The sequence below is a fragment of the Brevundimonas intermedia genome (assembly GCF_027922165.1).
GTDB lineage: Bacteria > Pseudomonadota > Alphaproteobacteria > Caulobacterales > Caulobacteraceae > Brevundimonas > Brevundimonas intermedia.
Map to the genome: position 1 here is coordinate 55080 of NZ_BSFD01000006.1, position 54408 is coordinate 109487.

The 54408-nt window shown below is 67.6% G+C and carries 57 protein-coding genes and 1 tRNA gene (2 of these 58 running past the window's edge); 26 read left to right on the forward strand and 32 right to left on the reverse strand.

Translation table 11 applies throughout. The features are described 5' to 3' along the window. Positions 1 to 222 carry the beginning of an anti-anti sigma factor/receiver protein PhyR gene (phyR, locus tag PKE72_RS10490; protein WP_271165324.1) on the reverse strand. 573 nt of this gene lie to the left of the window's left edge, so only the first 222 of its 795 coding nucleotides appear in the window; its start codon is at positions 220 to 222; the stop codon falls past the left edge of the window. Between the two features lie 200 nt (positions 223 to 422). Here phyR and nepR point away from each other — a divergent pair, with 200 nt between their 5' ends. The 5 genes from nepR to PKE72_RS10515 all read left to right on the forward strand — a co-directional run bounded on the left by nepR (position 423) and on the right by PKE72_RS10515 (position 4781). Beyond that, complete coding sequence (gene nepR / locus PKE72_RS10495) at positions 423 to 626, forward strand: anti-sigma T factor NepR (protein WP_271165325.1); 204 nt, start codon at positions 423 to 425, stop codon at positions 624 to 626. Next, on the forward strand, positions 623 to 1234 hold the full coding sequence (locus tag PKE72_RS10500) for a sigma-70 family RNA polymerase sigma factor (protein ID WP_271165326.1): 612 nt from the start codon (positions 623 to 625) through the stop codon (positions 1232 to 1234). Before nepR ends, PKE72_RS10500 begins: the two co-directional genes overlap by 4 nt. Before the next feature lie 112 nt (positions 1235 to 1346). Beyond that, positions 1347 to 3050, forward strand: coding sequence for a sensor histidine kinase PhyK (gene phyK, locus PKE72_RS10505; protein ID WP_271165327.1), 1704 nt, complete (start codon positions 1347 to 1349; stop codon positions 3048 to 3050). 48 nt (positions 3051 to 3098) lie between these two features. Continuing rightward, positions 3099 to 3236, forward strand: coding sequence for an entericidin A/B family lipoprotein (locus PKE72_RS10510; protein ID WP_008264300.1), 138 nt, complete (start codon positions 3099 to 3101; stop codon positions 3234 to 3236). A 90-nt stretch (positions 3237 to 3326) separates the two neighbouring features. After that, entirely contained in the window at positions 3327 to 4781 is a 1455-nt protein-coding gene (locus tag PKE72_RS10515) for an NAD-dependent succinate-semialdehyde dehydrogenase (RefSeq protein ID WP_271165328.1), read from the forward strand. Positions 4782 to 4784: 3 nt separating this feature from the next. Here PKE72_RS10515 and PKE72_RS10520 read toward each other — a convergent pair whose 3' ends face one another. After that, positions 4785 to 5261, reverse strand: a complete 477-nt coding sequence (locus PKE72_RS10520; RefSeq protein WP_054764061.1) for an Lrp/AsnC family transcriptional regulator — start codon at positions 5259 to 5261, stop codon at positions 4785 to 4787. A 147-nt stretch (positions 5262 to 5408) separates the two neighbouring features. Between PKE72_RS10520 and ald the strand changes: the two genes are divergently transcribed. The 4 genes from ald (at position 5409) to PKE72_RS10540 (ending at position 9043) form a co-directional block, all read left to right on the forward strand. Further along, positions 5409 to 6527: an alanine dehydrogenase gene (ald, locus tag PKE72_RS10525; protein WP_271165329.1), complete on the forward strand. Its 1119-nt coding sequence runs from the start codon at positions 5409 to 5411 to the stop codon at positions 6525 to 6527. A 154-nt stretch (positions 6528 to 6681) separates the two neighbouring features. Beyond that, positions 6682 to 6921 (forward strand): TonB family protein, encoded by a 240-nt coding sequence (locus PKE72_RS10530; protein WP_271165492.1) that lies wholly within the window; start codon positions 6682 to 6684, stop codon positions 6919 to 6921. 52 nt (positions 6922 to 6973) lie between these two features. Continuing rightward, the gene (gene obgE, locus PKE72_RS10535) at positions 6974 to 8020 is read left to right on the forward strand and encodes a GTPase ObgE (protein WP_271165330.1); all 1047 of its coding nucleotides are present in this window, start codon (positions 6974 to 6976) and stop codon (positions 8018 to 8020) included. A gap of 141 nt (positions 8021 to 8161) precedes the next feature. After that, on the forward strand, positions 8162 to 9043 hold the full coding sequence (locus PKE72_RS10540; protein ID WP_271165331.1) for a hypothetical protein: 882 nt from the start codon (positions 8162 to 8164) through the stop codon (positions 9041 to 9043). Here the strand turns inward: PKE72_RS10540 and PKE72_RS10545 are convergent. Together PKE72_RS10545 and PKE72_RS10550 are read right to left on the reverse strand one after the other, a co-directional pair. Continuing rightward, a complete protein-coding gene (locus PKE72_RS10545) occupies positions 9040 to 10206 on the reverse strand; it encodes a kynureninase/PvdN C-terminal domain-containing protein (protein WP_271165332.1) in 1167 nt (388 codons plus the stop codon). The two genes, PKE72_RS10540 and PKE72_RS10545, sit on opposite strands and share 4 nt — an antisense overlap. Continuing rightward, a complete protein-coding gene (locus PKE72_RS10550) occupies positions 10206 to 11864 on the reverse strand; it encodes a GNAT family N-acetyltransferase (RefSeq protein WP_271165333.1) in 1659 nt (552 codons plus the stop codon). The genes PKE72_RS10545 and PKE72_RS10550 overlap by 1 nt, the downstream gene beginning before the upstream one ends. Positions 11865 to 12020: 156 nt before the next feature. On the opposite strand from PKE72_RS10550, the gene PKE72_RS10555 reads away from it, so the two are divergent. Continuing rightward, entirely contained in the window at positions 12021 to 12530 is a 510-nt protein-coding gene (locus PKE72_RS10555) for a hypothetical protein (RefSeq protein ID WP_271165334.1), read from the forward strand. A 392-nt stretch (positions 12531 to 12922) separates the two neighbouring features. Here the strand turns inward: PKE72_RS10555 and PKE72_RS10560 are convergent, their stop codons facing one another. Then, positions 12923 to 13165, reverse strand: coding sequence for a GlsB/YeaQ/YmgE family stress response membrane protein (locus tag PKE72_RS10560; protein ID WP_271165335.1), 243 nt, complete (start codon positions 13163 to 13165; stop codon positions 12923 to 12925). 191 nt (positions 13166 to 13356) lie between these two features. Between PKE72_RS10560 and PKE72_RS10565 the strand changes: the two genes are divergently transcribed. After that, the gene (locus PKE72_RS10565) at positions 13357 to 13749 is read left to right on the forward strand and encodes a helix-turn-helix domain-containing protein (protein WP_271165336.1); all 393 of its coding nucleotides are present in this window, start codon (positions 13357 to 13359) and stop codon (positions 13747 to 13749) included. A gap of 67 nt (positions 13750 to 13816) precedes the next feature. Beyond that, a complete protein-coding gene (gene hisN, locus PKE72_RS10570) occupies positions 13817 to 14602 on the forward strand; it encodes a histidinol-phosphatase (protein WP_271165337.1) in 786 nt (261 codons plus the stop codon). 443 nt (positions 14603 to 15045) lie between these two features. On the opposite strand, the gene PKE72_RS10575 is transcribed toward hisN, so the two are convergent. The 4 genes from PKE72_RS10575 to PKE72_RS10590 all read right to left on the reverse strand — a co-directional run bounded on the left by PKE72_RS10575 (position 15046) and on the right by PKE72_RS10590 (position 18250). Then, positions 15046 to 15258: a hypothetical protein gene (locus PKE72_RS10575; protein WP_271165338.1), complete on the reverse strand. Its 213-nt coding sequence runs from the start codon at positions 15256 to 15258 to the stop codon at positions 15046 to 15048. Positions 15259 to 15384: 126 nt separating this feature from the next. Beyond that, positions 15385 to 16434, reverse strand: a complete 1050-nt coding sequence (locus PKE72_RS10580; RefSeq protein WP_271165339.1) for an alpha/beta fold hydrolase — start codon at positions 16432 to 16434, stop codon at positions 15385 to 15387. Continuing rightward, complete coding sequence (locus PKE72_RS10585; RefSeq protein WP_271165340.1) at positions 16431 to 17354, reverse strand: class I SAM-dependent methyltransferase; 924 nt, start codon at positions 17352 to 17354, stop codon at positions 16431 to 16433. The genes PKE72_RS10580 and PKE72_RS10585 overlap by 4 nt, the downstream gene beginning before the upstream one ends. An 89-nt stretch (positions 17355 to 17443) precedes the next feature. Next, the gene (locus PKE72_RS10590; protein WP_271165341.1) at positions 17444 to 18250 is read right to left on the reverse strand and encodes a class I SAM-dependent methyltransferase; all 807 of its coding nucleotides are present in this window, start codon (positions 18248 to 18250) and stop codon (positions 17444 to 17446) included. 256 nt (positions 18251 to 18506) lie between these two features. Between PKE72_RS10590 and PKE72_RS10595 the strand changes: the two genes are divergently transcribed. Next, positions 18507 to 18995, forward strand: coding sequence for an Hsp20 family protein (locus PKE72_RS10595; protein ID WP_271165342.1), 489 nt, complete (start codon positions 18507 to 18509; stop codon positions 18993 to 18995). Positions 18996 to 19040: 45 nt separating this feature from the next. On the opposite strand, the gene PKE72_RS10600 is transcribed toward PKE72_RS10595, so the two are convergent. Both PKE72_RS10600 and PKE72_RS10605 read right to left on the reverse strand, forming a co-directional pair. Continuing rightward, complete coding sequence (locus tag PKE72_RS10600; protein ID WP_271165343.1) at positions 19041 to 19517, reverse strand: RNA pyrophosphohydrolase; 477 nt, start codon at positions 19515 to 19517, stop codon at positions 19041 to 19043. Continuing rightward, entirely contained in the window at positions 19517 to 20707 is a 1191-nt protein-coding gene (locus PKE72_RS10605; RefSeq protein WP_271165493.1) for a divergent polysaccharide deacetylase family protein, read from the reverse strand. The genes PKE72_RS10600 and PKE72_RS10605 overlap by 1 nt, the downstream gene beginning before the upstream one ends. Positions 20708 to 20871: 164 nt before the next feature. Between PKE72_RS10605 and ppc the strand changes: the two genes are divergently transcribed. Both ppc and PKE72_RS10615 read left to right on the forward strand, forming a co-directional pair. Then, a complete protein-coding gene (gene ppc, locus PKE72_RS10610; protein ID WP_271165344.1) occupies positions 20872 to 23577 on the forward strand; it encodes a phosphoenolpyruvate carboxylase in 2706 nt (901 codons plus the stop codon). A 138-nt stretch (positions 23578 to 23715) separates the two neighbouring features. Continuing rightward, entirely contained in the window at positions 23716 to 24051 is a 336-nt protein-coding gene (locus tag PKE72_RS10615) for a UrcA family protein (RefSeq protein ID WP_271165345.1), read from the forward strand. Between the two features lie 46 nt (positions 24052 to 24097). Here the strand turns inward: PKE72_RS10615 and PKE72_RS10620 are convergent, their stop codons facing one another. After that, positions 24098 to 25063, reverse strand: a complete 966-nt coding sequence (locus PKE72_RS10620; RefSeq protein ID WP_271165346.1) for a magnesium and cobalt transport protein CorA — start codon at positions 25061 to 25063, stop codon at positions 24098 to 24100. A 242-nt stretch (positions 25064 to 25305) separates the two neighbouring features. Here PKE72_RS10620 and PKE72_RS10625 point away from each other — a divergent pair, with 242 nt between their 5' ends. Continuing rightward, positions 25306 to 25587 carry a UrcA family protein gene (locus tag PKE72_RS10625; protein WP_271165347.1) on the forward strand — a complete coding sequence of 94 codons (282 nt, stop codon included), beginning with the start codon at positions 25306 to 25308 and terminating at the stop codon, positions 25585 to 25587. Positions 25588 to 25657: 70 nt separating this feature from the next. Here the strand turns inward: PKE72_RS10625 and PKE72_RS10630 are convergent, their stop codons facing one another. Next, complete coding sequence (locus PKE72_RS10630) at positions 25658 to 27853, reverse strand: M3 family metallopeptidase (protein WP_271165348.1); 2196 nt, start codon at positions 27851 to 27853, stop codon at positions 25658 to 25660. 128 nt (positions 27854 to 27981) lie between these two features. Here PKE72_RS10630 and PKE72_RS10635 point away from each other — a divergent pair, with 128 nt between their 5' ends. After that, positions 27982 to 28839 carry a glutamate racemase gene (locus PKE72_RS10635; protein ID WP_271165349.1) on the forward strand — a complete coding sequence of 286 codons (858 nt, stop codon included), beginning with the start codon at positions 27982 to 27984 and terminating at the stop codon, positions 28837 to 28839. A 136-nt stretch (positions 28840 to 28975) separates the two neighbouring features. On the opposite strand, the gene PKE72_RS10640 is transcribed toward PKE72_RS10635, so the two are convergent. The 5 genes from PKE72_RS10640 to argH all read right to left on the reverse strand — a co-directional run bounded on the left by PKE72_RS10640 (position 28976) and on the right by argH (position 33622). Continuing rightward, the gene (locus PKE72_RS10640) at positions 28976 to 29965 is read right to left on the reverse strand and encodes a cation diffusion facilitator family transporter (protein ID WP_271165350.1); all 990 of its coding nucleotides are present in this window, start codon (positions 29963 to 29965) and stop codon (positions 28976 to 28978) included. Positions 29966 to 30044: 79 nt separating this feature from the next. Beyond that, positions 30045 to 30701: a hypothetical protein gene (locus PKE72_RS10645; RefSeq protein WP_271165351.1), complete on the reverse strand. Its 657-nt coding sequence runs from the start codon at positions 30699 to 30701 to the stop codon at positions 30045 to 30047. A 48-nt stretch (positions 30702 to 30749) separates the two neighbouring features. After that, positions 30750 to 32024, reverse strand: a complete 1275-nt coding sequence (lysA, locus tag PKE72_RS10650; RefSeq protein WP_271165352.1) for a diaminopimelate decarboxylase — start codon at positions 32022 to 32024, stop codon at positions 30750 to 30752. A 6-nt stretch (positions 32025 to 32030) separates the two neighbouring features. Continuing rightward, a complete protein-coding gene (locus PKE72_RS10655) occupies positions 32031 to 32261 on the reverse strand; it encodes a hypothetical protein (protein WP_271165353.1) in 231 nt (76 codons plus the stop codon). Further along, positions 32258 to 33622: an argininosuccinate lyase gene (gene argH / locus PKE72_RS10660; protein ID WP_271165494.1), complete on the reverse strand. Its 1365-nt coding sequence runs from the start codon at positions 33620 to 33622 to the stop codon at positions 32258 to 32260. Before argH ends, PKE72_RS10655 begins: the two co-directional genes overlap by 4 nt. Positions 33623 to 33692: 70 nt before the next feature. Here argH and PKE72_RS10665 point away from each other — a divergent pair, with 70 nt between their 5' ends. Next, a complete protein-coding gene (locus PKE72_RS10665) occupies positions 33693 to 34358 on the forward strand; it encodes a TlpA family protein disulfide reductase (RefSeq protein ID WP_271165354.1) in 666 nt (221 codons plus the stop codon). 4 nt (positions 34359 to 34362) lie between these two features. Here PKE72_RS10665 and PKE72_RS10670 read toward each other — a convergent pair whose 3' ends face one another. After that, on the reverse strand, positions 34363 to 34668 hold the full coding sequence (locus PKE72_RS10670) for a hypothetical protein (RefSeq protein WP_271165355.1): 306 nt from the start codon (positions 34666 to 34668) through the stop codon (positions 34363 to 34365). A gap of 278 nt (positions 34669 to 34946) precedes the next feature. Here PKE72_RS10670 and PKE72_RS10675 point away from each other — a divergent pair, with 278 nt between their 5' ends. Next, positions 34947 to 35147, forward strand: a complete 201-nt coding sequence (locus PKE72_RS10675; protein ID WP_271165356.1) for a hypothetical protein — start codon at positions 34947 to 34949, stop codon at positions 35145 to 35147. An 83-nt stretch (positions 35148 to 35230) separates the two neighbouring features. Here PKE72_RS10675 and PKE72_RS10680 read toward each other — a convergent pair. Continuing rightward, a tRNA-Met gene (locus tag PKE72_RS10680) sits at positions 35231 to 35307 on the reverse strand. 194 nt (positions 35308 to 35501) lie between these two features. Here PKE72_RS10680 and PKE72_RS10685 point away from each other — a divergent pair. From PKE72_RS10685 to PKE72_RS10700, 4 genes are all read left to right on the forward strand, one after another. After that, positions 35502 to 36749 (forward strand): PQQ-dependent sugar dehydrogenase, encoded by a 1248-nt coding sequence (locus PKE72_RS10685; protein WP_271165357.1) that lies wholly within the window; start codon positions 35502 to 35504, stop codon positions 36747 to 36749. A 60-nt stretch (positions 36750 to 36809) separates the two neighbouring features. Continuing rightward, positions 36810 to 37031, forward strand: a complete 222-nt coding sequence (locus tag PKE72_RS10690) for a hypothetical protein (protein ID WP_271165358.1) — start codon at positions 36810 to 36812, stop codon at positions 37029 to 37031. 261 nt (positions 37032 to 37292) lie between these two features. After that, a complete protein-coding gene (locus PKE72_RS10695) occupies positions 37293 to 38498 on the forward strand; it encodes an acetyl-CoA C-acetyltransferase (RefSeq protein ID WP_271165359.1) in 1206 nt (401 codons plus the stop codon). Positions 38499 to 38514: 16 nt separating this feature from the next. Continuing rightward, on the forward strand, positions 38515 to 40707 hold the full coding sequence (locus tag PKE72_RS10700) for a 3-hydroxyacyl-CoA dehydrogenase NAD-binding domain-containing protein (protein WP_271165495.1): 2193 nt from the start codon (positions 38515 to 38517) through the stop codon (positions 40705 to 40707). A gap of 401 nt (positions 40708 to 41108) precedes the next feature. Here the strand turns inward: PKE72_RS10700 and recA are convergent, their stop codons facing one another. The 6 genes from recA to PKE72_RS10730 all read right to left on the reverse strand — a co-directional run bounded on the left by recA (position 41109) and on the right by PKE72_RS10730 (position 47016). Beyond that, on the reverse strand, positions 41109 to 42188 hold the full coding sequence (gene recA / locus PKE72_RS10705) for a recombinase RecA (protein WP_271165360.1): 1080 nt from the start codon (positions 42186 to 42188) through the stop codon (positions 41109 to 41111). Positions 42189 to 42354: 166 nt separating this feature from the next. After that, the gene (locus tag PKE72_RS10710; RefSeq protein ID WP_271165361.1) at positions 42355 to 44259 is read right to left on the reverse strand and encodes a M20/M25/M40 family metallo-hydrolase; all 1905 of its coding nucleotides are present in this window, start codon (positions 44257 to 44259) and stop codon (positions 42355 to 42357) included. Between the two features lie 69 nt (positions 44260 to 44328). Beyond that, complete coding sequence (locus PKE72_RS10715) at positions 44329 to 45282, reverse strand: right-handed parallel beta-helix repeat-containing protein (RefSeq protein WP_271165362.1); 954 nt, start codon at positions 45280 to 45282, stop codon at positions 44329 to 44331. A 1-nt stretch (position 45283) separates the two neighbouring features. Next, positions 45284 to 46096: a phosphatase PAP2 family protein gene (locus PKE72_RS10720; RefSeq protein ID WP_271165363.1), complete on the reverse strand. Its 813-nt coding sequence runs from the start codon at positions 46094 to 46096 to the stop codon at positions 45284 to 45286. Then, positions 46093 to 46590, reverse strand: a complete 498-nt coding sequence (locus PKE72_RS10725; protein ID WP_271165364.1) for a hypothetical protein — start codon at positions 46588 to 46590, stop codon at positions 46093 to 46095. Before PKE72_RS10725 ends, PKE72_RS10720 begins: the two co-directional genes overlap by 4 nt. A gap of 75 nt (positions 46591 to 46665) precedes the next feature. Beyond that, positions 46666 to 47016 carry a ribonuclease gene (locus tag PKE72_RS10730; protein WP_271165365.1) on the reverse strand — a complete coding sequence of 117 codons (351 nt, stop codon included), beginning with the start codon at positions 47014 to 47016 and terminating at the stop codon, positions 46666 to 46668. A 100-nt stretch (positions 47017 to 47116) separates the two neighbouring features. Here PKE72_RS10730 and PKE72_RS10735 point away from each other — a divergent pair, with 100 nt between their 5' ends. Next, positions 47117 to 48121: an LLM class flavin-dependent oxidoreductase gene (locus PKE72_RS10735; protein WP_271165366.1), complete on the forward strand. Its 1005-nt coding sequence runs from the start codon at positions 47117 to 47119 to the stop codon at positions 48119 to 48121. Between the two features lie 160 nt (positions 48122 to 48281). Here PKE72_RS10735 and PKE72_RS10740 read toward each other — a convergent pair whose 3' ends face one another. After that, positions 48282 to 49253, reverse strand: a complete 972-nt coding sequence (locus PKE72_RS10740; RefSeq protein WP_271165367.1) for an alpha/beta fold hydrolase — start codon at positions 49251 to 49253, stop codon at positions 48282 to 48284. Positions 49254 to 49313: 60 nt separating this feature from the next. On the opposite strand from PKE72_RS10740, the gene PKE72_RS10745 reads away from it, so the two are divergent. Next, positions 49314 to 50150 (forward strand): aldo/keto reductase, encoded by an 837-nt coding sequence (locus PKE72_RS10745; RefSeq protein ID WP_271165368.1) that lies wholly within the window; start codon positions 49314 to 49316, stop codon positions 50148 to 50150. Positions 50151 to 50199: 49 nt separating this feature from the next. On the opposite strand, the gene PKE72_RS10750 is transcribed toward PKE72_RS10745, so the two are convergent. The 4 genes from PKE72_RS10750 to PKE72_RS10765 form a co-directional block, all read right to left on the reverse strand. Then, complete coding sequence (locus PKE72_RS10750; protein WP_271165369.1) at positions 50200 to 50949, reverse strand: glucose 1-dehydrogenase; 750 nt, start codon at positions 50947 to 50949, stop codon at positions 50200 to 50202. 99 nt (positions 50950 to 51048) lie between these two features. Further along, positions 51049 to 51342: an ArsR/SmtB family transcription factor gene (locus tag PKE72_RS10755; protein WP_373878094.1), complete on the reverse strand. Its 294-nt coding sequence runs from the start codon at positions 51340 to 51342 to the stop codon at positions 51049 to 51051. A 68-nt stretch (positions 51343 to 51410) separates the two neighbouring features. Next, positions 51411 to 51821: an HIT domain-containing protein gene (locus PKE72_RS10760; RefSeq protein WP_271165371.1), complete on the reverse strand. Its 411-nt coding sequence runs from the start codon at positions 51819 to 51821 to the stop codon at positions 51411 to 51413. 2 nt (positions 51822 to 51823) lie between these two features. Beyond that, positions 51824 to 52726, reverse strand: coding sequence for an SIMPL domain-containing protein (locus tag PKE72_RS10765; RefSeq protein ID WP_271165372.1), 903 nt, complete (start codon positions 52724 to 52726; stop codon positions 51824 to 51826). A gap of 138 nt (positions 52727 to 52864) precedes the next feature. Here PKE72_RS10765 and mdh point away from each other — a divergent pair, with 138 nt between their 5' ends. Continuing rightward, a complete protein-coding gene (mdh, locus tag PKE72_RS10770) occupies positions 52865 to 53827 on the forward strand; it encodes a malate dehydrogenase (protein WP_008263318.1) in 963 nt (320 codons plus the stop codon). 220 nt (positions 53828 to 54047) lie between these two features. Here mdh and zapE read toward each other — a convergent pair whose 3' ends face one another. After that, on the reverse strand, positions 54048 to 54408 hold the 3' portion of the coding sequence (gene zapE, locus PKE72_RS10775; protein ID WP_271165373.1) for a cell division protein ZapE. It continues 731 nt past the right edge of the window; only the last 361 of its 1092 coding nucleotides appear in the window; its start codon lies beyond the right edge, outside the window — the gene reads right to left on this strand; the stop codon is at positions 54048 to 54050.

Consider the following 54408-nt stretch of genomic DNA (forward strand, 5'->3'; position numbering starts at 1 on the left):
TCCGTCCTCAAGCTGGGCGCCGGTCGAGGACCAGATGGCGTGGAAGACGTGATAGAGCGCCACACGCGGGGTCATCTCCGGCGAAAGCTGCTGCTCGCCGGCGGCGAGAGCCTCCAGCGCGACGCGCACATAGTTGTCTCCAGTCGCCTGGTCGCCGGTAAGCGCCCGCGCATAGCGACGGACGTAAGGCAGATGCGGCGCAAGTCTGGCCAGAAGGCTCATATAGTCAGTCCCCGACAAAATTCGCTGGATCGTCTCACAGGACGCAGCGCTACAAGAGCTGGAAACGTGCCAATCGGCTCACGGTTCCGCTCCCGCGCCCAAGCTTGAGCATTTATTCCACAATCCCCGGAACTCGCCGCTTGGAGGGACGTTATCCATGCGCATTTCTGCACTGCAGTTGGGTGGGCGGTGTTCTGTCTATGATTGATTCTTCCGATTCCTCGCGGCGCAAAGGCGCCGATAAACCGGGGGAGGCGGGGCTCGAAGAAGCTCGCCTTCGTCAGCAGGCAATTGGCGTCAAGCTTCGCCACATGTTCGACGAAGTCGTAAACGAGCCTGTTCCTGATGAATTCCTTGAGATTCTGAAGCGCGCCGACGCCAAGTCTCCTGGCGGTGGCTCATGAGTTCGCCACGTCTGGGCGCCGCGCCCAAGCCTGCTTCGGCGGACGATGAGGGCTTCAAGCGTGAACTGGTCCAGCTGATCCCGCATCTGCGGGCGTTTGCCCGCACCTTGACCGGCGATCCGACAGCAGCCGACGATCTGGCTCAGGACGCCATGATGAAGGCCTGGGACGCACGCGCCAGTTACCAGATGGGCACAAATATGAAGGCCTGGACCTTCATGATCCTGCGCAACCAGTTCTACTCCGAGAAGCGCCGGTCCTGGCGCCAGTCGCAGCTGGACCAGGAGGCCGCCGAGCGTACTCTGGTGGCGGTCGACGACCCCGAGGCGCCCGTGGCCTTGGACGAACTGCGCCAAGCGCTGAAAACCCTGCCTGAGGAACAGCGCGAGGCGCTGATCCTCGTCGGGGCGGGCGGCTTCGCCTACGAAGAGGCGGCCGAGATCTGCGGCTGCGCCGTCGGTACGGTGAAGAGCCGTGTAAGCCGGGCGCGCCGCGCCTTGCAGGCGACGCTGGAGAAGGGCGGCTACGGACGCGACGGCAAGGCGGCGGGCGACGCCATGCGCTCCATCCTCGGCGAGGCCGACAGGCTGGCCGGCGCCCGTTCCTGAGCCCCCGGTGACGGAGGAAGCCAGACCCGACCCGGCAGCCGCACAGCCGCGGCTCGAGCGGAAGTGGAACGCCGCCCGATTTCAGGGAATTCGTTTCCGGCTGGGCTTGGCCATGGCTCTGGCCCTTTTGCCGATCCTCATTCTCATCTTGGTTCAGACTCAAGCCGACTTCAGCGGTCAGGCCGAGGACCGCAAGGTCGATCTGCAACTCGCCGCGGAGCGCAGCGCAGGCGACATCAAAGCGCGGCTGGACAGCGCCCAGGTCTTGTTGCGAGCGCTGAGCCCGGACGCCTTGGGGCCCTACTGCGCGCCCCGGCTGACGGCTCTGGTTGATCGCCTGGATGGCTATGAAGGGCTTTATCGCCTCAGTCCCTCCGGCGACGCCGTCTGTGCATCCGGCCGCCGCGACGGGCTGCGGTCCGGGGTGGCGCCCGCTGCCCAGGCCGACTGGTTTGAGCGCCTTCGACAGGGCGAGGAGTTGGTCGTCGTCCGCGCGCCCGCCGGCGCCGGCTATCCCGCCGCCCTTATCATCGCCATTCGGGCGGAAAGGCCTATGGGCCGGTTTGACGGCGCCATGGCGGCCGTCATTCCCTTATCGGCGCTTCAGCCCGACATTCAGGACCCCGCCCTGCCCTCGGCCTCGGAAGCCGCCCTGACCGACGGCGCCGGTCGTCTGTTGGTCGCAAGCGATCCCGGCGCCTTCAAGTTCGCTGACGGCGGCGATGTTTCGGGCTGGGTCGCACGGGCGCGAGATGAAGGCTCAGCCGTCTTCGCCGCCAAGGACAGTCGCGGCCAGAGGCGCGATTATGCAGGGGCCGTCTTGGCGGGCGGCGACCTGTATGCGCTGCTTTCAGCGCCGGCGCCGGGACTTCTGTCCTGGGCCAGACTCAATCCGATCGGCAGCCTGCTGCTGCCTTTGGGCGCATGGTTGACAGCCTTCGCGGCGGTGATGCTTCTGTCCGAGCGCATCTTCATCCGCTGGCTCGACTATCTGGAGCGGATCGCCGCCCTCTACGCCAAAGGCCGGTTTTCGGTGCGGCCGTTGCAGGCCATGAACGCCCCGTCTGAAATCCGCACCCTGGCCCGGACCCTGGACGAGATGGCCGAAGCCATCACCGTGCGCGACCGCGAGCTGACCGATGCGATCGCCGAGAAGGACGCGCTGATGCGCGAAATCCATCACCGGGTGAAGAACAATCTCCAGATCATCTCGTCCCTGCTGTCGATGCAGCAGCGGGCCCTGACGGACGCCCCGGCGAAGGCGGCGCTGGGGGACACGCGCCAACGGATCTCGGCCTTGGCCCTGATCTACCGCACCCTGTACCAGAGCGATGATATCCGCCACGCCGACGCCCGGGAGTTTCTGACCGAACTTGTCGGTCAACTGGTGGCCAGCGAAGCCGTGCGGGGACCGGTCGTGGTCAGTTCGGTTGAGGCGGACTCTCTGTTCGTCGATCCCGACAAACTGGCGCCCCTCGCGCTGTGGCTGGTCGAGGCCGTAACCAATGCCCAGAAGCACGCCTTTGCAGGGCGGGGCGGTGCGTTGAGCGTCCGTTTCCGGGTTCATGGAGAAACCTCCACGCTAGAGGTCGAAGACGACGGTCCCGGCCCCTCGGACGGCGCGGAGGCGGGGGTGGGACGAACCCTGATGGGGGCCTTTGCGAAACAGCTGCGGGGTGAGGCCGAGTTCGTCGCGGCGCCGAACGGCGGAACCATCGCCCGCATGACGTTCGCCACGCCCGAAGCCTTGTCGCCGACGGATCCTGCGGACAAGACAGGCGGCGCCGACGGAACCGGAGCCGTGCGGTCGCGTTGATAGGCCAAGACCGACAGACTCCCATGTCGGCTCAACCGGAGCTTTCTCATGCGCAAGATTTTCGTCCTGGTCGCCGCCGCCGCCGCCCTGACCACCGCCGCCTGCAATACCGTCGAAGGCGTGGGTCGTGACACCCAAGCCGCCGGTTCGGCCGTTTCGGGCGCAGCCCAAGACGCCAAGAACTGATCGTCTGCGGCCAAGGCCGCGGAATAGAGACTTGCAAGGCCCCGCTTCGTCGGGGCCTTGTTCGTTTCAGGACCTCATCTGGAGATTTCCGTGAACCAGACCGCAAGGAACGCCGGCCTCGCCCTGCTGCGTCAGCACGCCTTGATCGCCGGAGAGCCCGTCCCGGCCAACGGCCACGGGATTGCAGTTGATGATCCCGCAACGGGAGACATCATCGGCCATGTTCCCGACCTGGACGCCCCCGAGACCGAACGCGCCATCCAGGCCGCCGCCGACGCCTTTCCCGCCTGGTCCCGCTCCGATCCGCACAAGCGCGCCGCCTTCCTGCGCCAATGGGCCGAGCTGATCGACGAGAATGTCGAGGGCCTGGGCGCCCTGATGGCGCTGGAGAACGGAAAGCCGTTCGAAGAGGCCAAGGGCGAGGTTGTCTACGCCAACGGCTTCATCAAATGGTTCGCCGGCGAGGCCGAACGACTGATCGGCGAGACCCAAGACAGCCCGCTGGGTCATCTTCTGCTGACCTATCGCGAGGCGGTGGGGCCGTGCGCCCTGATCACGCCCTGGAACTTCCCGGCCGCCATGCTGACGCGGAAGCTGGGTCCGGCTTTCGCCGCCGGCTGCACTGCCGTGGTCAAGCCGGCCAGCCAGACGCCTTTCACCGCGATCGCCCTGGCCGAACTGGCCTATCAGGCGGGCCTGCCAGCCGGCGCCCTGTCGATCGTGACGGGCGAAGCCGCGGTCATCGGCAAGGTGCTGACGGAAAGCCCGCTGATCCGCAAACTGTCCTTCACCGGATCGACCGGGGTGGGGCGGAAACTGGCGGAACAGTGCGCCCCGACCCTGAAGCGGGTGTCGATGGAACTGGGCGGCGCCGCGCCTCTGATCGTCTTCGCCGACGCCGATCTGGACCTGGCCGTGGCCGAGACCATCAAGGGCAAGTTCCGCAACTCGGGCCAGACCTGCGTCTGTCCCAACCGCGTCTATGTCGAACGGTCGGTGTCTGAGGCCTATGCCGAAAAGCTGGCGGCGGAAGTGGCGAAGATCAAGGTCGGTCAGGCCTTCGACGACGGCGTCAAGGTCGGCCCCCTGATCGAGGACAAGGCCATCGACAAGGTGGAGAAACACGTGGCCGCGATCCAGGCCGACGGCGGGCGGGTGCTGACCGGCGGTTCGCGCCCTGAGCTGGGCGGCCGCTTCTTCCAGCCGACCGTCACCCTGGGCGGAGACGACACCCTGTTCCGCAAGGAAGAGACCTTCGGCCCTATGATCCCGGTCTTCCCCTTCGACAGCGAGGACGAGGTTCTGGAAAAGGCCAACGCCAGCGACTACGGCCTGGCCTCCTATCTGTTCACCCGTGACCTGGACCGGGCTATGCGGTTCAGCCGCCGGATCGAGGCGGGCATGTGCGGGGTCAACACCGGCCTAATCTCCACCGCGGTCGCCCCGTTCGGCGGGGTCAAACAGTCGGGCTATGGCCGCGAAGGCTCGATCCACGGCATCGACGAGTATGTGGACGTGAAGACGGTGACCCTGGCGCTGAAATGAATCTCAGATCGGCAGGACCCCCCGCTTGACCACCGACCGCATGGCGACGCTGGAAGACACCCGGTGGACGCCCGGCAGGCGCGTCAGGGTCTTGGCGTGGACCCGTTCCAGATCGTCGACGTCGCGCACCACCAGCCGCAGCAGATAGTCGGCGCCCCCGGTCATCAGATAGCATTCCATCACCTCGGGCGCGGCGGCGACCGCCTGTTCGAAGGCGCTCAGCGCCGCCTCTGACTGGGACGACAGGGTGACGGTGACGAAGACGCTGATCGGCAGCCCCACGGCCCGCTCGCTGATCACGGCGGCGTAGTGATCGACCACCCCCGCCGCCTCCAGGGCCCGCAAACGACGCAGGCAGGCGCTCTCGGACAGGGCCACCTGACGCGCCAGATCGGCGTTGGTCATGCGGCCGTCCTGCTGCAGAAGACGGAGCATCTTCCTGTCGGTTCCGTCCAGTTCGACGGCGGAAACGGTCTTCATCGGGTCACTCCATCGCAGAGACTGCGCATGTACGGCGATCAGGTCGCGAAATGAACAGGATTCTGCGACCCGCTCGGCGCTATATGTGAAGCGACGGCGATCCGCCCGCAGAGACGGACGCTCCCCCTACACCACGGAGAGGTTCCCATGCGCGTCGGCGTTCCCAGTGAAATCAAGAAGAACGAACATCGTGTCGGCCTGACGCCGACGGCGGTGCGCGAATATGTGGCCCATGGCCATACGGTCTCGGTCCAGACCGGGGCCGGCCTGGGCGCCGGCTTTACAGACGCGGACTATCAGAAGGCGGGTGCGACCCTGGTAGCCGACGCCGCGACCGTGTTCGCGAACAACGACATGATCGTGAAGGTCAAGGAACCGCAGAAGGTCGAGTGGGAGATGCTGCGCGAGGACCAGATCCTCTATACCTATCTTCACCTAGCGCCCGATCCGGAACAGACCAAGGGGCTGCTCGCGTCGAAATGCGCCGCCGTGGCCTATGAGACCGTCACCGATGCGCGCGGCGGCCTGCCGCTGCTGGCGCCCATGTCGGAAGTCGCGGGCCGGATCGCCGTCTTCTCGGCCGCTGAGACCCTGCTGAAGCACAACGGCGGCATGGGCCTGCTGTTCTGCGGCGTGCCGGGCGTGGCGCCGGCGCGGGTGCTGGTGCTGGGCGGCGGCGTCGTCGGCCTGAACGCGGCGCGGATGGCCATGGGCCTGGGCGCCGAGGTGGTGGTGCTGGAACGTTCCATCCCGCGCATGGCCTATATCGACGAGATCACCGGCGGCCGGGTCATCACCCGCTATTCCTCCATCGGCGCGATCGAGGAAGAGCTGGTCAAGGCCGATGTGGTGATCGGCGCCGTGCTGGTGCCGGGCGCCTCGGCCCCGAAACTGGTCAAGCGCGACCATCTGAAGACGATGAAGCCCGGCTCGGTCCTGATCGACGTGGCCATCGACCAGGGCGGCTGTTTCGAGACCTCGCACGCGACGACCCACGAGGACCCGACCTATGTCATCGACGGCGTAGTCCATTACTGCGTCGCCAACATGCCGGGCGCCGCGCCGCGCACCAGTTCCGAAGCCCTGAACAACGCCACCCTGCCCTTCGGTCTGGCCCTGGCGGATCACGGGCTTGAGGCGCTGAAGAAGGACCCGCACCTGGCGCGCGGCCTGAACGTGCTGAAGGGCGAGATCACCTATCCGGCCGTGGCCCAGGCCCTGGGGATGGAGTTCAGCGACCCGTTCGGGGTGTGGGCCAAGGGCTGATTTAGACGTTCAGGAAAACGCCGGCCGCCCCTCCGGGTCGCGGCCGGCAGGGATCTGATTGCAGGACTGCCGTGAACTGATAGGCTTGATCTATGATCATCTCACTTATCGCCGCAGCGCTTCTTCAGACCGCACCGGTTCAGCCGCCCGTGGTGTGGAGCACCCCGCCCCGCATCGAGATGCGCCCAAGGCCTTAGAGAGCGGTGCGTCCGGCAAGGTTGTCCTGCGTTGCGTCATCATCGACGGCGGTGCGGTCTCTAGCTGTGTGGTGGTTTCCGAGACACCTGCCGGACAGGGATTCGGACGCGAGGCTTTGCGCGGGATTAGGACCGCAAGGGCGCAGCCAGGTCAGGAAGGAACGCGCGAAATCACTCTGATCTTCGCTACGCACTGATCCCTTCGGGGCACGACTGTAAATTTTCGCGCATCTGCGGCATAAGCCCGCGATGAAGTTCCTCGACCAGGCCAAGATCTATATCCGCTCCGGCAACGGCGGCGCGGGCTCCGTGTCGTTTCGACGCGAGAAATTCATTCCCAACGGCGGCCCCGACGGCGGCGACGGCGGCAAGGGCGGCGACGTCTGGATCGAGGCGGTCGAGGGGCTGAACACCCTGATCGACTATCGCTATCAGCAGCATTTCAAGGCCCAGACCGGCCACCACGGCCAGGGCCGGCAGATGCACGGCGGCAAGGGCGAGGACGTGCATCTGAAGGTGCCGGTCGGCACCCAGGTGCTGGACGAGGACAAGGAGACCGTGCTCCTTGACATGGACACGCCCGGCAAGATCGAGCTGCTGCTGAAGGGCGGCAACGGCGGTTGGGGCAATGTCCGTTTCAAGGGCCCGACCAACCAGGCGCCCACCTACGCCAACCCCGGCCAGGACGGCCAGGAGCGGTGGATCTGGCTGCGGCTGAAGCTGATCGCCGACATCGGTCTGGCGGGTCTGCCCAACGCGGGCAAGTCCACCTTCCTGTCGGCCGCCAGCGCCGCCAAGCCCAAGATCGCCGACTATCCCTTCACCACCCTGGCGCCGAACCTGGGGATGGTGGACCTGTCGCCGTCCGAGCGGTTCGTCATCGCCGACATTCCCGGCCTGATCGAGGGCGCCAGCGAGGGCGCTGGTCTGGGCACGCGCTTCCTGGGCCATGTCGAGCGCTCGGCCAGCCTGATCCACCTGATCGACGGCACCCAGGATGATGTGGTCGAGGCTTACCGGATCATCCGGGGCGAGCTTGAGGCCTATGGCGAGGGACTGGCGGACAAGGCGGAGATCCTGGCGCTGAACAAGATCGACGCCCTGACGCCCGAGGCGCGCGAGGAGAAGGCGGCCGAGCTGGAGGCCGTCGCCGGTCGTCGGCCCATGCTGGTCTCCGGCGTATCCGGCGAGGGCGTGGCCGCCCTGCTGCGCGCCGCCTGGGCCGAGGTGAAGAAGACCCGGGGCGCCCTGGCCGGCGACAGCGATGTGGACCAAACCTCTGGCTGGCAGCCCTAACAGTCATCCGGCTGCGCAGGTGTGGCGTGCAAACGTCACCCCAGGATTTCGCCGGATAATCCTTCGGAGAAGTGGGCGGACAACGGTTTTCGATGCTATGCGTTAACCAGCGCCAACGGTAAAGCTGGAGCCCGCCTCCCCATGCGTCGACTACTGATATGGTCAGCCCTGGCCGCCCTAATCGGCCTGATCCTGGCCGGGGTCGGCTATTGGGCCTACTGGAACTTCTATTCGCGGTTCCAGCCGGTCACGATCAGCCGCGACCAGGCCCAGATCCAGCAACTGCTCGACGAGGCCTCCTGGGTGTCCGGCGGCGGCGGGGGAGAGCCCCTCTATATCATCGCCTATCGGGACAGCGCTTCGGCCCAGCGCTATGAGCGCGAGGAAGTGGCGAAGCTGAGGGCGGCGGGGGTCGAGGCTCGGGTCATCCTGTTCGCCCGCGCCGATCGGGAAGGCCTGCCCCAATCCACGGCCGCCGAGCGGGCCACGATCGCCGAACTGTGGCTGACCCGCGACTGGTCGCTGTATCAGCGCTGGACCGCGACGCCGGCGAGCGCCTGGACCGCAGCGGGCATACCGGCGGCGGACGGCAATCTGGCTCGCTCGGCCGTGGTCGAGGCCAGCCGCCAGTTCGAGACGCGTCTCGGCGCCCTGCTGAAGGATGCGGGCGTGCAGATCACCTATCCCCTGATCCTGTGGCGCGACCGCGAGGGCTTCCTGAAGGCCTGCGGCTGCGCGGACAGCCGGGCCTGGGTCTTTATCCGCGACGATCTGAACGCCCCCGACCGGGTGGGGCAATCCGCGCCGGTGGACGCCCTGCCGGCGCCGGAGGCGACACCTGGCGACGGGACCCCGGCGGCGGCGAATCCGTCCGCCCTGCCCTATCCGGCCCTGCCGGCTATACCGCCCGCAGCGGGCCAGACGCCGAATACGGCCCCCAATGGGACGCCCGCGCCGGCGTCCCCTCCGGCCCCGCGGGCTGCGCCCGAGGCCCAGAAGCAGGACGATACGACCTTCTTCTAGGCTCCAAGCGTGCGGCAGGCGGCGATCAGCCGGTCCACGTCAGAGGCGTCCTGATACAGGCCGAAGCCGAAGCGGATGACGTCGTCGCGGACGTCGGTCACCACGCCGGCCGACAGCAGGGCTGCACGCCAGGTCTGGGCGTCCGGGTGGCGCAAGGCCAGGAAGCGGGCGCGAGGGCTGTCGCCGACGACCGGATTGAGGATCTGCGCCTCGCCGAGCACGCCCGCCTCACCGGCGCGAACCGCGTCCTGAAACTGGAGCGCCAGCCCCCGGCTGTGATCGGCCACATCGGCCGTCGTCAGCCCGGCTTTGGTCAGCATCCCCCGCACCGCGTTGAACCGGTACAGGGCGGAACTGTCGAAGGTGGCGCCCCAGAAGCGACCGCCGTCCGAGCGGTACTGAACCCCGCCCGGCGGGCCGGACAAGTCCCCGAACTCGGCGAACCAGCCGGTGACCACCGGCCGGGGCGCGAAGCCGTCGGGGGCGTGGAGGAAGCAGGCGCCCTCGCCGGCCATGGCGTATTTATAGCCCCCGGCGACATAGAAGACCCGGTCCGCCACGGCCGACAGATCGGTCGGGGTCGCCATGAATCCGTGATAGCCGTCGACCAGGATCCAGGGGCCCTCGGGCCGGGCCAGGTCGGCCAGGGCCTCGATCCGGTCGAACAGGCCGCCGGTGCGGAAAAAGACCTGGCTGACCAGGATCCAGTCGTGATCGCCTGCAGCGGCGGCCGCGACGAAGCGGTCGGCGAAGGTCTCGAACGGCGCCAGGGGCACGCGGGTGACCACCGCCTGACCCGCTTCCTCCCAACGCTCTGCCTGGCGGCGGAAGGAATGGAACTCGCCGTCCGTGGACAGGATGCGGACCGGCCGGGTCTTGAAGGCCGAAAACACCCGCAGCAGCAGGTCGTGGGTGTTGGACGAAAAGACCAGGCTGTTCGGATCGGGCAGGCCCAGTTCAGCCGCAACCTCGGCCTGGGCGCGAGGGATGACCTGATCGAAGATCAGATCCCATTTGCGGTCGGCGTGCAGATTGGCGTCCAGCCAGGCCTGCTGCTGGGCCTCGAAACTGACGTCGGGCCACAGATGATGGCTGTGGGCGGCGAAGTGCAGACGGTCCGGCGCCAGGGCCAGGGCGCGCGAGAAGAGGGGTTTGAACGCCATCAGCATCCCTTTCTGATCCCGAGCATGCCCAGCCAGCCGCCGCTGGTCAGCAGGGCGACGTCGAGCAGGGCCAGGGGCAGGGGCGTCGAGACCGGGGCGGCGATGAAGCGGGCCTTCCAGTCCGGCGAGAATTTGGCCTTGTAGCTGCGTAGGCCCTGGAAGCCGTAGAGAGCCCCGCCCTCTTCAAACACCAGAGCGCCGACGCGGGCGAAGACGGGGGCGACGCGGCGGTCCTCCAGCCCGGCCAGAGGCGCCATGCCCAGATCGAAGACGGCGACGCCTTCGGCCTTGGCCCACTGGACGCAGCGGGTGAACAGATAGTCCATCACCCCGTGCGGCGCCTCGGGGCTGTAGCGCATCAGGTCCACCGCCGCCTCGCCCGGCGTGACCAGCAGATTGGCGAAAGCCATGATCCGATCCCCCTCGCGCATCACCGCCAGGGGCGTGAGGTTCAGATAGTCGATGTCGAAACGGCCCAGAGAGAAGGCCTTTTCAGCCCCATTGTGCATGGCCAGCCAGGCGTCGGAGATGGCTTTCAGCTCGGCCTCCAGCGGCTTGGCCGCGCCGGGCGGCAGGACTTCGAACCGTGCGCCTTCGCGCTCGGCGCGGTTCAGGGCGGTGCGAAGGTTCTGCTTGCCCTTGCCTTCCAGGCTGAAGGCTTCGGTACGGATGACGGCGGTCTCGCCCACCTTGCGCATGGCCAGGCCCATGGTCGCCAGTTCGCTGAGAATATCGTCGCCGACCGAATAGAAGACGGCCGAACCGCCGTAGCTGTCGGCCATTTCGGCGAAGCTCCACAACAGCTCCTGCCGTTCCTGGAGCAGCCCCGCCGGCTCGCCCATGGCGATCCAGCGCCGCCCCCGCACGCGATAGGCCAGGAAGCTGCGGCCTGAAGGGCTGAACAGCAGAGCCTTGTCCCCCAGCATGGCCAGCCACGCCTCGGGCGTCGCCTCCTCAGCCGTTTCCAGGGCGATCCGGGCGCGTTCGATCTCGTCCGCCGAGGCGGGGCCATGGCTGTCGGCGCCGGGCGAGCTGAGCAGGGAACGGCCGGCGACGAGCAGGGTCAGCAGGGACAGGACCAGGCCGGCGCGGAGGAAGCCCGAGGCCTGGCGATCCACCAGGAACCGCCACCACAGTTCATCGGAATAGGCGACGTCGCGATAGGCGAAGAAGCCCAGCCACAGCATGGAGACGACCACGGCCACAAGCAGCAGCAGCCAGCCGGGCCTCAAGGGCTCGCTGAGGCGGGAGCGACGATTGAAGGCTGTTCGGCAGGGCGCGAGCAGGACGGCGACGATGATAAGGTCGATCGATTCCTGCCAATCCAGGCCCTTGAGCATGGAGAAGACCGCGCCGACCGCAAGCGCCGCAAGGGCGGCCCAATAGGCGCCGCGTCGGCGTCGCCACAGTCCGGCCGAGAGCAGCAGCAGGACGAAGCCGGCGATGCTGGCCACGAAGTGCGACAGGTCGATCAGGATCGGCGAGACCACGCCGGTCAGTTGGCGCAGCCGGTCGTCGAACTCGGGCGTGACGGCCGAGATCAGCATCAGGGCCCCGGCGCAGAAGGCGAAGACGGCGAAGATCTGAGGCGTCAGCTCATAGGCCAGCCCCAACAATCGGCGCACCAGACGGGGCACATAGACGTTGCGGCGGTTCACGCGGCCCCCTGGCGATTCGACATAACGCCTCACCTTAGACCAGGAATCGGCCAACCGGGGCAGTCCCGAGGTCTTTTCGAGGCATACGAAACAATCCGTAACATGGCGAGTTTTGAGGATGCGGGCGCCGGGCCCGTGCAACCGGATATAAATCCCATGAACTTCAAGACCGCCATTCTGGGCAGCGCCGCCGCCGCCTTCCTGATCGCTTCGCCGGTGCTGGCGCAAGACGCCGCGACCGCCGCCCCCCAAACGCCCGCCACCCAAGAACCGGCCGCCCAAGAACCCGCCGCGCAGCCGAGCCTCTCGCTGACGCCGGGCACCTCGGTCCAGGGCCCTGACGGCGAACTGGGCAAGCTGGAAGGCGTGCAGAACAACGCTTCGGGCGCCCAGGAGCTGACGGTGCGCGGCGCCGACGGCCAGCTTCGCGCCGTGCCGCTGAACGGCATTCGCCAGGAGGGCGCCAATGTCGCCGTGGCCTATACGAAGGCCGAGTTCGACGCCGCCGCCCCGATCGCCGGCGCGACGCCGGCTCCGGCTCCGGCCGCCGAGCCTGCGGCGACAGAGCCGACTGAACCCACGGAGCCGACGACGACCGATCCGGCCGATCCGTCGGGCAGCAGCGACCCGATGGCCCCGCCCACCGGCGACCAGCCCCAGGGCTGAGCCCCCGCGGGCCACGCCCGCGGATCGATAGAGACAAGGCGGTCGGGACGCGTCCCGGCCGCCTTTTCGCATCCGATGGCGACCCTGACACCAAAACAGGGTGACAAGAGCGCCAAAAGCGCCAAAAGCGCCAACTTGCTCACGATCCGCCTGCCTCTCTTGAATAGCCCGGGTCCATTATAGGGGCGTGTGGGGTCCTGCTGAGTTGAAGGGGGCGAATGCGGCTGAAACCCTTGCGCCACCGCAGTTTGAACCGATGGGGAAAAAGTCGGGAAAGGCCTTCAACGTTCCGTGTCAGGGGCGGGACATGGGTAGGGGCATGGCGCCCGAATCCATACGAAAAAGGGCGGCTCTTGCGAGCCGCCCTTCGTCGTTTCAGTCCAGAGGGACGATCAGGCGCGACGCTTGACCAGACCCAGCAGGAAGAGAAGGATGATGGCGCCGATGGTGGCGACGATGGTGGAACCGATCCAGCCGCCCCAGGCGAAGCCCAGAGCATTGGCGATGAAACCGCCGATCAGGGCGCCGATGACGCCGACGATCAGGTTGGTGATCAGGCCGTGGTTACGGCCCATGATTTGCTCCGCGAGCCAGCCCGCGACGATGCCGATGATGATCCAGGCGATAATGCCCATGGTGTAGTTCCTTCCGTTGAAGCCAAGCTGCGGACTAAATGCGCTTGGGGGATTTGGGTTGCGACCGGCTTGACGCGCCGTTCGAAGAACCGCGTAACTCCCCTGCGGCGCGACCTTCGGCACGCGGATTGCGGCGTGGAAGGCGAGCCGTCCCGTGTTGGGACAGGTCGCAAGATGAGGAACTGGGGGCCATGGCCACCGACATCGATCTCCACCTGGGCCGCCGCCTGCGTCGCCGCCGTCGCCTGCTGGGCCTGACCCAGCAGCAGCTGGCCGTTCAAGTCGGCATCCGCTTCCAGCAGATCCAGAAATACGAATGCGGCGCCAACCGCATCTCGGCCGCCCGCCTGTGGCAGCTGGCCGAGGCGCTGGAGACGCCCGTCAGCTATTTCTACGACGGCGTGACCGAGGCGCTGGAGCGCAAGGACGCCGCCCAGACCATGTCCGGCGGAAGCGGCGAAATGTTCTCGCGCAAGGAAACGCTGGATCTGATCCAGGCCTATTACCAGCTGGGCGAACGGCCGCGCCGGCGCCTGCTGGACCTGGCCAAGTCGCTGCACGAATCCAGCGAAGCGGTCGCCTGACAAGACACGCGGCCGAGGGCGTCGGCGCGGGGTTCTCGGAACGGGGCGATCTGGGCTAAGAGCGCCCATGACCGAATTCGAATCCTTCGCTGTGGAGCTGGCGCACGCGGCCGCGCGCGTCACCCTGCCCTTCTTCCGCTCGGACATCGGGCATGAGGACAAGGGCGGGGCCGCCGGCTTCGACCCCGTGACCGAGGCCGACAAACAGGCCGAGGCGGCGATCCGCCGCCTGATCGCCGACCGCTATCCCGACCATGGGGTGATCGGCGAGGAATATGGCGAGGACCGGCCGGACGCCGAGCACGTCTGGGTGCTGGACCCCATCGACGGCACGCGGGCCTTCATCTCGGGCCTGCCGCTGTGGACCACCCTGATCGCCCTGCGCGAAGGCGGCAAGCCGACCGTCGGCGTGATCGCCCAGCCCTATCTGGACGAAATCTTCATCGGCGGCCCGTCCGGCGCCCGGCTGATGCGCGGCGAGACCGAGACGCCCCTGGCCGTGCGGTCGTGCGAACATCTGACCGACGCCGTCATCTCGACAACCGATCCCGACATCTTCAACGGCGCCGAACGGGGCGCCTGGACCCAGGTGCGCGCCGCCGCCCGCCTGGCCCGCCTGGGCTGCGACGCCTATGCCTATGCGATGGTGGCGGCGGGCAAAATGGACCTGGTGGCCGAGGCCAGCCTGAAGTCCTGGGACTGGTCCGCCCTGGTCCCGGTGATCGAGGCCGCCGGAGGACGGGTGGTCAACTGGCGCGGCGCGGCGCCGGACGGCAGCGGGCAGATCCTGGCCGTGGGGGATGAGCGGCTGATCGATCAGGCGCTGGTGACGCTGAAGCGGGCGGCGGGGTAGCGGACGTTGGGATTGTCCGCTGAGGGTGGTTAGGGGACTTTGCGCGGCTCATGCCGGTTTTCGGTATGTTCGGCTATCCAATCTCGGATGCTCAGCCTCTGACTTTCGCCCGACGTGTGGGGAAGTATGCTGCAACCGACAACTTTGACCTTCAGACGACCAACCTCATCAGGCTCAAGAACTTCTGTTGGGGTTCCGCCTCTTGCTTCACACCACGCGCTTTGCGGCACACCACGAAGCTCTGGGTAGACATCCAGCAGAGGGTGGTGGGGTGCACACGCTGTGAGAAGCAATGCCGAAAATCCCATCACTATCGATGCTCTCATGAGTTCATACTGGCAGTCCGATCCGACTGTCCGCAATGGGTCGGCTTGCGAAGTAGTCGCCTGACTCAAAAGCTGACCCTCAGCCATCCATAGCCTGAGCCGTTACGAAGAATCGCGTCAGCAGCCGACTTTGCCGCAGCTATCCAGAATATTGCCGATCATCACTAACCAGAAAGCGACCACCACCAAGGGGGCCAGCAGGAGAACGCGGAATCCCTTCCGGCCATGCTTGCAAACATCAAAAACGAGAAGCGCGATCCAGGCAACAGCTATGGCAAGCTGAATATAAACCCATGGCGTCTGCGCGATCGGAAGAACGTAAAACAACATCGTTATCGACCCAGATTTGACTGGCGATAGTCAACACATCTCGAGGGCGAGCAATATCCAACAAGGGGTCGGTTGCGAAATCGCCGTCGACGCCGAAGCCCGACGTTCAACTGAACTACCTACGCCTTACGCCACCGACGGCGCCTCTTCCGTCACGTCCTCGACCCGCGCCGACGGATCAGCCGCAATCCCCTGCACCGGCGAGACGTAGTCGGCCATGGCGTCGAACTCGTCCAGGAAGACGGCGCGCATGGGGTCGGCTTCCATGATGACTTCGTGCTTGGCGCCGGGGACCTCGACATAGCGGCCGCGGCCCAGGCGTTTGGCGGCCCAGCGGCTGGTCTGTTTCCAGACCACGTCGTCGGCGTCGGCCTGGACGAAGGCGACGGGGATCTTGACCGATTTCAGAGCCTTGGGCTTCAGCGCCCGCTCACCCGCGTCGAGGGCGAAGGCCAGCCAGCCGTAGGTGGGGCCGCCGATGGCCAGGTGGGGGCAGGCGTACAACTGCTGGCGCCACATCTCGTAGCGGGTCTCGTCAGAGGTCAGGGCGTCCTCGGCGAAGGTGTGGTCGAACGGATCGTCCGGGTCGCCCAGGATATAGTCGCCCGCATGGCCGTGACGGATGTTCCAGCGCACAGCCAGCTTGACCGACCACATTGAACGCTTGCCGGTCTTGATGCGCAGCATCGGGCTGGACAGGACGGCGCCCGAGAAGCGGGTCTCACCGGCTTCAAGCGTCAGCAGGTTGAGGCAGGCGCCCATCGAATGGCCGACCATGATCCAGGGCTTGGGGCACTGGCTTTCGAAAGCGTCCAGCAGGCGGCCATAATCGTCCAGAAACTCTTCCACCGCGCGGGCGTGGCCCTTGAGGCGGTCGGGCAGGAGCCGGGCGGACAGGCCCTGGCCGCGCCAGTCGTGGGCCAGGACGCACCAGCCGCGCGCCAGGAAATTGCCGATGACCTCGAAATATTTCTCAATCGGCTCGGTGCGGCCGGGGCTGAGCACCACGGTGCCGCGCGCGGTCTCGACCGTCAGATGCGACGGGGTCCACAGGGCGGCGCGCAGGCGCATGCCGCCGGCGCCGCGATACCAGTCGCCCTTGCCGCCCGGCGGCGAAGAGGCGCCGGGAACCCCCATCAGGGGCGCATTGGCGGCGAAGGCTTGGGCGCGGTTCACTCGGGCTTCCTGAACTTCAAGGTCATACGGTCGCTTTCGCCGATCTCTTCGAACTTGGACCGGTCGAACGTGGGGTCGGCGGGTTCGCCCCGGGGGGCGGTCAGACGCATCGGCGGCAGGGTGTCGACGCCGAACGGATGGTCCTTGGTGTCCTTGTCGTTGGCGTTGATCTCGGAAGCGGCGACGAAGACAAAGCCGGCCTCGGCCGCCAGTTGTTTGACGAAGGCCTCCTGGACATAGCCGTTGGCGGCCACCGGATCCTGGTCCTCTTCCGGGGCCAGACGGTGCTGTTCGATGCCCAGAACCCCGCCGGGCTTGAGCGCGGCGAAGGCGTCGGAGAAGGCCTTTTCCGCGATCCCTGCGGCCATCCAGCCGTGCAGGGTGCGCATGAACAGGCATAGATCGGCCGTGCCCGCCGGCGCTACAGGGCCGGAACCCGCGCCGAAGAAGGTGAACTGGGGTTCGCCGTACAGTTTCTTGTCAGCGCTGAACCGGGTCTGGAAGGCGGCGTTGAGGGCGGCCTGGGCCGGGTCGGCGGTCGGGCCTTCGGGGAAGAGGGCGGCCACATAGGTCCCCTCGCCCTCGGCCAGATAGGGGGCCAGGATTTCGGTGTACCAGCCGCTGCCGGGCCAAAACTCGACCACCGTCATGGTCGGCTTGAGGCCGAAGAAGCGCAGGGTCTCCATCGGATGACGGAAGGCGTCGCGCGGCCGGTCCTGGGCGCGCCATGGCCCGGCAAGCGCCCATTCCAGCGAACCTTCGGGCGGGCCCGCCGGCGCGGGCGGGGCCTCGGGGACGGCGTCTTTCTTGCGTCCACAGGCCGCCATGCCGGTCAGGGCCCCGGTCAGGGCCAGTCCGGCCGCGCCGGACAGCAGAAACCGGCGCGACAGGCCGCTGGAAATCGCAGAAAGTTCAGCCATCAAAACACCCCCTCGGAACGCCGGGCCCCGCGTCCGGCAAACCTTGGTCGAACGGGCTTACTCACGTTCGCGGCGCGGGTCAAAAGGGACTATTCCGGCTTGCGGAACCGCAGGGTCATGCGGTCACTCTCGCCGATTGCATCGAAGGCCGCGCGCTGGTCCGGGGTCAGGGCGCCCGAGCCGTCGCGGGCCTGAGACTGACGCACCGGAGGCAGGGTCCAGACGCCGAACGGGTGGTCGTGGTCGTCCTTGGGATTGGCGTTCAGCTCGCTGCGCGCCTCCAGCACGAAGCCGGCGTCCTGAGCTTCGTGGATCACATAGCTTTCGGGGACATAGCCAGTCGAGGCGACGTCGGCGACGTTCAGACCCTCGGCGCTGCGGTGCTGTTCCACGGCCAGGATCCCGCCGGGCTTCAGGGCGGCGTAGAAGGCCTTCAGATAGGGTTCGGTGCGCTCGCTGCGCGACCAGTTGTGGAAGGCGCGGGCCACGAGGATGAAGTCGGCCGACCCGGGCTCGACCCCCATGCTCTCCAGCGGACGGTTGACGCCGACATAGCGGCCGCCGGTCGCCGCCGCATAGGGCTCGAGAATATGCCGCCACCAGCTGGCGCCGCCCGGCTCGATCTCGACCACCGTCATGCCGGGCGTAAGGCCCCAGAAGGTCAGAGCCTCGTACGGACGGCGGGCGGCGTCGCGGGCGCGGTCGGCGGCGGGACGGGTCTCGGCCGCGACGGCGGCCTGAAGCGCCGCGTCCTCGGCGAAGGTCGGGATGGCGCTGGACAGGGCCGAACGCGGGGGCGTCCAGGCGCCCTGGGTGGGGGCGGTTTGAGACTGAGCGGTCGCCGTCGCGGCGACGGTCGACAGCACGGCGGCGAAGCCGAAGGCGGCGAGACGCATGGGGTGTTCCTTCATCCGGAGTGATCTTCAATACGGGCCGCAGCGCCCGGCGCAAATGACGATCGTGAGACGCGGGAATTCGTCGCGCACGGCGGCCCCCTTGACGCCCGTTCGGCGCATCCCATTTCATCTCTCGAGAGCGCCGGTTCCGGGCTCTCCAGACCGACGGCGCCGATTTCGGGTCGTCGAGCTGAACTCCTACCGTCCGGGCAAACCGCCGGGCGGCTCAACCTTGCTGATCCTCAGGAGGATGCTGATGCGTACCTATGATTTCACCCCGCTGTACCGTTCGGCCGTCGGTTTCGACCGTCTGGCCAATCTGCTGGAAACCGCCGCGCGGACCAGCCAGGACGGCGGCTATCCGCCCTATAATATCGAGACCACGGGCGAGAACGCCTATCGCATCGAGATCGCCGTCGCCGGATTCTCTCCCGACGAGCTGAATATCGAGGTGAAGGAAAACCTGCTGACCGTCACCGGCCGCAAGACCGCCAACGACGACGCCGAGGCGCAGAAGACCTATCTGCACCGCGGCCTAGCCGAGCGCGATTTCGAGCGCCGCTTCCAGCTGGCCGACTATGTGGTCGTGAGCGAGGCCAATCTGGTCAACGGCCTGTTGTCGATTTCGCTGAAGCGCGAACTGCCCGAGGCGCTGAAGCCCCGCCGGATCGAGATCGGCGGCGCCCAGCCCCTGATCGAGGGCCAGGCCGACAAGACCAAGACGGACAAGGCCAAGGCGGCCTGATCGGTCCATCCAAACGGGAAAGGGCGGCGTTCGCGCCGCCCTTTTTTATGTCGCCAGATGCGCGAAGGCGGCGACCACCTGCTCATAGGCCGGGCGTTTGAACGGCACGATCAGGTCGCAGGCCTCGGACAGATCGCCCCAGCGCCAGGCGTCGAACTCGATCTCATCATCGGCTTCCAGGTCGATCTCGCTGTCCTGGCCGGTAAAGCGGAAGGCGAACCATTGCTGCCGCTGACCCACGAAGCCCCGCCAGGCCTTGGGGTTGTTCATCGCCTCGGGCGGGAAGTCGTACAGGATCCAGTCGTCGGTCCGCGCCAGGAATTCGACCGAGGTCACGCCGGTCTCCTCGCGCAGTTCGCGCAGGGCGGCGGCCAGCAAGTCCTCGCCGTCGTCCACACCCCCTTGCGGGAACTGCCAGTTATGCGGGCCGGGCGTGGCGTGGCGCCGCCCGTACCAGACAAGACCTTCGGCGTTGAACAGCACGACCCCGACATTGGGGCGGTACAGACTGAGGTCGGTCATTAGCGGCCGGGCCGCAGGGTCATGGCCGAAGCGGGGGCCAGTTGCAGGCCGCGCTGTTCCAGGCCGGCGGTCCAGCGGGCGGCGGCCTCGACCGTCACCGGATAGGAGAAGCCGGTCCCCAGGGCCGCGCCGCGCAGCTTGGCCTGGGCTTCCAGACTGTTCAGGGCGGCGATGATGGCGGCGGGGGACTGGGTCTGGTCGATGACCTTGTCGGCGCTGGCGCGGGCCCAGGCGCCGGGGCGACGCTGGAACGAACCGTCGTCCAGGAAGGCGACGCCGCGCTGGCGCAGGCTCGAGAGGAAAGCGTTCATCCCCGTGTCCGAGGTCGCAAACCGGTCGCCCAGATAGTTGGTCACGCCGAAATAGCCGACAGCGCGGCCCAGCAGCCAGTCCATCTTGGCCTGGACGTCGTCGGGGGTTCCGCTGGCCAGCAGGGTGTAGGGGCCGGGGTCGTTGTCGGGATAGCCGCTGGGCTCCATCGGCATTTCCAGCATGACCTCGTGGCCCTGGGCGCGGGCCTGGTCGATCCAGGACTGGAGATTGTCGGCGTAGGGCACGAAGCTGAGGGTCACCTCGGCCGGCAGGCGTTCGATCGCGGCGCGGGTGGTGACGGCGTTCAGCCCCAGGCCGCCGACGATCAGGGCCACGCGCGGCTTGCCGTTCGAGCGGAACGGCCGGGCATAGGCCTGGGCCGGGACGCGGCCGTCGGGCGCAATCATCGGCAGGGGTCCGCTGGGGCCGGGTTGGGCCAGGCCGGCGATCGGCGCCTTGGGCAGGGGCGAGGCGGGCTGAACCGGAGCTGTATAGCTCGCGCCGCCTGCGACGGTGGCCCCGTCCGGCAGGGTGATCACGGCCTCGCCGCCCGCCGCGCCGGAGGGATCGCCGGTTCCGGTCAGATCCTGATACAGGCCCATGGCCCCCATCGAGAAGGCCTCGAACCCGGTCGGGGCCGGGGCGGGCGCCGCCTCCTCGCGGTGCAGGGCGACACGGGCCGAGGGCGTGCCCGCATGCGGATCGCCCAGGACGGTCAGGAACAGGGCGGTGGTGGACAGCAGGAACAGGCCGGCCAGGCCGGCGATCACCGGCGGCTTCTTCAGCGCGGCGACGACGGGCTTCAGGCTCGGTTTTCCACGCGCTGCGGGCGGGGAGCCGGCGGCGGCGGCGAGGGCGGACTGGCGTTTGGCGAACATGGACACGGGGCGGAATCCTTCACGGCCAGTCTCGCATCCCGCCGGTTAAGAAAGCCTAACGGCCGTTCACCATGAACGCGTCTATCGTCCGTTGTCATGGATCGTGCGTTGACGGCGGGGTTTCGGCTCTTTCACATGCCGGTCTCCCTGCTCCCGCCTAGGATATGCCGATGATGACGCCCGCCGCCGACGACGCCCTGCGCGAAGAAGTCCGACTGCTGGGCGGCATCCTGGGCGACGTCATTCGTCAGGAGGGCGGCGAGGCCCTGTTCGAACACGTCGAGGCGGTGCGTCAGGCCTCGGTGGCCTATCACCGCGACCCGGCTTCCCACCCGGCCAAGCGGCTGGAGAAGCTGTTGACCACCATGTCGGTCGATCAGGCCGCCGGACTGGCCCACGGCTTCGCCCTGTTCTCCCTTCTGGCCAATATCGCCGAGGACCGCGCCACCCGCCGTCGCGCCCAGGGCCAGGCCGTGGCCGGCGCCCGCCCGGATACGCCCGAAGGCGCCCTTCAGCGGCTGGCCGAACAGAATGTGGACAAGGCGGCGGTGCGCGCCCTGCTGGAAGAGGCCCTGGTCTCGCCGGTGCTGACCGCCCACCCGTCGGAGGTGCGGCGCAAGAGCGTGATCGACCGGATCGCCGCCATTTCCGACATGCTGGACGCCTGCGACAAGGCCGGAGAGGCCTGTTCGCCGGCCCTGATCAACGAACCCCTGCGCCGCCAGATCGTCATCCTGTGGGCCACGCGCCTGGTCCGCACCCAGGGGCTGGTGGTGCAGGACGAGATCGACACCGTCGTCTCTTTCCTCGACCGCATCTTCCTGCGGGTGGCGCCCAAGCAGTTGTCGGCCTGGCGTCGCCTGCTGGAGGCGCCGAAGCTTCAGCCCTTCATGCGGGTCGGCACCTGGGTCGGCGGCGACCGCGACGGCAATCCGAACGTCGACGGAACCGTACTGGCCGCCGCCTTCCGCACCCAATCGCGCGCTGTGCTGGGCTATTATCTGGACGAGGTTCACACCCTGGGGGCGGAACTCAGTCTGGCGGCCGAACTGGCCGAGGTCTCGCCGGAACTGGCGGCCCTGGCCGACGCCGCCCACGACCCCTCGCCCCAGCGCGCCGACGAGCCCTATCGTCGCGCTCTGACCGGAGTCTACGCCCGTCTGGCCGCCACCTATGAGGCGCGCGGCGGAACCCCGCCGCCCCGCCGCGCCGTCGTCGCCGCCGATCCCTATTCCGGCCCGGACGCCTTCGAGGCCGATCTGCGGATCCTGCACGACAGCCTGGTGAACCACCACGGCGGCGTCTTCGCCGACGACCGGCTGAACGACCTGATCACGGCGGTCGAGATCTTCGGCTTCCATATGGCGACCCTGGATCTGCGCCAGAACTCCGACGTCCACGAACGTGTCGTCGCCGACCTGCTGAAGACGGCCGGGGTCTGCGCCGACTATTCCGGTCTGGACGAGGAAGGACGGCTGGCGGTGCTGGCCGCCGAGCTGGCCTCGCCGCGACAGTTGTTCAGTCCCTATGCCGACTATGAGGCCGAGACCCTGAAGGAGCGCGGTATCCTTCAGGCCGCCGCCGCCGCCCTGGCCGCCTTCGGTCCCCAGGCCATCCGCACCCATATCGTCTCCAAGACCGACGCGGCCTCGGACCTGCTGGAGGTCTATCTGCTGCTGAAGGAAGTCGGCCTCTATCGTCCCGAGGATCCCGCCGCCTGCCCGATCCAGGCCGCCCCCCTGTTCGAGACCATCGAGGATCTGCGCGCCTCGCGCCCGACCCTGGAGCGGCTGCTGAAGGAACCGTCCGCCCTGGCCGTGGCCAAGGCGCGCGGCGTGCAGGAGGTGATGATCGGCTATTCGGACTCCAACAAGGACGGCTCCTATCTGACCTCCGGCTGGGAGTTGCACGAAGCCTCGCGCGCCCTGGTCGAGGTGACGCAAGCCGCCGGTCTGAAACTGCAGCTGTTCCACGGGCGCGGCGGCACGGTCGGGCGCGGCGGGGGCTCGTCCTTCGCCGGGGTTCTGGCCCAGCCGGAAGGCACGGTCCAGGGCCGGATCCGCACCACCGAACAGGGCGAGGTCATCGCCAACAAGTACGGCGAGCCCGAGATCGCCCTGCGCAATCTGGACGCCCTGACCTGCGGCGCCGTGCTGGCCTCGCTGGGCCAGGGCAGGGACCAGGTCTTCACCGCCGAACACGGGGCCACCCTGTCCGACCTGTCGGCCCGGTCTATGGCCGCCTATCGCAAGCTGGTCTACGAGACCAACGGCTTCGTCGACTATTACCGCGCCGCCACCCCCATCGCCGAGATCGCCGACCTGAAGATCGGCTCGCGCCCGTCGTCGCGCACCGCCTCGACCCGGATCGAGGATCTGCGCGCCATTCCCTGGGTGTTCAGCTGGTCGCAGAGCCGGGTCATGCTGCCAGGCTGGTTCGGCTTCGGCTCTGCGGTCGAGGGACAGGACATGGGCGAACTGAAATCCATGGCCGAGGCCTGGCCCTTCTTCCGCACCCTGGTCCAGAACATGGAAATGGTCATGGCCAAGTCGGACATGACCATCGCCCGGCGCTACGCCACCCTGGTGACCGACGCCGCGCTGGCCGCCCGCATCTACAGCGAGATCCGCGACGAATGGCAGAGGACCCACGACGCCATCCTGGCCATCACCGGCCACGACAAGCTGCTGGGCGGCCAGCCGGAACTGGATCGGCTGATCCGGCTGCGGATGCCCTATGTCGAGCCCCTGAACCATGTGCAGATCGAGCTGATCCGCCGCCGCCGCGCGGGCGACGAGGATCCGCGGGTGCGCGAGGGAATCCTGCTGGCGATCAACGGCGTGGCTGCGGGGCTGCGCAACAGCGGCTGATTGCAGCCATTACCCTTAAGACGATTTAATCCGGCTGTCGCACATCGGCGCCGGAACCCTCATCGTGCTGTTACACAACACGCGTATTGCGCCTTCGTCGCCATTTCGGGCGATTATCTTTCTTCTAGGAGCAACGCGATGAAGGTTCTCTCCCCCGTTCTCTTCGCCGTCGCCGTCCTGTCCGTGTCCCCTGCCCTGGCCCAGGACAAGGCCGCGATCGCCTTCCGCGATCTGGACCTGTCCACCGCCGCCGGCGCCGCCGCCTTCGACGGTCGCATTGATCAGGCCGCCGCCGACCTGTGCCGCAACTTCACCGTTACCGGCAGCCGAATCGTTCGCCACGACGCCTGCCGCTCGGCCGTTCGCGCCGAAGCGATGCGCCAACTGCCGCGTTCGCGCCAGATCGACTACGCCCGCGCCCCGCGCGACGCACGTCAGGTCGCCCAGGTCGTCGGCCTGTTCGTCAACAGCTGATCCTGTGGTCGGCGAAGGGCCGTCGCTCTTCGCCGACCTCTTCGGGCTACAGCCACCTGGTGCGTTTGAATGTGATGTAGAGGCCGACACAGACGGCGCCGATCAGACCCATCACAAGCGCATAGCCGTAGCGCCAGTGCAGTTCCGGCATGAACTCGAAATTCATCCCGTAGATGCCGGCGATGGCCGTCGGCACGGCCAGAAGCGCCGCCCAGGACGCCAGCTTGCGGGTGATGACGCCTTGCCTCTGCTGCTCCAGCAGATTGGCGACCTCGAACACCGAGGCTAGAATTTCCGTCAGACCGTTCAACCGGCTGTTCACCCGCCGCACATGGTCGCCGATGTCACGGAAATAGGGGCGGATGTCCGGGTCGATACAGGGGAGATCCAGAGACTGGAGCTTGCCCGCCACCTCCTCCATCGGCCCCAGGATGCGCCTGAACTTCAGCAGTTCGCGGCGCAGGGTGAACAGTCGGCGGATTTCCGCGCGGGACAGGAAGGTGTCCAGCGCCCTCTGCTCCAGTTCGAGCACGCTGTCCTCGGCCCCGTCGACGATCGGCACATAGGCGTCGGCGATGAAGTCCAGAACCCCGTGCAGCACGAAGTCCGGCCCGGCTCGCAGTTGGTCAGGCGCGGCCTCCAGTTGGGCGCGCAGGGCCGTGTGCGACCGATCCGAGCCGTGGCGGATCGTAATGACATGGTCGGTTCCGACGAAGACGTGGGTCTCGCCATAGCTGATATGGTCGTCCAGCTTTTCCGCCGTGCGCGCCACCACGAACAACTCGCGGCCATAGACCTCGACCTTCGGCATCTGGTGGGCTGACAGGGCGTCCTCAACCGCCAGGGGGTGGAGGTGGAACCGTTTGACCAGAACATCGAACTCGGCGTCGGTCGGATCGTGCAGACCGATCCAGACGAACTCGCCGGGCTTCAGCGCCAGCCCTTTCGGCGTCAGGGCGGCCGCCCTTACACGCTGGCCGTCCTTATAGATGTAGGAGGCGACGACGGACATGAGATCTCCCACAGGCGGATGCGCTGGCTACGCCTTAGGGCATGCCGGCGCCTGACGAAATGCGTTCGAAGCGCGAGCCGGCCTCCCGACCGTCCAACCGACGCTCATCTGTCCAGAATGTCATGACGCCGAATTATGACTCGGCCGTGTTTCCGCCGCGGAAGCTTCGCCGTTTGGATGCGGTTCTGCGCGATCTTTCACTGCCCCAGCCGATAGAGGGGCGGGAAAAAGGAAACAGGATCATGTTCAGGATTGTCTCTCTAACGGCCGCCGTCGTCATGGCCGCCAGCGCCGCCTCCGCTTCCGACCTTCGCATCTCCTATGGGGATCTGGACCTGGCCACTCGAGAAGGCGCGGCGCGGCTGGACACCCGCATTCGCCAGGCAGCCAACCAACTGTGCGCGAACCGCACGCCCCTCGAACAACTCGCTTGCCGCGCAGGCGTGCGCGAGGAAGCCCTGTCGAACCTGCCGGCGCAGGCCCGCACCGAATACGCCCGGGGCAGCCGCTCCTTCGAGGCCTGAAACGCAGGACGCCGGCGGATCCATGTCCGACGGCGTCCCCGTTATCGGCTTTCGCCCTAAGCCTGCCCGATCAAGAAACCGGGAAGCCTCGGACCTTCAGCAGGGCCGCCACGTCCGGGTCACGACCGCGGAAGGCGCGGTAGGCTTCGGCGCGGTCGGTGGTGTTGCCCGGCGCCAGCATGATCGACTTGAAGCGGCCGGCGATGTCCGGATTGAAGACGTCGCCCGACTCCTCGAAATAGGCCCAGGTGTCGGCGTCCATCGTCTCGGACCAGAGGTAGCTGTAGTAGCCGGCCGAATAGCCGTCGGACGTGAACAGGTGATTGAACTGCGGCAGGCGGTGCCGCATCACGATCTCCCTGGGCATGCCGATCCGCTCCAGGCTGGCCTTTTCGAAGGCGTCGATGTCGGTCGGCGGCGTGGCCTGGGTGTGCAGGTCCATGTCGACGATGGCGGACGACAGATAGCTGACGGTCGCATAGCCCTGGTTGAAGGTGGACGAGGCCTGGATCTTGTCGACCAGGGCCTGGGGCATGGCTTCGCCCGTCTGATAATGTTTCAGATAGCCGTCCAGGATCGGTCGGCTCAGCACCCAGTGCTCGTGCACCTGCGACGGATATTCGACGAAGTCGCGCGGCGTATTGCCGAACGACGGATAGGTCACGTTCGCCGAGAAATAGTGCAGGGTGTGGCCGAACTCGTGGAACAGGGTCTCGGCGTCGTCCAGCGAGATCAGCACCGGCTCGCCCGGCTCGGGCTTGGTGAAGTTGTTGTTGTTGGAGCCCAGGATCACCTTCGACCCGTCCAGGGTCGAGAACGACCGGTAGGTGGTCATCCAGGCGCCCGAACGCTTGCCCGGACGGGCGTAGTCGTCGGTGTAATACAGGCCGATCAGCTTGCCGGTGGCCTTGTCGTGCAGTTCATAAACCTCGACGTCCGGCTCGAAGGTCGGGACCGAACCCTTGGGCAGTTTGGTGAATTTGAAGCCGTACAGGCGCTCGGCCATGGCGAAGGAACCGGCGCGCACCGCGTTCAGTTCGAAATAGGGCTTCAGCTGGTTCTGATCGAGGTCATACTTGGCCTTGCGAACCTTCTCGGCGAAATAGAGGTAGTCCCAGGGCTCGATGTCGAAGCCGGCGATCGCCTTCATGTCGGCGACCTCTTCGGCGACGCGGGCCTTGGCCGGCGCCCAGACGCGGTCCATCAGGTTCTGCGCATTGGCCGGGGTCTTGGCCATAGTGTCCTGCATGCGCAGTTCAGCATGGTTGCGATAGCCCAGCAGCTTGGCCCGCTGGTCGCGCAGTTTCACGATCTCGGCGATGGTCGCGTTTGTGTCGTTGGCGTCGCCGTTGTCGCCGCGATTGACGAACTTCTTCCAGACCTGCTCGCGCAGGGCCCGGTCGTCGGCGAAGGTCAGGAAGGGATCGACCGCCGAACGGGTGTTCAGGATCGCCCAGCCGGTCAGATTGCGGCTGCGCGCGGCCGAGGCGGCTGCGGCCTTGTTCGAGGCGGGCAGGCCGGCCAGGCCGGCTTCGTTCGGGATCAGGGTCCAGGCGTTCTCGTCGGCCACGACCTTCTGGCCGAAGCGGGTGAAGGCGTTGGACAGGGCGGTGTTGATCCGGCCCAGTTCGGCCTTGCCCGCCGCGTCCAGATTGGCGCCCGAACGGATAAAGGCGTCGCGGCGACGCTCGGCCAGACGCTTCTGCTGGGCGCTCAGGCCCATGGCGTCGGCGTTGTCGGCGATGGTCTTGACGCGCTGGAACAGGGCCGCGTTGAAGGTGATCTCGTCCGAGGCGGCCGACAGGATGGGCGACAGTTCGGTATCGACCGCGTCATAGGCTTCGCCGCCGATGTTGGAGGTCATGACGCCATAGATGTTGGACGCCCGGTCCAGCGGCTCGCCGGCCAGTTCCAGCGCCGCCATGGTGTTGGCGAAGGTGGGGGCTTCGGGATTGTTGGCGATGGCGGCGATGTCGGCGCGTTGCAGCTCGATGCCTTCCAGCATGGCCTCGCGCAGCTTGGCCGGGGTCACCTTGTCGAACGGCGGCAGGCCGTCATAAGACCCGGTCCAGGGTTGGAGCAGCTCGGCCTTGGGCGTTGCGACCGGCAGGACGGCGCGGGCGATGCGGGCCTCTTCGGCCAGATCCATGGCGGTCGGCGCGGCCGGCGCGGCGCCGGACCCGGTGGAGGCCCCAGACCCCGTAGAGGCGCAGGCCGAGAGGGCCATCAGGCTGCCGCCCGCGATGAGAAGCTGGCGTCTGTGCATGGAATGCTCCGTGGGAAAATCATGTCGGGGCTACACTTAGGCGCGCCGGGACGGATCGTCACCTGCGCGGGGCGTTAAAGGCCCGTAATCTTGTTGGATCGATCGTCGCACTGTTCTAAAGCGCGGTCATGGCTATTGGCGTATTCGACTCCGGCGTGGGCGGCCTGACCGTCCATCGTGAACTGACGCGGCGGTTTCCGCAGCGCGACTTCGTCTATCTGGCGGACCAGGCCCACGCCCCCTATGGCGGGCGCGGCGGCGAGGACATCGTCGAACTGACCAAGGCAGGGTGCGAGCGGCTGTTCGACGCCGGCGCCTCGGTCGTGGTCCTGGCCTGCAACACCGCCAGCGCCATCGCCCTGCGCCGCCTGCAACAGACCTGGATTCCCGGCCTGCGCGAGCGCCTGGGCCGTCCGGTCAATGTGCTCGGCATCATCGTGCCCACCATCGAGGCCGCCACCGGCAAGCCCTGGAGCTTCGAGGCGGAGCGACCCCAAGAGGGCGAGAAGGTCGAGGCCATCGACATAACCGGCGTCTTCTGCACCGCCGCCACCGCCATCAGCCGCGTCTTCGAAATCGAGATCGACAAGCGGCGCGAGGACATCGCCGTCTTTTCCGAACCCTGCCCCGGCCTGGCCGGCCTGATCGAGCTGGGCGCCCCGCGCGAGGAGCTGAAGGTGGTGGTCGACGACCATGTCGACGCCCTGCGCCGCCGCATCGGCCGCCATCCGGACAAGGCCATCCTGGGCTGCACCCATTACGAGATCATCGCCGAACTTTTCGCCGACGCCCTGCCGGCGGGGACGGTGCTGATCAACCAGCCGACGGCCGTGGCCGATGCGCTGGAGCAGTATTTCGCGCGGCACCCCGAGTTCGAACTGGGCGACAACGGCCGCCGCGACTTCCTGACGACGGGTCAGGCCGGTCCGCAGTCGGAGATGGTGTCCCAGTTCTGGGGCGCGCCGCTGGCGTTCGCGCGGGCGTAGGCCGCATCCCCGTGTTCGTCATCCTCGGGCTTGACCCGAGGACCGGATGGAGATCGGGCTGTGCCTCGACGGCCAGCGCACAGCTGGCGGAGCGCCCGGCCCTCGGGTCAAGCCCGAGGGTGACGGAGGCTAGGAATCAGCACCCCGGACAATCTGGCAGAGCCTCGCTTTCCAGCTGAAGCGTCGTGTGGCGGATCGAATGGCGTTTCGCCAGCGCCTGGGCCTCCATCAGCAGGGCGTTCCCGTCCTCGAGGTCGTGGACCAGATGGGCCGTCAAGGCGGTCTCGGTGGTGGACAGGCCCCAGACGTGCAGGTCGTGGACCGCGCGCACGCCCGCCAGCCCCAGCAGCGCCTTTTCCAGCTTGGCCACGTCGACATCGCCCGGCGCGCCGTCCATGGCCAGATTGACCGAATCCTTCAGCAGGCCCCAGGTCGACCACAGGATCACGGCGACGATGATCAGGCTGACGATGGGGTCGACCAGGGACCAACCCGTCAGCAGGATCAGTCCGCCGGCCGCCACCACCCCCAGCGACACCCCGGCGTCGGCCATCATGTGCAGATAGGCGCCGCGGGCGTTCAGGTCGTGCTGGGACTTCATGAACAGCAGGGCGGTGCCCAGGTTGATGACGAAGCCGATGGCCGCCACCGTCATGATCACGCCCGAGCCGACCGGCGCCGGCTCGGCGAAGCGCCGCACGGCCTCGAAGGCGATGGCCCCGCAGGCGAAGATCAGCAGCAGGGCGTTGCCCAGGGCCGCCAGCACCGTCGCCTTGCCGAAGCCGTAGGTGCGCCGACCGCCCGCCGCCCCGTGCGCCCCGCGTCGCGCCAGCCAGGCCGCGCCGCCCGCCATGGCCAGGCCAAGGACGTCCGACAGATTATGCCCGGCGTCGGCCATCAAGGCGGTGGAATCCGCGATCAGGCCCGCGCCGAACTCGCAGACGACGAAAGCCAGATTGACCACCAGGCCGACGGCGTAGCGCCAGTCGCCGGTGTCCACCGGCCCGTGAGCGTGGCCGTGTCCGTGGTGATGCCCATGGCCATGGTGATGATGGCCATGGTCGTGATCATGGTCGTGATCTGCGTGGTCGTGATCTGCGTGGTCGTGTCCGTGCGAGGCGCTCATGTGTCCGCCTATACGCCATTTCCGCAAACGGCCAAGCTGCTATATGATAACGCGTTGAATGTTATCATGTAATGCCTCTTCAATGTTGATGCAGGGCGACCATCAGACCCAGGGCGATCAGGGCCACGCCCAGCACGGCGCCTTCATAGCGGGCCCATCGCTCCAACCGCAGGATGGAGGCGCCCGCGCTGGCCAGGGCGGTGAACACGGCCATGCCGGCAATGGTGCCGACCGCGAAGACCAGGGTCAGCAGGGCCAGGGCGGCGAGACCTTCCGAGGCCGAGGACAGATAGATGGGCAGCAGAACCTCGCCCGGCGACACCGCCATCATGGCCACCAGGCCCAGGAAGGCCGCCTTGTTGGAGACTGAAGGCTCGGCGATGTCCATTGCCGGTCCCCCCGCCGTCGCGGGTCGTTTCAGCGTCGCCCTGGCCAGATAGAAGGCCCCGAAAACGAACAGCAGCACCGCCGCGAGATGGGGCAGAAGCCCCTCGACCCACTGGTCCAGGGCCAGGCCCGCCGCCACGATCAGGCCGCCCACCACCGCCGTCGTCGCAATATGAGCCAGGCCCGCCACAGTCACCGCCAGCAGCACCCGCGACGCTCGCCAGCCCTGGGCCCGCCCCACCAGGGTGAAGGGCAGCCAATGGGTCGGCAGGGCCGCGTGCAGGAAGGCCGCGACGAAGCCGCCCCCGAGCAGGGACAGCAGCACGGACGGTTCGGAGACGGGCGACATGGCGGCCCTATAGCTCGTTACTTTATAACAGTCGAGGCCAATTCAGACTTAAAGCCAGTCGGCGAAGGGCTCCCGGTCTAGCATATCCTCATAGGTCGGGCGCGGCCGGATGACGGCCCATTGGTCGCCGTCCACCAGAACCTCGGGCACCAGGGGTCGGCTGTTGTACTCGCTGGACATCACCGCCCCATAGGCGCCGGCCCCGGTGAAGACGACCAGATCCTCGGCTTCCAGCGGCGCCAGGTCGCGATCCCGCGCGAAGGTGTCGCCGGTCTCGCAGACCGGGCCGACCACGTCGTGGGCGCGGGCGGCGCCGGGGCGCGGATTGACCGGCTTGATGTCGTGGAAGGCGTCGTACAGGGCCGGGCGCATCAGGTCGTTCATCGCCGCGTCCAGCACCAGGAAGCGCCGCCCGTCCGAGCGTTCGTTGACCTGGATCACCTGGCTGAGCAGCACACCGGCGTTGGCGGCCAGCAGACGGCCGGGCTCGAAGGCCGCCTCGACGTCCAGCCCGGACAGGACCCGTGCGGCCATGGCCACATAGTCGGCCGGCGACGGCGGCTCGACCCCGCCCGAATAGGGCACGCCCAGGCCGCCGCCCAGGTCCAGCCGCGTCACCGCATGCCCCTGGGCCCGCAGATCGCGGGTCATCTGGGCCAGGACCGTGAAGGCGGCCTCCAGCGGGGCCAGGTCGGTGATCTGGCTGCCGATATGGCAGGCCAGGCCGACAGGCGTCACATGGGGCGAGGCCGAGGCGCGGGCGTAGAGGGCCATCGCCTCCTCGACCGGCACGCCGAACTTGTCGCCCTTGCCGCCGGTGGTGATCTTGGCGTGACCGCCGGCGCCGACATTGGGATTGACCCGTACGGCGACGGCCGGCGCGGCCTGCATCAGGGCCGCGACCGCGATCAGCCGGTCCAGTTCGGCGCCGGATTCGATATTGATCTGGCGCACGCCGACGCCAATGGCGAAGACCATCTCCACATCGGTCTTGCCGACGCCGGAGAAGATGATCCGGTCGGCGGGAATCCCCGCCGCCAGGGCGCGACGAATCTCGCCCTCGGACACGGTGTCGGCGCCCGAACCCAGCTTCGCCAGGGTCGCCAGCACCGACAGGTTGGAGTTGGCCTTGACCGCAAAGGCGATCAGGGCCTCGCCCAGGGCTTCGCGGTGCGCATCGGCGGCGGCGCGCAACAGGCCGTAGTGCCGCTTCAGCGTCGCGGTGGAATAGACATAGACGGGCGTCCCCACCTCGTCGGCGATGATTTCCAGCGGCACGCCCTCGGCATGGAGGGCGCCGTCCTTCAGGTCGAAATGGTGCAAGGGGGCCTAGCGGGGATCGTTCTGGGCGGCGCCGGCGCCGATGGGATTGGAGGGACCGCCGTCGATCGGCACGCTGCTGGACGGGCGATTGATGGTCGCCGGCTCGGGCAGGCCGGGGGCGCGGCTGCTGCGCGGCGCGCGCTCGGTCTCGCGCACCGGCGATTCCAGATCGGCCATACGGCCGCAGCCGGCGGCCGACAGGGCGAGCAGGCCCGCGAGGATCAGGGTCTTTTTCATAGGCGGGCTCTCCAGTCGGCGATACGCGCGCGGACCTGTTCCGGCGCGGTTCCGCCATAGCTCTGACGGCTTTGGCACGAAGCCTCGGCGGTCAGCACCTTGTAAACCGCTTCCGTGATCCCGGGCTCGAGTTTCTGCATTTCTTCAAGGGGCAGTTGCGACAGGTCCACGCCCATCGCCTCGGCCTGTTTCACCGCCGCCCCCGTCACATGGTGCGCCTTGCGGAAGGGCAGGTTCAGTTCGCGCACCAGCCAGTCGGCTAAGTCGGTCGCGGTCGAGAAGCCGGCGCCGGCGGCCCCCGCCATCCGTTCGGTGTTGGGCCGCAGGGCCGAGACCATGGCGGTCATGGCCACCAGGGCCAGGTCCAGGGCGTCGAAGGCCTCGAACACCGGCGGCTTGTCCTCCTGCATATCCTTGGAATAGGCCAGGGGCAGGCCTTTCATCACGGTCGACAGGGCGACCAGCGAGCCCAGGATCCGGCCGGTCTTGGCCCGGACCAGTTCGGCCGCGTCGGGATTGCGCTTCTGCGGCATGATCGACGACCCGGTCGTCAGATCGTCGGGCAGGCTGGCGAAGCCGAACATCGGCGTCATCCAGACCACGATCTCTTCGGCCAGGCGCGACAGGTGGCCCGCCGTAATCGAGGCGGCGGCCAGGCTTTCCAGGGCGAAATCACGATCCGACACGGCGTCCAGCGAATTGGCCATCGGCCGGTCGAAGCCCAGCTCGGCCGCCGTCATGTGGCGGTCGATCGGGAAGGGCGAACCGGCCAGGGCGGCGGCGCCCAGCGGGCTTTCGTTCATCCGCGTCCGGGCGTCGGCGAACCGGCCGGCGTCGCGGCCGAACATCTCGACGTAAGCCATCAGATGGTGGCCCAGGGTCACCGGCTGGGCGGTCTGCAGATGGGTGAAGCCGGGCATCAGATCGTCGGCGTGCTGGTCCGCGCGATCCAGCAGGGCGGCCTGCAGGGCCTTGAGCTGGGCGATGGTGCGGTCGGCGGCGTCGCGGACCCACAGGCGGAAATCGACGGCCACCTGATCGTTGCGGCTGCGCGCGGTGTGCAGCCGGCCCGAGGGCTCGCCGATCAGTTCCGACAGCCGGGCCTCCACATTCATGTGGATGTCCTCGAACTGGTCGCGGAAGGGAAAGGTCCCGCCGACGATCTCGGCCTCTATAGCGTCCAGCCCGCCCAGGATGGCGTCGGCGTCGGCGGATTGGATGACGCCTTGCTTGGCCAGCATGCGGCAATGGGCGCGCGATCCGGCCAGATCCTGACGCCACAGACGCTGGTCCACGCCGATGGAGACGTTGATCGCCTGCATGATCTCGGCGGGCCGCGACGAAAAGCGGCCGCCCCACATGTCTTGACCTGCGGGCTTTGCCGGGGCCTTAGAAACATTGGCTTGGGCGGTATCGGAGGCGGCGTCTGTCATGAGTGGCTCGAGAAAGGCGATCTGGGCGGTCGTCGGCGCGCTCGTGCTGTTCAGCACGCTTGCCGGCGCCGGCGGCTTGGCGATGTCGCTATACGCCAATCATAGGCAGAAGGCGCAACCCCAGACGACGCCCGTGACGAAAAGCGATCTGGCCCGGTTCGCCGTCGGGTCGCTGGCGTCGCTGGAAACGCCGTCCGAGCTGAAGACCGCGCCCGAATACATGTTCCGCGACCGCAACGGCACGGCGGTGCGGTTCTCGACCTTCGAGGGCAAGGTGGTGGTGGTCAATCTGTGGGCCATGTGGTGCGCTCCGTGCCGCACCGAAATGCCCACCCTGGCGGCCCTGGCTCGGTCCTATCAGACCAACGAGGACCTGATCGTCCTGCCGATCAATGTCGACGCCTCGGCCGACGCCCTGGCCGACGCCAAGAGCTTCATCGACGTCCACGAACCCCTGCCTCTGTACAGCGACATCAAGTTCCAGCTGCCGTTCGAGTTTCCGGGCAAGGGCAAGATGCCCCAGACCATCTTCCTGGATCGCGAGGGCCGGATCCGCGCCACCTTCTCGGGCGAGGCCGATTGGAACAGCCCCGAAGCCCACGCCCTGATCGACGCCCTGCTGGCGGAAGGCGCTCCCGCCGCCGGACCGACGCCTACCGACTGAGGCGTCAGTTGTCGGCGGGCACGCGCTGGTCGGTGTTCGGGTTCACCGCGCCCGGCCTGCCCTCGGCGGCGGCCTCGGCCTGGTTTTCTTCCAGCTCGTCGGCGACATTGCCGGCGCCGGTCTCGACCGCCTGAGCGGCTTTCATGGCGCCGGATTCGATGACTTCACCGGCCTGGGCGGCGACTTCGCCCGTGCGGTCAGCGGCCGCCTCGGCTTGAACTTCGGTGTTTTCCTGCTCGGCCTCGGTGCAGGCGGCGGCGCCCAGGGACAGGACAGCGGCGGCCAGCAGGGCCTTCGTACGGATGGTCATGAAGTCTCTCCGGTCAAGGTTGTCGATCGTTGAACGCCGCAACCTGTCGGCGGTTGCTCGCAGATCGCTAAGGACGCGTCGCGGTATCGTTCAAAACCACTGCGCCCTCGTCTCCATGGTCTGCGCCAAGGCGCTTAAGTTCCGTCGAGGCTGGTCGAGGTGTCGATGCCTTGCAGGATAACGCAATCTTGAGACGCGACGGAATGTAATACTGGTTGCGCAAAGCGCGCGTCGTGCGTCTTCATGCGCTGGGGACAGGCCCCGCATAGGAGGACTAAATGATCAAGAAACTCGTCATAGCCGCCACATTCGCAGGCTCGATGCTGGTAGGCGTGCCTACCGCGTCTGCAAGTCCCTTCTTGTGCATGCAGCAGTATCAAGCTGCTTTGGCAGCGTGCGAGGGTGACGAACCCTGCGAGACATTTGCCAACATCAGCTACACTCAGTGCCTAGACAAGCTGGCTCAGGAATACTCTTAAATCTTCGCGATCTACGACCGCTACCCATCCTCGGTAGCGGTCGTTCTCACCTCGGGCCTCAGCGACCTAATCCAAAAATGAGGTGGTGACTGGAGGCGGGATCGAACCGCCGACCTGTGGGTTATGAATCCACCGCTCTAACCATCTGAGCTACCCAGTCGCATCCCGTCTCCGGGCGTCCGCGAGGCCTGGGGCCAGCGCGAAAGAGGCGTGCCTATATCGCCGTCGGGCGCGCGGTTCAAGTCGTCTCGACGCAGATCGTGCGGCGATGCGGCGCATGACAGGGTTTCGCGGGAACGCTAACCCTGACGCTTCTGTTCAGACGGAACGTCCAGACCCGACCGGAGCCACCCCATGCGCCTGCCCCTCCTCGCCGCCTCGACCTCCCTGCTCGTCCTCGCCGCCGCTTGCGGCGCCAGCGGCGAGAGCGCCCCGGTGTCCGGCCAGGCGGCAGGCCAGACGGGCGCGCCGCTGGAGACCCGGCCGGCCAACAACCCCGATCAAAAGCCCGCCTTCGCCGGACAGACCCGGGCGCCGGGCGTGAAGACCGACGTCGCATTGAACCACAGCGCGGTCGCCTCCGGCCTCGTCCATCCCTGGGGACTGGCCCTGATGCCGGACGGCCGCTGGCTGGTGACGGAAAAGCCCGGTCGGCTGCGGATCATCACGGCCCAGGGACAGGTCAGCGAACCGGTTCAGGGCCTGCCGCCGGTCGATGCGCGCGGCCAGGGCGGGCTGCTGGACGTCGTGGTCAGCCCCGGCTTCGGCCAGGACCGTCTGATCTATTGGAGCTATTCGGAGCCTCGTGAGGGCGGCAACGCCACCTCGGTCGCTCGGGGCCGCCTGTCCGACGACGGGTCGCGGGTGGAGACTGTTCAAGTCATCTTCCGCGCCCTGCCCGTCTATGACGGCGACAAGCATTTCGGCTCATCGTTGGCCTTCGCGCCGGACGGCAAGCTGTTCATCACCCTGGGCGAACGGTCGGACCGGCCGATGCGGCCCCAGGCCCAGGACCTGGGCTCGCACATGGGCAAGACCATCCGCATCAACGCCGACGGCTCGGTCCCCCAGGACAACCCCTTCGTCGGCCGCGCCGGCGCCCTGCCCGAGATCTGGAGCCTGGGCCACCGCAACGTCCAGGGCGTCGCCGTCCAGCCCGGCACCGGCGCCGTCTGGACCATCGAGCACGGCACGCGGGGCGGCGACGAGGTCAATCTGGACAAGCCGGGTCTGAACTATGGCTGGCCCGACGCGGCTTACGGCGTCGAATACGCCGGCGGGGCGATCAACAGCGGCGCGACACAGAAGTCTGGCACCGAACAGCCGGTCTATTACTGGGACCCGGTGATCGCGCCGGGCGGAGCGACCTTCTATCAGGGCGCCATGTTCCCCGGCTGGGACGGCGATCTGCTGGTCGCCGGTCTGAAGGAGAAGCATATTGCCCGACTGGTGATCGAGAATGACCGCGTGGTCGGCGAAGAGCGGCTGCTGACGGACCTGGGCGAACGGGTCCGCGACGTGGCCGTGGGGCCGGACGGCGCAGTCTGGGCGATCACGGATCAGGATGACGGCAAGCTGGTCAGGCTGGCGGTCGCGCAGTAGTCTGCGGGACGCCGGGGGGCAGGACCGCAGAGCCGAGGCTTTGCGTGAACAGGAGACACCATGCGCAAGATATTCGCCGCCATCCTGATGACTGCACCGCTGATGACAGCCTGCGCCTCGACCGGTCAGACGAACACCTACCAGGAAGACCTCCAGCGGCTTGAGGCCGCCTGCACCGAGCGTCAGGGCATTCTGACCCCGACGGGTCTGCAAAGCGGACGGCCTGAGACCGAATACGCCTGCCGCATCACGGGCGGCGCCAGCCGTATTCCGCCCCGCTGACGCACGATCCGAGCCGGCCCGACCGTGACGGTCGCGGCCGGCGTCTTTGTGCGCCTTTGTAGCTGGCGCGACCTTCGACCTGTCCCCATCTGGATTTGTACGGCCCCGTCGCCGCAGACGTTCACGCGGCTTATTACTTGACGTTGACGTAAACGTAGGGTTCTTGACGTCCGAGCTTAGACCCGTCCTTCCCCCAGGTCGCGAGACGCCCGCCCAGCCGGCGGACCTTGAGCGCCGGGATCAAAATGGAGACACACGCCCATGGCTGACGCCTATATCTACGACGCCGTCCGCACCCCGCGCGGTAAGGGCAAGAAGGACGGCTCGCTGCACGAGATCACCGGCCTCAGCCTGGCCACCCAGGTTCTGGAGGCCCTGCGCGACCGCAACGACCTGGACACCTCCAAGGTCGACGACGTCATCCTGGGCTGCGTCACGCCCGTGGGCGAACTCGGCGCCGACATCGCCCGCACGGCGGTGCTCTCGGCCGGCTGGTCGCAATATACCGCCGGGGTTCAGGTCAACCGCTTCTGCGCCTCGGGCCTGGAAGCCGTGAACATGGCCACCGCCAAGGTGAAGTCCGGCGAGGCCGATTTCGCCGTCGGCGGCGGGGTCGAGGTCATGAGCCGCGTGCCCATGGGCTCGGACATGGGCGCCTGGCCCACCGACCCCTCATCGGCCTTTCCCACCTATTTCGTGCCGCAGGGCGTGTCGGCCGACATGATCGCCACCAAATACGGCTTCAGCCGCGACGACGTGGACGCCTATTCGGTCGAGAGCCACAAGCGCGCCGCCCAGGCCTGGGCCGAGGGCCGGTTCAAGAACTCGGTCCTGGCGGTCAAAGACCAGCTGGGCCTGACCATCCTGGACCGCGACGAGACCATTCGTCCGAACACGGACATGCAGACCCTGGGCGGCCTGAACCCCTCCTTCGCCATGATGGGCGAGATGGCTTTCGACAGCGTGATCAACCAGCGCTACCCCGAGGTCGAGCGCGTCAACCACGTCCACACCCCCGGCAACTCGTCCGGCATCGTCGACGGTTCGGCCGGGGTGCTGATCGGCTCGCTGGAAGCCGGCCAGGCCCTGGGCCTGAAGCCGCGCGCCAAGATCCTGGGCGGCGCCTCGATCGGCTCGGAGCCGTCGATCATGCTGACCGGCCCGGAATATGTGACCCGCAAACTGCTGGGCAAGCTGGGCATGACGCCCGACGACATCGACGTGTGGGAGCTGAACGAGGCCTTCGCCGCCGTCGTGCTGCGCTACATGCAGGCCCTGAACATCGACCACGCCAAGATGAATGTGAACGGCGGGGGCATCTCGATGGGCCACCCCCTGGGCGCCACCGGCGCCATGATCACCGGCATCGCCCTGGACGAGTTGGAACGCTCGAACAAGTCGACGGCCCTGATCACCCTGTGCATCGGCGGCGGCATGGGCACCGCCACCGTCATCGAACGCGTCTGATCCGGAGCGAATGACTATGGAAAACTTCAAGATCGACATCGACGCCGACGGCGTCGCTACGATTGTATTCGACGTCCCCGGCCGTTCGATGAACACCCTGACCAGCGCGGTCATGGCCGAGATCCCGGAACTGGTCGAACGGATCAAGACCGACGACGCCATCAAGGGCGCCGTCATCACCTCGGGCAAGCCTTCCGGCTTCTGCGCCGGCGCAGACCTGGGCGACATGGCCGGCGGCGTTCTGTCGGGCGGCGGCGACCTGCAGAAGGCGTTCGACGCCGGCTGGAAACTGAACGGCGCCTTCCGCGCGCTGGAGACCTGCGGCAAGCCTGTGGCGGCGGCGATCAACGGCCTGGCCCTGGGCGGCGGGCTGGAGTTCACCCTGGCCTGCCATTATCGCGTGGTCGAGAACGACAACAAGATCCAGCTGGGCCTGCCCGAGATCAAGGTCGGCCTCTTCCCCGGCGGCGGCGGCACCCAGCGCCTGACCCGTCTGGTCGGCGTCCAGAACGCCATGATGGCCATGAGCGAAGGCAAGTCCTTCCGTCCGAACGACGCCAAGGGCGCCGGCATCGTCCATGAGGTGGTCGAAAAGGGTCAGTCGGTCGAGGCCGCCAAGGCCTGGATCAAGAACGGCGGCAAGGCCGTGCAGCCGTGGGACGACAAGTCGTTCAAACTGCCCGGCGGCGGTCCTTACCACCCGGCCGGCATCCAGAACTTCATGGTCGGCAACGCCATGCTGCGCAAACAGTCCTACGGCAACTATCCCGCCGTGGTGAACCTGATGAAGGCCGTCTACGAGGGGACCCAGGTTCCGATGGACGCGGCCCTGCGAATCGAGACCCGCTATTTCATCAAGACCCTGATGACGCCCCAGGCCCAGGCCATGATCCGCAGCCTGTTCCTGTCCAAGCAGGAGCTGGACAAGGGCGCCGTGCGTCCCGCCGGCGTGCCCAAGTCCGATCCGAAGAAGGTCTCGGTCCTGGGCGCCGGCATGATGGGCGCCGGCATCGCCTATGTGCAGGTCATGGCCGGCATCGAAACCGTGCTGATCGACCAGACCCAGGAAGCCGCCGACAAGGGCAAGGCCCATGTCGAGGAGCTGCTGAAGAAGCGTCTGTCGCGCGGTCAGATGACGCAAGACAAGTATGACGCCACCCTGGCCCTGGTCACGGCGACGACCGACTATGACCACATCAAGGGGTCGGACCTGGTGGTCGAGGCCGTGTTCGAAAGCCGCGAGATCAAGGCCGACGTCACCAAGCGCGCCGAGGCCCAGCTGGCTGAAGGCGCCGTCTTCGGCTCCAACACCTCGACCCTGCCGATCACCGGCCTGGCCGAGGCCTCGGTTCGTCCCGAGGACTTCATCGGCATCCACTTCTTCTCGCCCGTCGACAAGATGATGCTGGTCGAGATCATCCTGGGCGAGAAGACGGGTCAGGCCGCCATCGCCAAGGCGCTGGACTATGTGCTGAAGATCAAGAAGACCCCGATCGTCGTCAACGATTCCAGAGGCTTCTATACCTCGCGCTGCTTCTCCACCTTCCTGATGGAAGGCATGGCGATGCTGGAAGAGGGTTACGGCCCGGCCCTGATCGACAATGTCGGGCGGATGACCGGCATGCCGCGGGGCCCGCTGGAAATGCACGACGACGTCGCCCTGGACCTGTCCTACAAGATCGCCAAACAGACGGCGCTGGACCTGGGCGACAAATACGTCCCGTCGGAAGGCGCCGACATCGTCGCAAAAATGGTCGAGGACGGGCGCTTCGGCCGCAAGAACGGCAAGGGCTTCTATGACTATGATCAGAAGCCCAAGACCATCTGGAAAGGTCTGAGCGACCTGGCGCCGACCACCAAGGGCATCGACAAGCCCGAGGAGGCGACCGCCTTCGCCCAGATCGACGAGTTGAAGACGCGCCTGCTGTATCGCCAGGCGGTGGAAGTGGCCCGTTGCTGGGAAGAGGGCGTCATCGACGACCCGCGTGAGGCCGACCTTGGCGCCATCCTGGGCTGGGGCTTCGCGCCCTGGACCGGCGGCCCGATCAGCATGATCGACGGCATCGGCCTGGCCCAGTTCGTCGAGACGGCGGACCGTCTGGCCGCCACCTATGGCGACCGGTTCAAGGTTCCGCAGCTGCTGCGCGACATGGCCGCTAAGAACGAGACCTTCTACGGCAAGTTCGCCCCGGAAAAGGCCGCCGCCTGATCGGTTGCGGACACCACTGAAACGACGGAACGGGCGGCCTTCGGGTCGCCCGTTTTGGTTTGGGCTCCCCTCTTCTTTCGTCATTCCGGGCGAAGGGCCGCTTGGCCCGTGGACCCGGAACCCAGCGGCGCGCGTGAGCGCGACCCGACGGGCGGCGCGAAGCAGCCAACCCCTCGCGGACTCGGTGTCCAAACAGTGTGAGGCGGATGGATTTCATCTTCGGCGCCGCTGGGTTCCGGGTCTCCGCTACGCTCCGCCCGGAATGACGAAATGAGAGGATGCTGCGCCACCCAAAAAAAGACCCGCCCGACACGAGGTCGGGCGGGTCGCTCCGCCGCCCTTCGCGGGGTCGGTGGCGGGTCGCTTGGGGCGACGGAGTGTCTAGGAAGGCGAGACGGGCGTCAGCCTTCGAGATCCTGGCCTTCGTCCGGCTCGGGCGTGCCCAGCAGTTCGTCGGCGATCTTGTTGGTCGAGGCCCGCACGGCCTTTTCGATCGAGGCGGCGATGTCAGGGTTCTGTTTCAGGAATTCGCGCACATTCTCGCGGCCCTGACCGATCCGGGTCGAGTCATAGCTGAACCAGCTGCCCGACTTCTCGATCACCCCGGCCTTGACGCCCAGGTCGATGACCTCGCCCAGTTTGGAGATGCCCTCGCCATACATGATGTCGAAGATGACCTCGCGGAACGGCGGGGCGACCTTGTTCTTGACCACCTTGACCCGAGTGGTGTTGCCGACCACCTCGTCGCGGTTCTTGATCGCGCCGGTGCGGCGGATGTCCAGACGCACCGAGGCGTAGAACTTCAGCGCATTGCCGCCCGTGGTCGTCTCGGGCGAGCCGTACATGACGCCGATCTTGTGGCGGATCTGGTTGATGAACAGGACGATGCACTTGGACTTGGAGATCGAGGCCGTCAGCTTGCGCAAGGCCTGGCTCATCAGGCGGGCCTGAAGACCCGGCAGGCTGTCGCCCATCTCGCCCTCGATTTCAGCGCGCGGCGTCAGGGCCGCGACCGAGTCGATGACCACGATGTCCACGGCGCCCGAGCGCACCAGGGTGTCAACGATCTCCAGCGCCTGTTCGCCCGTGTCGGGCTGAGACACCAGCAGGTCGTCCAGATTGACGCCCAGCTTCTGGGCATAGACCGGATCCAGCGCATGCTCGGCGTCGACAAAGGCGGCGACCCCGCCCTTCTTCTGCACTTCCGCGACGGTGTGCAGGGCCAGGGTGGTCTTGCCCGAGGATTCAGGGCCGAACACCTCGATCACCCGCCCGATCGGCAGGCCGCCGATGCCCAGGGCCATGTCCAGACCCAGCGAGCCGGTCGAGACGCTCTCGATCTCGGCCACCACGCCCGCCTTGCCCAATTTCATCACCGAACCCTTGCCGAAGGCGCGATCGATCTGAGCGATCGCCGCCTCCAGGGCCCGTTGCTTGTCGCCGTCTTCCTTGCCCACCAGTTTCAAAGCCGCCTGTGCCATTGCCTTCGTCTCCCTTGCCATGATTCCCGTCAGAAGCTTGGGAGAGACCCGCCATGGACCCGCCCCCGTTTGTGAGACCGACTATGTGCACGGTTTGTTCTGGTTCACAAGATGTTCTCATCGAGAACAAATGAGAACATCAGAGACTACGTCCGATTTTGACGTATCAGGGAGCGGTCACATCGACCGCCGACGCCGGTTCAGCGTGGCCGGCCGCCATGGACAGGCCGCAGCCGAGGATCAGGACGGCCGCCGCCAGACCCGCGAGGGTGTGGACGGCGGGATCGGCCGCTCCGGTCGCGTCCCGCCTCGACGGGGCCAAGGGTCTGGCCAAGGCGAGGATCAGCAGGGCGATCAGGCCCAGCGCCCCCGGCTGGTCCATCCCTACGCCGAGGAAGATGAAATGGCCCAATCCCGCCAGCCAGCCGCCGACGACCACCGTGGCCACAACCGCCGGCGCCAGGGCCGCCCACCGCTCCAGCCGCGCGCCGATCACCGCCGCCAGGGCCGCGGCGAAGGCGGCCGCCAAGCCCGTCCAGACGAACAGCAGGGCCGCCTCGGGCGCAAAGGCCTGGACCAGAACGCCCAGGATCAACACCAGGACGATTGCGCCCAGCCATCCGCCCCAGACCGTCTCATCCTCGCCGCCCGGCCACAGGCTGAGCGCCACGGCGATTCCGGCTGCCCAGAGGACTACCGGGTTGAAGCCGCCCATCACCGTCGCCAGCACGGCCGCCGCCGCGACGACGCCCGCCAGCAGCCGGCGTCCGATCAGGGCGCGCCCCGCCATCAAGGCCAGCATGGCCCCCAACACAGCCAGGCCCACGCCCGCCTCCATCCAGGGCAGGCGGCGCAGCATCATGTAATAGATCTCGGACGAGTCGATCCGATCGCCGACCGGCCCGGCCAGGACTCGCGCCGCCTGGGCCACAACCACGCCCGTACCCAGCAGCCATAGACCGCCGGTGAAGCCCTTCACCCCCTGTCGCCAGGTCAGGCCCGTGGCGTGGCGCGCGCCCCAGGCGGCGAAGCCGGTCAGCAGAAGGGCGAGGCCCAGCAGCCCCCAGCCGGCCTCCGGCCCGTGACGCAGCACCGCCAGACCGAAGACATCGGCATAGACGGCGTTCCGCGTCGCCTTGGGCAGAGCGGGCGCCCGCAGCAAGGCGTCGGCGGTCTCCAGCGCCTGGGCGCCGATATGCTGAAGACTGCCCTGATCCAGGGCGTCCGGAGTCGAGCTGGGCGAATGATACTGGGCCGGGCGGCCGATGAAGGCCAGATTGACCCCCGCCAGACCCCGGTCGGCGGCGAGGGTGAAATCGGTCCCGTTCGGCATCAACCGATACACGAAGACAGCCAGGGCGTTGCTGGACGGCCCGCCCTGCGCCCGACGCGCCGCTTCGGCGTACAGGTCGATGGTCTGGGCGTTGCCGGGGCCGGTCTCGAACATCATGGCCCGGCCGCCGCCGCCGCGCGCCTCCAGGTTCACCACCGCCCCGACTCGATGACGCAGCGGATGTTCGCTGAAGAAGGCCCGCGCCCCGTCCAGGTTCAGCTCCTCCCCGTCGGACAGCAGGACCACCAAGCCTCGCTCGGCCGGCCCCCGCGCCTTGATCGCCCGCACCGCCTCAAGCACCGCCGCCACGCCGCTGGCGTCGTCGGCCGCGCCCGGCGAGCCCGGAACGCTGTCGTAATGAGCCATTAACACCACGACCGGCAGCGCGGGGTTACGCCCGGGCAGGACGCCGATCAGATTGACCACAGACAGGCCCTCGACCGTCTCGCCCCGATCCTCGATCCGTTTCACCGCCGCCGGCGACAGGGCGCCGGCCTGAAGCGTCGGCGAAAGGCCCAGCTGCGTCATTCGGCCGTACAGATAGGCCTGGACCAAGGCGTGATCGGTCGAACCGACCGGGCGGGGCGACCGCGCCATGACCCGCACATCCGCCATGGCCCGTTCCGCCGAGAAATCCGCAGAAGGGGCGCTCGCCGGCTGAGGCCGCGGCGTCTGAGTCGTGATCGCGGCCAGGCCCAGCGCCGCCGCCAGGGCCGTCAACAACAAGGCCAGCCGCATTAGATGCATCCCCCGAGGCGTCATGACGCCAATAGGGCCGAGCCCGCGCCGTTTCGCAAGTGCGGGATATCAGGGCCGGGTGCGGTTTCGTTCAACCCGATTGCCGGTCGCACCGTCGCCGTCGTCGGCGCTGGACCCGAACGGATAGCCGGCGTCGTCTCCGCAATAGGACCGGTTTCCCTCGCGCGACCCGACCACCACCGTGCGGGGCCGCAGCCAGCCCGCGCCGGAAAAGATATTGTCCGTAATCTGATTATAGGACGGCGTCTGGTGTCGGATCACCCCGTCCTCGCCGCAGTTGCGGTACAGGAAGACCCCGCCCCGACCGCCCAGGGCGAAACGATTGCCGAGGATGCGATTGGCGCCCGATCCGTCCACGGCGATCTGCTCGCGCCCCGTGCGAATGGCGAAGTCGTTGTCCTGGATCACCGCCCCGGCGCTCTCGGCGTCCAGATAGACGGCGACGGAGTCAGAACGACCGGAGAAGCGCGATCGGACCACCGTCGTTCGCGTCACGCCCGGCCCGACATAGAGGGGGATGGTCGCCACGCCTTCGAACCGCACCCGCTCCAGCACGACGCCATACGGCGCCGCCGCCTGGGCCGCCTGCGTATGGCCGGGCGAGCGCGAGGAGGCCAGCAGATCGCGCATCGAACCGCCCGCCCCCATGCCCCAGATCCGCACATTGCCGACGATGGTGCAGTTCCTCAGATGGACCTGAGCGGGCGGGCTCCAGCCCTCGCCGTCGCGCCGCGACCAGATCGCCACCGTCGGCGCCCGCGTCGTCGCCTCGCCCGCCGGTCGGATGACGCCGCCGCCGCAGTCGATCCCAGCGCCCGAGGCCTCGCCGCCCTCGATCAGAACGCGCCGGCGCACCGCGACGCCGCCCAGTTCGGCGCGGCAGGTCAGGCGATAGGCCTGGTCGGACGGCGTGGTCATTTCACGGATCTCCGCCGCCGTACAGGACCGCGCGGCGGGCGCATCGGCCTGAAGCAGGGCCAGCAGGACCAGAGCGGCCGTCATCTCAGGGCAGCGGCGCCGCCAGGGCCGCACGTTCCGCCGCGCAGCCGGGGTTGGTCCGCCCCGTCGCCCGCGCGGCCTCGATCTCGGCGCGTGCGGCGGCGACATCGACCTGGAAGGCGGGAGCGGCGACAATCTCGGCCATGACCGCCCGGCCCAATGCCTCGCCCGCCGCCACATCGCTGGGATAGTCCATGGCGCAAACCAGGCGGCTGACGCCGATCTCATGACCGATCCGACGCACGGCTTCGGCCCGCTCCGGCGCGATCCGGGCCAGAGCCTCGGCATAGGCGGTTCCCACGGTCGCGCCCATGGACGGATAGGCCGAACTGCGTCGCGCTTCGGGGGTCAGGGTCTGGCAGGGGCGGCGGGCGGGATCCTCGGCGACCGGTCGGGCGCGCTGGCCCTGCGCGCGCGCCAGGGTCGCCGCCGCCTGGGCGTCATGAAAGGCCCGCGCCGCCATCCCGTCCAGCACCGGCGTGTCGGCCGATCCCAGCCGCACGCCGAGAGCGCAATCGAAATGCTGTAGGGCCAGCGGCGGTCGCAGTTCGGCATGGGCGGTCGCCAGCAGCCAGCGGTCCGAATCCTCGAGCGCTGCGAACCGCGCCGAGGCCGTGCGATCAGCCAGATCCTGAACCGAGCCGGCGACAGGCGCCGGAGGCGCCGTCTGGGCCAGGCGTTCCAGCCCGTCGGACGTCAGATAGCCTTCGTCGACGGCAATGAAGAGGGGAGAAGGCGAAGGGCGCCCGGCCGGGGCGCATCCCGCCGCCAGCACGAGAATCAGGGCCGCCGCACCCAGGGCGGCGACCGGCTTCACTGGCCCGCGCTCCAGCTCAGCTGCACCGAGGTTTCGCCCCCTTCGCCCGGCGCGGCCACCACCTGGAGATTGATCGCCCCCGCCTGGCCGCCGGCGGCGCCATAGGCCCGGGCGTCGCCCTGATCCATGCCCATGACCGAGGTCAGGCCGGCCTCTTCGGCGCGAGCTCTGTAGAAGCCCACCACTTCGTCAGGCGAGGCGGCGGTTGTAAAGGTCACCAGCCCCCCTTGGCCGTCCGGACCGTCCGCCGTCGTCGCGGGTTGGTCCAGGGCGGCGCCGGGGTAGAGGGCCGCATAGGCGGGCGCGCCCGGCGCGGCGGGAACGAGGGCGGCCGGTTCAACCGGCGTCGGCGCCTCGGCCGCAACCGATTCAGGCGCCTCGACCGGTGCGACGGCGTCGACCTGATCCGGCGTCTGTTCGGCGTTCGACCGGTCGTCGCAACCCGCAAGGCAAAGGCAAACTAAGGCGGCCGAGGCCGCCATACGGCGTATCATCGGGGAATCGTCCCTTGGACCCATGGTCAAGGCGCCACCGTGGCGCATGGATGCGGCCGCAGCAAGGCGTCGCGTTCAGTCGGCGCCGCGCGCGCCCTCTGCGGGATCCGCGCGGGACGTCTCGAAGTCCTTACCAGATCCCTCGACCGCGTCGGGACCGACATCAGACGGCGACTCAGGATCTGCGGAAGCCCGCCCTTCCTCGGCCAACTGGGCGTTGATCACTTCGGAATCCGGATCGTCATCCGAGCCACTGGCCGAACCGCCGCGCAGCGAGCCCGCCCGCGTGTCCGAGCCGGAATCGGTTCCGTCCAAAGCTTCGATTAGGGCGTCGGCCCTGTGACCAAGATCAGGCTTCTCGCCCATGTCGGCGGCTTCGCGAGCGTCCTCGCCGTCGGCCGGGTCGGGGGAATTGGCGTCCATCATCGCGCGCTCCTTTTCTTCTCGAAGTGAAAGCCGCCGACGCGGTTGCGGTTCCAGGTCCCTGCCCCCTTGATCCCGCGTCATCACTCCCGATCTAGGAGGCATGATCCCGTTCTCAGTGCTCGATTTGTCCCCCATCGTTGAAGGCGGCGACGCCCGCCGCGCCCTCGACGAGACCCTGGCCCTGGCCCAGGCCGCCGACCGCCTGGGCTATCAGCGGTTCTGGCTGGCCGAGCACCACAATATGCCCGGCATCGCCAGTGCGGCGACCGCCATCGTCATCGGCCATGTGGCGGCGGGAACGCAGAGAATCCGCGTCGGCTCCGGCGGAATCATGCTGCCCAACCACGCCCCCCTGGTCGTCGCTGAACAGTTCGGCACCCTGGAGACCCTGTTTCCCGGCCGGATCGACGTCGGCCTGGGCCGCGCGCCCGGCACGGACGGCGCCACCGCCCGCGCCCTGCGTCGCTATTTCGAGGGCGCCGACCAGTTTCCGCGCGACGTGGTCGAGCTGATCCAGTGGTTCGAACCGGCCGCCGAAAACCAGCCGGTCCGCGCCGTTCCCGGCGCCGGCCTGCGCGTGCCGATCTGGCTTCTGGGCTCCAGCCTGTTCAGCGCCCAGCTGGCCGGCCAACTGGGCCTGCCCTACGCCTTCGCCAGCCATTTCGCGCCTGAACTGCTGCTGGAGGCCCTGGCCCTCTATCGCCGCAGCTTCACCCCCTCCGACCGGCTGGCCCAGCCCTACGCCATGGCCGCGATCAACGTCTTCGCCGCCGACACGGACGCGGACGGGGTGCGCCTGTCCACCTCTATGCAACAGAGTTTCGCCCGCCTCTCGACCGGCAAGCCGGGCAAGCTGCCGCCCCCCGTCGACGACATCGCTTCGGTCCTGACCCCGCAACAGATCGAAAGCGCCCGCGGCCGCCTGCTCTATTCCGCGGTCGGCGGGCCTGAGACCGTGCGCAGACAGCTGACCGACTTCATCGCCCTGACCGGCGTCGATGAACTGATGATCACCGGCATGGCCTTCGACAACGCCGCCCGCATCCGCAGCCTGGAGATCGTCGCGGACGTTCGCGGACGGATGGAGACGGCGCAAGCGGCGTGAACCCGTCCCCTCTCCCGCCGGGAGAGGGCTTGAGCGCCCGAGAGCGTCAGCGATCGGTCTTGCGCGAAAGGGTGAGGGGTAAGGTGGTGCGAACTGGCCCACCGGCGGTCCCTCATCCGGCCCTGTGGGCCACCTTCTCCCGATGTGAGAAGGAAGTGGGTCAGAGCTCTCCCAAAAACGCCAGCAGCAACGCATTCACCTCGTTCGGCCGCTCCTGCTGGATCCAGTGGCCGGCGCCGGGCAGCACCACCGACCGCGTCAGGTTGGGAACCCAGTCCTTCAGACCCGCCTCGGCCGAGCCGGCGTAATGCCGGACCGGGTCATCCTCGCCGACGATGAACAGAGCCGGCTGGAGAATCTGCTGATCCTGGACGAAGGCCGTCAGCGACCAGTTCAGGTCGATGGCCCGATACCAGTTCAAAGGCCCGTCGAAACCGCCGGCCGTGAAGGCCTCGACATATTCGGCGAAATGGTCGGGGCTCATCCACGGCGGCAGGTCGGCGCCGTCGTCGATACTTTCCAGCAGGCTGACGCCCCGCGCCATGAAGCCGGTAGCCCGTTTCAAGGCCGGGGTGGCGCCGTCATAGGCCCAGAACAGCTTCCTCAGCGTCGTCGCCGGATCGAGCTCCAGCGCCAGATGGGCGTCCGCCGCCTGGAACCGGCTGATATAGAGATCGCCCATACCGGCCCGTTCAGACAGGATGGCCATGACGGTCGTCGGCGGGCCTTGGGGCCGACGCGGCTGGAGCGGCACGGACAGGCCGGCCACCGCCGTGAACAGATCGGGCCGCAGCAGGGCGCAGTGCCAGGCGACCGGCGCGCCCCAGTCGTGGCCCACGACGACGGCGCTCGATTTGCCCAACGCCCGCACCAGGTCGACCATGTCCCCGACCAGATGCAGGATCGAAAAGATGTCGACGCCCTTAGGCTTGTCCGTACCGCCATATCCGCGCATGTCCGGAGCGACGACGTGATATCCCGCCGCCGACAGGGCCTCGACCTGGGCCCGCCAGCTGATTCCCAGTTCGGGGAAGCCATGGATCAGCAGGACCAATGGCGCGTTGGGGTCTTCGAACCCCGCCTCCAGCACCTGTTGGACAAGGCCGTCGGTCTTGATAAGCCGGGTGCGCATTCCAACCTCCCCCTCCCTTGCCAAGGCGGCGTTTCCCGCCGCTCATCGAACAGGACGGACATGACCCGCCTCGTCACCTTTGCAGACGGTACGACCGTTCCCGCCCTGGGCCAAGGCACGTGGGAGATGGGCGACGATCCCGCCTGGCGCGACGAGGAGCAACAGGCCCTGGCGCGCGGCATCGACCTAGGTCTGACCCTGATCGACACGGCCGAGCTCTACGGCGACGGCCGCTCCGAACGCCTGGTGGGCGAGGTCATCGCCGGCCGCCGCGACGAGGTCTTCCTGGTCTCCAAGGTCCGGCCCGACAACGCATCGGAAATGAAGATGATGCTGGCCTGCGAGAAGTCGCTGGAACGGCTGGGGACCGACCGGCTGGACCTGTATCTGCTGCACTGGGAAGGCCATGTGCCGCTGGAGGAGACGGTCGAAGCGTTCCGCGAACTGGTCGACGAGGGGATGATCGCCCGCTGGGGCGTGTCCAATCTGGATCTGCGCGCCATGGAGCGGCTGATGGAGATCGAGGGGGGCGAGGACTGCGCCGTCAACCAACTGCTCTATAATCTGGGCTCGCGCGGGGTGGAGTTCGATCTGCTGCCCTGGATGCAGGCCCGCGACATGCCGATGATGGCCTATTCGCCTCTGGGGCGCGGAGAGTTGCTGGAACAGCCCCTGATCCGCGACATCGCCAACCGCCACAGCGCCGATCCGGCCCAGGTCGCCCTGGCCGCCGTCCTGCGCCACGACGGGGTCATCGCCATCCCCAAGGCCGGCTCGGTCGAACATGTCGAGGCCAACGCCGACGCCCTGGAAATCCAGTTCGACCTCGAGGATATCGAACGCCTCGACGCGGCCTTCCCGCCGCCCACGCGCGAGACCCCGCTGGATATCATCTGAGGGAAGGGACACGGCCGAACCCCGGCCGCGTCCCTCGCCACGGCGTGATTTAACGGTTGCCGCCGGCCACAGCGATGATTTCACCGGTGATCCAGGCGCTGTCGGACGAGGCCAGGAAGACGGCCACAGGTGCGATGTCAGACGGCTGCCCTATGCGGCCGAGCGGCGTCTGGGCGACCATCTGGGCCTCCAGGTCCGAGCCGATGATCCCCACGGTGTGGGTGCCCTCGGTCTCGACGGCGCCGGGCGCGATGGCGTTGACCCGGATCTTGCGCGGGCCGAGCTCCTTGGCGAGCACGCGGGTGATCGAGTCCACGGCGGCCTTGGTGGCCGTGTAGACCGAGGCGGTCGGGATATCGACGGTGGTGGCGGCCGAGCTGATGTTGATGATGCTGCCGCCGTCCGGGCCAAAGCGCTTGGCCGCCTCGCTGGTGGCCAGCAGCAAGCCCAGGACATTGGTGTCGAACTGGCGGCGGTACTCGGCCTCGGAAAAGTCCTCGATCGGCGCGAAGGCATAGACGCCGGCGTTGTTGACCAGGATGTCCACCCCGCCGAACGCCTTCTGGGTCTCGTCGAACAGACGCGTGACATCGTCGCCGCTGGCGACCGACGCCTGGACGGCGACGGCCTTGCCGCCGGCGGCGGTGATCTCGGCCACGACCTTGTCGGCCCCTTCGCGGCTGGAGGCGTAGTTGACGGCCACGGCGGCGCCCTCGGCGGCCAAGGCCTTGGCGATTGCGGCTCCGATGCCCTTGGACGCCCCGGTGACGACGGCGGTCTTGCCTGAAAGCTTGCTCATGATCTCTCTCCGGTCGCCCTCAGCGGCGAACGGTTCGATACTTAGATAACCATCGAAATGATTCAATAAGCGAGGCCGTTGATTTTCTGAAAGCCGTCCTCAGATTTCGGCGAGCTGCGCCAGATAAGCGTCCAGAACATCGCGCTTCAGCACCAGGAAGGCGAACTTGCCCTCTCGGCAGATCTGGATCAGGCCGGCGGTCTCGAGCTCCTTCATATGGTGCGAGAAGGTCGGGGCGCTGACCGCCACGAGTTGGGCGACCGCGCCGCAGGGCGTGGGTTCGCTGGCGGCGCCGATCTCCTTGAGGATCTGACGGCGGCGCGGCTCCGCCAGGGCCTTGGCGATCAGGTTCACCTGGCGTTCGTCCAGCACGATGCGCGGTGCGTCTTCCATGGTGGTCATATGCGGTGCGAGCGCGCCTGACGCAAATGGGCGCGACGCCACGTCGGTCGTTGGATCGGCTACCCGCCCCCGATCGCTTCCAAGAGCCGCGCCCGCGCCTCCCCCGCATAGGGGACCGCCGGCCCTCGCCCCCAGACCGGATCGGGCCACAGGCCGTCGTCGCGACGGCGGCCGACGACATGGACGTGGAGTTGGGCCGTCACATTGCCGATGGCGCCGACGTTCAGCTTCTCGACGGCGCCCCAGGTCCCGGCCAACCGCCGCACCAGCGCCCCGGCCCGCACCGTCTCCTCCATCAGCACGGCCCGGTGTTCGACGCTCAGATCCTCCAGCTCCACCGCACCCTCGACGCGCGGGATCAGGATCAGCCAGGGGAAGCGGGCATCGTCCTGCAACCGCACATGACACAGCGACCATTCCGCGGCCGCGACGGAGCCGGCTTCGAACGCCGACGCCACCTGAAACCCCATACTCAGTTCAGTCCGTAGATGACGCAGGCGCTATCGGTCATGACCTGCAACGGCGGCTGAAGCGCCAGCCGCGCCGCCTCGATCTGCGCCTCGCTGGGCGCGGCGCCGGCGGCCGGTGCGGGCGGCGGAGGCGGCGGTGGCGGTGGCGGGGCAAAGTCCTCGCGCGCCTGCATCCGCGAGCCCGTCACCACGATATCGTCCACGGTCGTCGCCTGTTCGCCGCCGCCGTACGAGGGCCAGCCGGCCAGGACGTCGGTCTCGCAAACTCGGCCCGACGGATCGATAATTTTCACCCGTCCCAGGGTCGCGCCGGCGTTGGTCGCCGCCGCCTCGGCCCGGCGCCGCGCGTCCTTCATCGCCTCGGCCTGCAGATTGGCCTTCCAGCTGTTCTCTGGGTCCAACTGGAAATTCACCTGACCGATCGATGTCGGGCGCGACGCCACGATCGTGGCGTACACCCGCTCGATCAGACTCACGTCGCGCACCGTCACATTGACCGAGGCGTCGGCCTGATAGCGGGCCACGCGGTCGGCGCGGGTGTTGTCGCGCATCACCCCGTTCTCGTCGCGGTACTGATCATACAGGGGCCGAGTGGTGACGCTGGTCTCGACCCGCACCTTGTCCGCGCCATAGGCCGACAGAGAATGGCTCAGCGCCCGCACCTGATCGGCGGCGGCGCGCGAGGCCTCGGCGACGCTGCGGTCCACCGACTGGAAACTGGCCGAGACGAAGGCGCGGTTGGCCTGGATCTCGACACGCACCTGGCCGACCGAAGCGATCACCGGATCGCGCATCCACCAAGGGGCGGGGATATAGCGGTCGCCGATGGTCGCGGGCGGGGTCTGGGCCAGGGCGGGTGTGGCGGCGGCGCCCAACAGCAGGGCGAGAGCGAGGGAATGGCGCATCGAAATCCTCCGGTTTGCGCCTGACCTTCGCAGCCTCGACCAAGGCCGTAAAGCGAGGTTCTTGCGACAGCCGCGAGAGGGGTCTAGACCGCCCGCACGATTAATCCCCTTTCGCACACGCAATAAACGGAGACATCCATGGCTCGCGCGAAGATCGCTCTCATCGGCGCCGGCATGATCGGCGGCACCCTGGCCCATGTGGCCGCGCGCGAAGCGCTGGGCGACGTGATCCTGTTCGACATCGCTGAAGGCACCCCCCAGGGCAAGGCGCTGGACATCGCCGAGGCCACCGCCGTCTTCGGCTCGGACGTGGCCCTGAAGGGCGCCAACGACTACGCCGACATCGCGGGCGCCGACGTCTGCATCGTCACCGCCGGCGTGCCGCGCAAGCCGGGCATGAGCCGCGACGACCTGATCGGCATCAACCTGAAGGTCATGAAGGCCGTGGGTGAAGGCATCAAGGCCCACGCCCCCAACGCCTTCGTCATCTGCATCACCAACCCGCTCGACGCCATGGTCTGGGCCCTGCAGAAATTCTCAGGCCTGCCCAAGGAGAAGGTCGTCGGCATGGCCGGCGTGCTCGACTCGGCCCGCTTCGCCTACTTCCTGGCTGAGAAGACCGGCGTCTCGGTTCAGGACATCCATGCCTGGACCCTGGGCGGTCACGGCGACGACATGGTGCCGATGGTGCGCCACTCGACCGTCGGCGGCCTGCCCCTGCCCGACGCCGTCAAGGCCGGCTTCCTGTCGCAGGACGAGCTGGACGCCATCGTCGACCGCACCCGCAAGGGCGGCGGCGAGATCGTGGCCCTGCTGAAGACCGGCTCGGCCTTCTACGCGCCCGCTGAATCGGCCATCGCCATGGCCAAGTCCTATCTGCTTGACCAGAAGCGCGTCCTGCCCTGCGCCGTCTGGCTGTCGGGCGAATACGGCCTGTCCGACCTCTATGTCGGCGTCCCGGCCCTGATCGGCGCCGCCGGCGTGGAGAAGGTGATCGAGTTCACCACCAACGACGACGAAAAGGCGATGTTCGAAAAGTCCGTCGCCTCGGTCCAGGGCTTGCTGCAGGCCTGCAAGGATATCGACGCCTCGCTGGCCTAAGCCAGGCGCCAGATCGAACGACGAAGGGCCTGCGGATCGCTCCGCAGGCCCTTTTTCTTTCTTCCTTCTCCCCTTGCGGGAGAAGGTGGCCCGCAGGGCCGGATGAGGGGACCGCCGGTAGGCCAGTTCGCACCACCTTACCCCTCACCCTTTCGCGCAAAGACCGATCGCTACGCTCTCGGGCGCTCAAGCCCTCTCCCAGCGGGAGAGGGAAGCCATTTCACTCCCGCACGTGGGCCAGCCAGTCCTTGCTCTGCATCTCGTTGAACCGCGACACGGTCCGTTCGAACTCGAACGCCCCCACCCCTTCGGTATAGAGGGCCTCGGGCCGGGCGGCGGCCAGGACGATCAGCTTGGTCTTGGCCTCGTACAGGGCGTCCACCAGGGTCACCAGACGCCGCGCCTCGTGGTGGTTGGCCGAACTCAGGATCGGCACGTCTTCCAAGAACAGGGTGTGGAACCGTTCGGCGATGGCCAGATAATCCTGCGGCCCCAGCGGCCGGCCGCACAGATCCGCAAAGCTGGCCCGCGCCATCGACCCCACGGTCCGCTCCACCACGACATCGCGCCCCAGCACGGTC

What these genes read in the sequence shown, in the direction of transcription:
- nepR (WP_271165325.1), top strand. Translation starts at nt 423, where the DNA reads ATGATTGATTCTTCCGATTCCTCGCGGCGCAAAGGCGCCGATAAACCG.
- PKE72_RS10500 (WP_271165326.1), top strand. Translation starts at nt 623, where the DNA reads ATGAGTTCGCCACGTCTGGGCGCCGCGCCCAAGCCTGCTTCGGCGGAC.
- phyK (WP_271165327.1), top strand. Translation starts at nt 1,347, where the DNA reads ATGGCTCTGGCCCTTTTGCCGATCCTCATTCTCATCTTGGTTCAGACT.
- PKE72_RS10510 (WP_008264300.1), top strand. Translation starts at nt 3,099, where the DNA reads ATGCGCAAGATTTTCGTCCTGGTCGCCGCCGCCGCCGCCCTGACCACC.
- PKE72_RS10520 (WP_054764061.1), bottom strand. Translation starts at nt 5,261, where the DNA reads ATGAAGACCGTTTCCGCCGTCGAACTGGACGGAACCGACAGGAAGATG.
- ald (WP_271165329.1), top strand. Translation starts at nt 5,409, where the DNA reads ATGCGCGTCGGCGTTCCCAGTGAAATCAAGAAGAACGAACATCGTGTC.
- obgE (WP_271165330.1), top strand. Translation starts at nt 6,974, where the DNA reads ATGAAGTTCCTCGACCAGGCCAAGATCTATATCCGCTCCGGCAACGGC.
- PKE72_RS10540 (WP_271165331.1), top strand. Translation starts at nt 8,162, where the DNA reads ATGCGTCGACTACTGATATGGTCAGCCCTGGCCGCCCTAATCGGCCTG.
- PKE72_RS10545 (WP_271165332.1), bottom strand. Translation starts at nt 10,206, where the DNA reads ATGGCGTTCAAACCCCTCTTCTCGCGCGCCCTGGCCCTGGCGCCGGAC.
- PKE72_RS10555 (WP_271165334.1), top strand. Translation starts at nt 12,021, where the DNA reads ATGAACTTCAAGACCGCCATTCTGGGCAGCGCCGCCGCCGCCTTCCTG.
- PKE72_RS10560 (WP_271165335.1), bottom strand. Translation starts at nt 13,165, where the DNA reads ATGGGCATTATCGCCTGGATCATCATCGGCATCGTCGCGGGCTGGCTC.
- PKE72_RS10565 (WP_271165336.1), top strand. Translation starts at nt 13,357, where the DNA reads ATGGCCACCGACATCGATCTCCACCTGGGCCGCCGCCTGCGTCGCCGC.
- hisN (WP_271165337.1), top strand. Translation starts at nt 13,817, where the DNA reads ATGACCGAATTCGAATCCTTCGCTGTGGAGCTGGCGCACGCGGCCGCG.
- PKE72_RS10575 (WP_271165338.1), bottom strand. Translation starts at nt 15,258, where the DNA reads ATGTTGTTTTACGTTCTTCCGATCGCGCAGACGCCATGGGTTTATATT.
- PKE72_RS10585 (WP_271165340.1), bottom strand. Translation starts at nt 17,354, where the DNA reads ATGGCTGAACTTTCTGCGATTTCCAGCGGCCTGTCGCGCCGGTTTCTG.
- PKE72_RS10590 (WP_271165341.1), bottom strand. Translation starts at nt 18,250, where the DNA reads ATGCGTCTCGCCGCCTTCGGCTTCGCCGCCGTGCTGTCGACCGTCGCC.
- PKE72_RS10595 (WP_271165342.1), top strand. Translation starts at nt 18,507, where the DNA reads ATGCGTACCTATGATTTCACCCCGCTGTACCGTTCGGCCGTCGGTTTC.
- PKE72_RS10600 (WP_271165343.1), bottom strand. Translation starts at nt 19,517, where the DNA reads ATGACCGACCTCAGTCTGTACCGCCCCAATGTCGGGGTCGTGCTGTTC.
- PKE72_RS10605 (WP_271165493.1), bottom strand. Translation starts at nt 20,707, where the DNA reads ATGTTCGCCAAACGCCAGTCCGCCCTCGCCGCCGCCGCCGGCTCCCCG.
- ppc (WP_271165344.1), top strand. Translation starts at nt 20,872, where the DNA reads ATGCCGATGATGACGCCCGCCGCCGACGACGCCCTGCGCGAAGAAGTC.
- PKE72_RS10615 (WP_271165345.1), top strand. Translation starts at nt 23,716, where the DNA reads ATGAAGGTTCTCTCCCCCGTTCTCTTCGCCGTCGCCGTCCTGTCCGTG.
- PKE72_RS10620 (WP_271165346.1), bottom strand. Translation starts at nt 25,063, where the DNA reads ATGTCCGTCGTCGCCTCCTACATCTATAAGGACGGCCAGCGTGTAAGG.
- PKE72_RS10625 (WP_271165347.1), top strand. Translation starts at nt 25,306, where the DNA reads ATGTTCAGGATTGTCTCTCTAACGGCCGCCGTCGTCATGGCCGCCAGC.
- PKE72_RS10630 (WP_271165348.1), bottom strand. Translation starts at nt 27,853, where the DNA reads ATGCACAGACGCCAGCTTCTCATCGCGGGCGGCAGCCTGATGGCCCTC.
- PKE72_RS10635 (WP_271165349.1), top strand. Translation starts at nt 27,982, where the DNA reads ATGGCTATTGGCGTATTCGACTCCGGCGTGGGCGGCCTGACCGTCCAT.
- PKE72_RS10640 (WP_271165350.1), bottom strand. Translation starts at nt 29,965, where the DNA reads ATGAGCGCCTCGCACGGACACGACCACGCAGATCACGACCACGCAGAT.
- PKE72_RS10645 (WP_271165351.1), bottom strand. Translation starts at nt 30,701, where the DNA reads ATGTCGCCCGTCTCCGAACCGTCCGTGCTGCTGTCCCTGCTCGGGGGC.
- PKE72_RS10655 (WP_271165353.1), bottom strand. Translation starts at nt 32,261, where the DNA reads ATGAAAAAGACCCTGATCCTCGCGGGCCTGCTCGCCCTGTCGGCCGCC.
- argH (WP_271165494.1), bottom strand. Translation starts at nt 33,622, where the DNA reads ATGTGGGGCGGCCGCTTTTCGTCGCGGCCCGCCGAGATCATGCAGGCG.
- PKE72_RS10665 (WP_271165354.1), top strand. Translation starts at nt 33,693, where the DNA reads ATGAGTGGCTCGAGAAAGGCGATCTGGGCGGTCGTCGGCGCGCTCGTG.
- PKE72_RS10670 (WP_271165355.1), bottom strand. Translation starts at nt 34,668, where the DNA reads ATGACCATCCGTACGAAGGCCCTGCTGGCCGCCGCTGTCCTGTCCCTG.
- PKE72_RS10675 (WP_271165356.1), top strand. Translation starts at nt 34,947, where the DNA reads ATGATCAAGAAACTCGTCATAGCCGCCACATTCGCAGGCTCGATGCTG.
- PKE72_RS10685 (WP_271165357.1), top strand. Translation starts at nt 35,502, where the DNA reads ATGCGCCTGCCCCTCCTCGCCGCCTCGACCTCCCTGCTCGTCCTCGCC.
- PKE72_RS10690 (WP_271165358.1), top strand. Translation starts at nt 36,810, where the DNA reads ATGCGCAAGATATTCGCCGCCATCCTGATGACTGCACCGCTGATGACA.
- PKE72_RS10695 (WP_271165359.1), top strand. Translation starts at nt 37,293, where the DNA reads ATGGCTGACGCCTATATCTACGACGCCGTCCGCACCCCGCGCGGTAAG.
- PKE72_RS10700 (WP_271165495.1), top strand. Translation starts at nt 38,515, where the DNA reads ATGGAAAACTTCAAGATCGACATCGACGCCGACGGCGTCGCTACGATT.
- recA (WP_271165360.1), bottom strand. Translation starts at nt 42,188, where the DNA reads ATGGCACAGGCGGCTTTGAAACTGGTGGGCAAGGAAGACGGCGACAAG.
- PKE72_RS10710 (WP_271165361.1), bottom strand. Translation starts at nt 44,259, where the DNA reads ATGCGGCTGGCCTTGTTGTTGACGGCCCTGGCGGCGGCGCTGGGCCTG.
- PKE72_RS10715 (WP_271165362.1), bottom strand. Translation starts at nt 45,282, where the DNA reads ATGACGGCCGCTCTGGTCCTGCTGGCCCTGCTTCAGGCCGATGCGCCC.
- PKE72_RS10725 (WP_271165364.1), bottom strand. Translation starts at nt 46,590, where the DNA reads ATGATACGCCGTATGGCGGCCTCGGCCGCCTTAGTTTGCCTTTGCCTT.
- PKE72_RS10730 (WP_271165365.1), bottom strand. Translation starts at nt 47,016, where the DNA reads ATGATGGACGCCAATTCCCCCGACCCGGCCGACGGCGAGGACGCTCGC.
- PKE72_RS10735 (WP_271165366.1), top strand. Translation starts at nt 47,117, where the DNA reads ATGATCCCGTTCTCAGTGCTCGATTTGTCCCCCATCGTTGAAGGCGGC.
- PKE72_RS10740 (WP_271165367.1), bottom strand. Translation starts at nt 49,253, where the DNA reads ATGCGCACCCGGCTTATCAAGACCGACGGCCTTGTCCAACAGGTGCTG.
- PKE72_RS10745 (WP_271165368.1), top strand. Translation starts at nt 49,314, where the DNA reads ATGACCCGCCTCGTCACCTTTGCAGACGGTACGACCGTTCCCGCCCTG.
- PKE72_RS10750 (WP_271165369.1), bottom strand. Translation starts at nt 50,949, where the DNA reads ATGAGCAAGCTTTCAGGCAAGACCGCCGTCGTCACCGGGGCGTCCAAG.
- PKE72_RS10755 (WP_373878094.1), bottom strand. Translation starts at nt 51,342, where the DNA reads ATGGAAGACGCACCGCGCATCGTGCTGGACGAACGCCAGGTGAACCTG.
- PKE72_RS10760 (WP_271165371.1), bottom strand. Translation starts at nt 51,821, where the DNA reads ATGGGGTTTCAGGTGGCGTCGGCGTTCGAAGCCGGCTCCGTCGCGGCC.
- PKE72_RS10765 (WP_271165372.1), bottom strand. Translation starts at nt 52,726, where the DNA reads ATGCGCCATTCCCTCGCTCTCGCCCTGCTGTTGGGCGCCGCCGCCACA.
- mdh (WP_008263318.1), top strand. Translation starts at nt 52,865, where the DNA reads ATGGCTCGCGCGAAGATCGCTCTCATCGGCGCCGGCATGATCGGCGGC.